Genomic DNA, 55,577 nt, shown 5'->3' with positions numbered 1-55,577 from the left:
TCCTACAGTGGGTGGGTTGTGGCAGGCTAGGCGCTCCTTCCCACGGCGAGGCGCCATGTACCTCGAGCACTACGGCCTGAACGAGCCGCCGTTCTCGATCACCCCGGATCCGCGCTTCGTGTACCTGAGCGAGCGCCACCGGGATGCCTTGGCGCACCTGCTGTTCGGCATCGGCCAGGGCGGTGGCGGCGGTTTCGTACAGCTGACCGGCGAAGTGGGCACCGGCAAAACCACGCTATGCCGCCTGCTGATGGAACAGCTGCCGGAGAACACGCGCGTCGCCCTGGTGCTCAACCCGCGCCTGAGCCCGGTGGAGCTGCTGGAAACGATCTGCGAGGAGCTGCGGATCCCGCTCGAGGGTCGCCGCGGCAGCCTCAAGGCGCTGGTGGACGCGCTCAACGCTTACCTGCTCGAGGCCTACGCGCAGGGCCTGCGCGTGGTGTTGATTATTGACGAGGCCCAGAACCTTGGCGTGGACGCACTGGAACAAGTGCGCCTGCTGACCAATCTGGAAACCGACACCCAGAAACTGCTGCAGATCGTGCTGCTGGGCCAGCCCGAGCTGCGCGACCTGCTGGGGCGCGCCGACCTGCGCCAGCTGGCGCAACGCATCACTGCGCGCTTCCATCTGACGCCGCTCGACGCCGGTGAGATCGAACAGTATCTGCGCCACCGCTACGCCGTGGCGGGCGGGCAGCGCTTCCCGTTCACCAAGCTGGCGGTGAAGCGTATCCACCAGCATTCCGGCGGCGTGCCGCGGCTGGCGAACATCATCGCCGAACGCGCCCTGCTGGCCGGCTACGCCCACGATGAAGCGCAGATTGGCGAACGCTGGGTGGACCTGGCGGCGCGCGAGGCGCTGGCGCCACGGCTGTCGAAACTGCCGCGCTTGAACGCGGCGCACGGCGTTGGCGCGGCGGTCGCGCTGGCGGCGCTGCTGTTCTGGTTCTGGCCCGAGCGACCGGCGCCGGCCCCGGCCGCCGTCGCGCCCCGCCAGGCGCCGCGGCCGGCGGTGGTGAAAGACGTCGTGCCCTATCTGCCCGGGGAGTCGCTGGGCCAGCGCATCGCCCTGGCCGAAGACAGCGCGCCGTCCGCCTGGCGCCAGCTGCTGGGGCTGTGGACCGTGCGCGCGCAGGAAGCCGCCCTGGCCGACGCCAGCCGCTGTCCGCCGGTGATGGCACCGGGCCTGTATTGCCTCCGGGGCCGCGCCAGCCTGGACAAACTGGCGGCCCTGGACCGACCGGCTCTGCTGCGACTGGGTGACGGCAACCGGGAAGCCTGGGGGCTGCTGCTGGGCGCCGATGCACTGCGGGTAAGACTGTGGCTGGGCGGCGGTCGTTTCGATACCGACCGGCTGGCGCTGGAACGTCATTGGCGCGGCGAATACCAGGCCGTGTGGCGCGGCCCGAGCTTCCTGTCCGCGCCCCCGAGCGTCGGCGACAGCGGCCCGGCGGTGGACTGGATCCACGACCGCCTGCGCGACCGTGCCGGCCTGGCCGATGCCGATGCCGGACCCGCGGTATTCGATGCGGCCAGCGTGGCAGCGGTACGCCGGCTGCAAACGGCGCACGGGCTGGTGGCCGACGGCGTAGTGGGGCCGGAAACCCTGCTCGCCCTGGCTTCGCGCGACAGCGAAGGACCGCGGCTGCGGCGAGGGCTGGACTGATGTCGCTGATCCTGGAAGCGCTGCGCAAATCGGAAGCCGAACGGCAGCGCGGGCGTGCGCCCGGCCTGTTCGTCGAACACGTGGCGACCCGCCCCGCCGCGCGTCCACGTGCGCCGGCATGGGCCTGGCTGGTTGGCGTGCTTTTCATCGCCCTGACGCTGGTGTTTGTGTGGCGGGAGTGGACGCGACAGGTGTCGGCGCCCGAGCCCAGCGCGGTGCAGTCCGCGCTGCCCTCGGCACCGATTGGTCCCGCGCCGGCCGATCCCGCGCCCCTGCCCGCCCGGGTCGCGGCGCCGTCAGCGCCCCTGCCCGAGGCAGCGACCACCGCTGCAACGCCGGCTGCTTCCGAGGCGGCCAGGGCATCGCCTTCTGCACCCGCGGCGATGCCGCCGGCACCTGCCGATTTGCCCTTTGCCGCTGCCGAAGCCGTCGCGGTTGCCGTTGCCGTTCCCGTCGCCGCGCCGGCTGCCCCTCCCAGCGCCGAAACCCTGCCAACACTGGCGAGTCTGGATGCCGGCACGCGCGCCCAGCTTCCGCCCCTGAAACTGAGCATGCATGTGTTTGCCGACGAGCCGGCCCAGCGCTTCGTGATCGTGGACGGCCGCCGCCTGGGCGAGGGCGCCAGCCCCGCGGCCGGCGTGGTGCTGGAAGAAATACGGCGCGATGGCTTGGTAATCTCCGTCAACGGCCAGCGCCTGCTGCTGGCGCGACCCTAGGACACCATGGTCTTCGTATACCTTCCCAGACGACGCAAGCCACACTGGCGCTGGGCCACTCCGTTGCTCGCGACGCTGATGGTGGCGGCCTTCATCTGGATCGCGCTGCTTCCCGACGACGCCGCCTGGCGCAACACGCTGCTGCGCTGGGGCACGCTGTCGGGCAGCGTCACCGAATGGGGCGCCGCGCTGCGCGACGAACGCCTGCTGACCCTGATCAGCGCGCTGTTCATCCATTTGGGCCCCGTGCACCTGATTGGCAATCTCCTGTTCCTGTTTATCTTTGGTTTCCCGGCGGAACGAAGCCTCGGCCCCTGGCGCTTCCTGCTGTTGTTCCTGGCCGGCGGTGCGCTGGCGAACCTGGCCGCCGCCCTGCTGATGGGTACGCCGGCGCGCGCCATCATCGGCGCCAGCGGCGGCGTGTCGGCCGTGATCGGTGCCTATCTGGCGCTGTTCCCCAGCGCCCGGCTGGGCGTGGTGGTGCCCTTGGGCGTGTGGCTGGAATTCATCCGCGTTCCGGCGGCCCTGTTGATCGGCATGTGGGCGGTACTGCAGCTGATCTTCACGTTCGTGGGACCCAGCTTCGGCGCGGTGGCCTGGTGGGCGCACCTGGCCGGCTTCGCCGTTGGCTTCCTGTACGCGCTGGTGCTCAAGCCCATGCTGGCGCGTCGCTCGCGCGGCAGCTAGTCCGGCGCCGATGGCCTAGAATCCGCGGCATGACGACCCGAATCCTCTACAAGATCACCTTCCTCAACGCCGGGAAGATCTACGAGCTTTATGCGCGGCGCGTCACCGCCAGCTCCCTGTGGGGCTTCACCGAAATCGGCGACCTGGTGTTCGACGTCAACGAAGGCCTGGTGGTAGACCCTACCGAAGAGCGCCTGCGCGACGAGTTCGCCAATACGCGAGTGCTGCACCTGCCGATGCAAAGCGTGGTGCGCGTGGAAGAGGTGGACCGCAAAGGCCAGCTGAGCATCCGCGATGCGGGCACCGGCGAGAAAGTGGTCACGCCGTTCCCGATGCCGGCCAAGCCACGCTAGTCAGGCCACGCCGTGCCTTCGCGCAGCCTGAAAAGCTGCCGGAACGCGCCGCGATCCGGAATTTGCCCGCCCAGGTCGATATGGATCGGCAGCCCGCCCCTCACCGGCACCCACAGACGCGGGGCATGGACACTGTCTACGGTGCCTTGAGCGTGCGTATTGAGCCGCGCCGGCCCCAGCCGCGTCATGTTGATGCGGCGAGGTAAGAACGCCAGCGTGTGCACCACGATCTCGCCCCCGCCGAGCCGGCGGATGCGCACCGCGACCATCGGCAACAGCAGGCCGGGTGAAGCCAGGGGCAAGGCGATGGCCAATAGCGCAGGTGAGCTATCGCGCCATGCCAGCCACGCCAGACCGCCGGCCGCCGCCAGGCCGGCGCCCGCCAACACGCGCCAGATCCACGCCACCCAGCCATAGCGATACAGGTCCATGGCCGGACTGTCCCCGAACCTACGCCGCCGGGCAAGCGCCCCGGGATTCAGGCGCCGCGGTCGAGCGGGCTCAGCACCCCCGCCCCGCCGCGATTGAGCACATGGGGGGAGCACCGGCAGGTGAGGCAGGTGTGGACATGAGAGATGAGGCCTATTTTTCAAGGGATTTCGGCCAGTCACGCCATGTCCATAGATTGACCCGTTTAACGCGCTGAAATTTTCTAATGGACGTCCATACTCGAGGCGTTAGCCCGAGGCAGTGCAGGCCCGATCTGCCACGACGGACTAATGCAACTTCAGGGAATACACTTTTTGGGAAGATGACGGATGCCAATCTCTTTTTCCTTCGACGGGGACGACGTAATTTGGACCCAGCAGTTTGTCAGTCCCACGGTTTATCTCGACACGTACGCGATTCGGGAGATATCCGAAAGCACTGAGATCACCACCCGGTTTGCAGAGGCCATCAAGCGCAAGAACGGCACCTGGCTGCTTGCGCCGCTGTCGACGGGGGAGTTCGCTTTGTTCGCCGATCCCCGGCACTGTGCGCTGGCGGAAACTTTGCTCGCGCAGGTGGTTCCGCACATCTATCTTTTTGAGAGCAAACCGCTGTCTGAGGAAGGCGATGCGGGTCTCGGCCAGCGTTCACTGCCCCGGCCGGCGACGAAGAATCTGGATTGGTTCTCTCGGCGGTTCTGCCAAGCCAGATTGCTACAGGACGTCTTCCAAGGCATGTTCCAACTGGTTAATGACCGCCGTCAGGATATGGTCCAAAGCCTGGACGGGGCAGCCCTGCCCATCAAGGCCACATTCGAACGCTGCCGGCAGCTTGAGTCCTACCGAGCAAAGGCCAAAGCCGCCAAGCCAGGAGATGGCCGATCTCGGCAGTTTGTGATCGCTGGTGACCTTTCGCGAGACTTTGTCCTGGACGTCAATGCCACCATTACCCGGAACGACGCGTTGGATTTCATGCATGCGGTAAATGCCGTGGACTACTGCGACCTGGTGTTGTTGGACAAGGCGTGGGAGCGAAGGGTCAACGCGCTTCGCAGGCGGATAACCGAGGCGGGCGTCGGTATGCCCATCGCCCGATGCTTCTCCAAGAGCAATAACGGTGTCGAAGCGTTCCTGGACGCGATCGAACGCTGGCCTGAGGCGAACGCTTTCGCCTGACCTGCCGGCGGGTGGCGACCTGCACTTCTCCAGCCCTGGCTGGACTCGGACAGTTTTGGGAGCGAGCTTGACTTCAAAGCTGGTCAACACGAGGGGAAGAGCGCGCTGAGCCGGTTTGCCCGTCCCCGTCTGATCGCTGATGATTGCCCCGGGGGACGTCGCGGTCGGGGCGTATCGGGCATAGATCGAGGGATGGCATGTCGAACTTGAAGGCATCAGAAATGCGGGTGGTCGACCGCGTGCTGGAGATGGAATCGGGCTACGTGCTCAACTTCTCTGATCGCACGATTGCAGAGTTCTTCCTGGATGAACTCAACATCGACTTCAACGACCTGAGCTTCGCGGTGAATGGTACGTCCAAGGCCAAGCGGCTTCGTACCTTCTTGCAAGTCGTCGACAAGGCCACCGCCGCCCGAACGCTCCGGGAGTTACTCAAATGCCGCGCCAAGATCTACCGAGACTCGGGGCGGACGGATGAACTGCCAAATGCCGATGGCATGCTGCTCGAGGTCATTGGGCGTCTGGAAGGTCGGGATATGGACCACGGCGTTGCCCCGCCGCCCGCGGCGTCGCCGGTTCCAGTGGAATCGCTCAAGTCCGAGCTGATCGCGCTGCACAACTTGGAGCCCCATCCGCGCGGATACGCTTTCGAGAAGTTCTTGATCGGTCTGTTTCGAGCGTACGGTCTGCAGCCGAACAGTCCGTTCCGCCTTGTGGGCGAGCAGATTGACGGTAGTTTCAAGTTCGAGGGGGAGTTCTATCTTCTTGAGGCCAAATGGCATAGCCCGCAGACAGCGGCGGCGGACCTTCGGAACTTCCACGGCAAGGTGACCGAGAAGGCCGCGTGGGCGCGGGGGTTGTTCATCAGCAACAGCGGGTTCACCGAGGACGGACTGCAGTCGTTCGGACGAGCGAAGGCGATCGTATGCATGGATGGGCTGGACCTTTGGACCATGCTCGACAAACGGATACCGCTGCCAGAAGTCCTCGACCGGAAGTTGCGGCACGCGGCCGAGCGTGGGGAAGTGTTTTGCTCTGTGCGGGATCTGTTCCAGATTCAGTCCTGATCCGTGCCTCCGGCCCCTGACCCCGGGCCCTCCCCTGCCCAGGCGCTATTGGGTTCTACCCCGATTCTGCGGACACTTTCACTAAGACCCATACTGGGTCAAAGGAGTGTCCATGTCCAAGCGCAAGCAATACAGCCCTGAGTTCAAGCAGGAGCTGGTCGAACTGGTTCGCGGATCGAAGTCGAGCTGCCGAAAGATTGCCCTGGAGGTTGGCGTCACCCCAGGCCTGTTGACCCGCTGGGTCCGCGAGTCTGAGGCCGGCGGAACCAAGGCTTTCTCTGGCGGCGGAGCGCCGCGCGACGAGGAGCTGGCCCGTACCAAACGCGAGCTGGCACGAGTCACCAAGGAGCGTGACTTTTTAAAAAGCGCGGCGGCGTACTTCGCGAAGCAATCACCGAACGGTACGCGGTGATTGAGTACTGCCGCAAAGACTTTCCCGTACGGATGATGTGCCGTTGCCTTGAAGTGTCGACGAGTGGTTTCTACGCCTGGTCCGGGCGCGAGCCGGGACCGCGGGCGCAGGACAATGCGCGTTTGCTGGTGCGCATCCGTGAGATGCATGAGGACAGCCGGGGCGTCTTGGGCGCACCTCGCATGCACGAAGACCTAGGCGACGAGGGCGAAGGCGCCAGCCTCAACCGGGTGGCGCGTCTGATGGCGGCGAACGGGCTTCAGGGCTGGCCGCAGCGCAAAAGGCGGCGGTTTGGCCCGAAACCCGGCAGTCGCCCGGTCGGGATCGAGAATCTGCTTGAGCGCGACTTCGACGCCTTCGAGCCCGAGACCAAATGGGTCACGGATATCTCCGAGATCCTGACGGACGAGGGAAAGCTGTACCTGTGCGTCGTGCTGGACCTGTACTGCAAGCGAGTGATGGGCTGGTCGATGCACCATCGCCAGGACCGGCACATGGTGGTGCGTGCAGTTCAAGCGGCGGTGTGGCAGCGGGAAGGCGACGCCGAAGTAATCCTGCATTCGGATCGCGGCGGGCAATTTATCAGCGGCACGTACCAGAAATTCCTGGGCGGCAACGCCTTGGTCTGCAGCATGAGCGCGGTCGGCCATTGCGGCGACAACGCGGCCTGCGAGGGGTTCTTCGGGGTGCTCAAGCGGGAGCGCGTGTACCGCACCCACTACCGGACCCGGGACGAAGCGCGGGCCGACCTGTTCGACTACCTGGAGCGGTTCCACAATCCACGAATGCGTCGTAGAGTTGCCCGGCGTGATCGGGAGTTTCAAGCCTTAATCAAACCGTCCGTGGAAACGGGGTAGAACCCCCTAGGCAAGTATACGATTGCGTTCCGTTGTAGGCTTGAGGCCTAACCAATCATTCAAGCCGACGCCTTCGGCGCGGCTTAACTAAGGTGTTAGGCCCAAGGAGCACGCGATGAATGGCATCTTCCTTTTGGCTGTACCAGTCGCGGCGATGATTGTTCACGTCTGGGCGCTTCTTGCCGGACGCCGCGGAGAGTTGAGAGTCCACGGTTTGGCTTTCTACTCAGGGCTGCTTGGCCTGTTGCTTCTTCCGACCATCCCAGCAACATTTATCCTGGCAGGTCCGCTCCCCGTCGTTGGGCCCGTCAATCCTGGCTTCGAGTCAGCGTTCTATGTGGTTGGGGCGCTATCCCTTGCCTTAGCGGCAACCTCAGCTATCCTTGCGCCCTATGTTTCGTTTCAGCGCAAACACTCAGTAGCCTAACCAATCATTCAAGCCGAAGCCGCTGCGCGGCTCGGCTTAACTCAGGCGTTAGACCGTTGCTTACCATCACCGCACATTCGATGCGATGGATCCAGGGCGAAGCGGATAATCCGGCGGACCAGTGCGCACATGGCGAAGTCGCGATGGCGGCACATGGCGTCAACTTTGTTGGCGCGGAAGACGGTGAGATCACTTTGAGCGGTGCGGCCTTCTATCTTCTCCGCACGCTTGACTCGTCTCACACGCCTGATGCTTCGGTCGCGCCCGAGAACGTGCTGCTTCCGTGCTGCGCGTTCAGCGCATGGCCAGTTGGAGAGAACGACAGCTTGCTAATAATGGGCTGCGGAGGCGGAGTAGACTTGAGTATTGAGCACCTACCTGAGAACTTGGTAAGGGTCGTGCGGGGTGAGCGATCTGCGGTCGTATCCTTGCAGGCTTGGCGCACGGCTGTAATTGCCTTCGCCCGGCAGGTCGAGGAGTTCTATGCTGCCTCCACTCCAAAGGCAGAGTTGGACGATGATCTTGATAGGTGCGGGTGGGCGATGTTCTGGGCCGAGTGGCGCGAGCGAGTTGATAGGCACGCGTCATCGGTCTAACCAATCATTCAAGCCGACGCCTGCGGCGCGGCTTAACTCAAGGCGTTAGGCCCCAAGGGAGCGCTCAATGATCCGAGTTTTTATTTTGTTAGCGTTCGCAGCACTTTTGGCCGCCTGTGCAACCGCCCCAACGACGTCTTCGCTTTGTACCACCATGGGCTGCATCGAGCCGCGCGCCGCAGGTGCCGCGCCCGTCGGAGCTAAGCTGGAGTTCTCGCAATGCGACTACCGGAACGGCGCAATGAACACTTATAGGTATGTGAACGTTGAGGCTGGCTGGAGTTTGGTCTTCCACGGAAGTGTGCGTTCAGAGGATTGCGGCGCCGGTGACGGCGCCTAACCAATCATTCAAGCCGACGTGCCTCCGGCACGCGGCTGAACTACGGTGTTACCCATGTTTCCACGCCCTGCTTTGTTATTGCTGCTCCTTCTCTTCCCACTTTGCTGCTGGTCGGGCACGAGAGGTGAGTCACTTCGCGTTGAACTCCTGAAAATGGCCGAAATGGATCAGTCGGCGAGATCGCCTGATCAAAACATCAGTGTCTCTGAAGCGGACGTCTTGATAGACAAACTGAACAAGGAGCATGCGTCCCGCCTCAAGAGGATTATCAAAGAGAACGGCTGGCCGGGCCGAAGTCTCGTAGGAGACGACGGGGCGCAAGCTGCTTGGCTTATCGTGCAGCACTCCGACCACGATCCGGTTTTTCAGCGAGAAGTGCTAGAGCTCTTGCAGCCTCTGGTCAGCTCTGGCGATGTGAAGGCGTCCGAGTACGCCTACCTTTGGGACCGGATCCATTCACCTCAGCGTTATGGAACGCAGGGTGAGTGCACGAATGACGGTAAGTGGGTGGTGAGGGAGATAGAGTCCCCGGAGGACGTCAATGCCCGGCGGGCGGCTGCCGGGCTGTTTCCAGAAAAGCTTGAGGATTACATTAAAATGGCAATTTCCATGTGTCGCGAAGACGGCTAACTATATGTTCAAGCCGACGCTGGAGCTCTCTCTTCGCTTGCTCTGGCCGTACGGCCGGCGCGGCTTAACATGGCGTTAGGCCTCAACCACGGAGTGTCGCGATGCCATTTCCAACAGCCAAACAATTCGGTGCCGTGCTGAAATCGATGAAGAAGCCGGGAGGCCGTCAACCGCTTTTTTTGCAGGCGCACTACAAGGCGCCGGGTCGAGCTCAGACCGCCACAAGGCTCGCTCAGGCGGCCGGTTATGTGGACTTCCGAGGCATTAATCTTTGGTATGGGCGGCTGGCTGAGAAGGTAGGCTCGGCACTAGGTCACAAGAACGCCGGACTTGCGCTGCTCGTCGATTTTGCACCGCCTCGATCAGTGTCAAATAGAGAGTGGGTACTTATTATGCGGCCTGAGTTTGCTGAAGCGCTTAAGCAGTCAGGCTGGGTAAACTGAGGCCTAACCAATCATTCAAGCCGACGCCTTCGGCGCGGCTTAACTCAAAGCGTTAAGCCACAATGGAAGGACTTCTCTACATAGCAGCAGGCCTGGCCGTGGCGCTCGGGGCGGCCCATTCTTGGCTCGGTGAGCGGTACATCCTTACCCGCCTGTTTCGCCGCAGTAATTTGCCAGAGCTTTTCGGCAGTTCGGACTTCACGACTCGCACGCTGCGCTTCGCTTGGCACATCACCACGATCGCGTGGTTCGGGTTCGCCGCCCTGCTCTTGCAAGCTGGTCGTGGTGACCTGACGGTGTCGGGCATGCTCCAGATCGTCGGTGTGACTGCGCTGGCCTCGGGCTTTCTTCCGCTACTCCTGACCCGCGGCAAGCACTTGTCGTGGCTGGTACTGTTTGTCATCGGTGGCATCGCGCTGTGGTGCGCCGCCTAACGGGTCAGTCAAGCCGCCGCCTTCGGCGCGGCCTTACCCAGGCGTTAGGACCTAAGAAACTTTCGAAAGGAGTGAAGTGAACATGCCTTCCTACCTCAGCACCGGCTTTTCCAACTCCTCGGCAGAGCGCACGAAGCTCGCGGGACTGATAGTCAACCTCGGCACCTTCAGCATCGTGTGCATGGTCGGCCTGCTGGCGTTCCTGCCTAGTTGGCCGCTGGCAGTTGGTGTCTCAGCCGGCTGCGTGGCGGTTGGGTATTTGTTCCATATGGGCCTTCGCGTTACTGCTTCGCCCCAGGCCTAGCGAATCATTCAAACCGAACCCACGTCGTGTGTCGGCTCAGCCAAGGCGTCAGGCCTCGATGACTATTCGCGACAAGTTAAAGAAGCAGAGGAAGCTCTTCTGGCTGATCTATCTTGCGTTGTTCCTCCCGATGCCCTTGCTGGTGAACGTCGAATGGGGCCTGCCCATAATCGCAAGCGGGTTTTTGATCGTTTTCATATGGCAACTGGTCGCTATCCGTTGCCCGAAATGCCGGAGTCACTTTGATCTTGCTCTACGGGTCGGGGCGTTGGTCAAACCGCACTGCAATTTCTGCCCCTATTGCGGCGTCGCCTTGGACACGCCAATCCCGGCCTAGACAATCATTTGGTCCGACCCCGTGGCGCGGCCTGAATCAAGGCCCCAGGAATCACAAGAAGGTTCTATGCGAATCGCACTTGCAGCCCTGCTCAGTAGCCTGTCTGGCATCTCGTATGCGACCCCGCACCCAAGCGCCGACGCTCCGTACGAAGAGATCGTCTTCGCCTCGGCGGGTCAACTCCTGGCGTGGTGTGAAACGGAGACGCGTGCCCACTATGCGGGCCAGGGGCTCCCCACCTATCAATGGACCGGCAGGCACTGGCGAAACGGCAATACGCTCCATGCCGAAGGGAAGATCCGCGTCAATGGGAAAGACATTCCTGCAACGTGCGTAGTGGCCCAGGGGGCGCGTGAGCGCTACGCCGCGATCAGGATCGCCCCTCCGGACTAGGCAGGCGTGGTGCCGAATGCGCCATGCAGGCCGAACTCAGCGGCCGACTGGGCGATGGGCTAAATTCGTGCATGACGTGATCGATCCAAAGCCGCATCGCGCGCTCCATTGATTCCGGCGAATGCGCCGATTGGTCTTCAAGGGACAGGCTCGTCTGGAGCCTTGCTGTTGAGGAATTGATTCAGCTTGAATTTTTCGCCCCGACAGACTATTCAGTTGAACGTGTAGAGGCTGCCTGTCAGGCATCCGCGGCTCAACCATCACGCCATGCCTCAAAGGAGGGGCGGCTCATGAACCGGTCTATTTTCCTACTCATTGCGCTCGCTCTCGCCGTCCCGGCGTCCGCTCAGACGCCTACTGACTTTGAGCAGGCCAATGCGCGCGCCGAGGCCCAGCTTGCCGCGCAACCCGAAGCGATGGCCGTTTACGCCGCCACTTGGGCGGAGTTCAACAACGCGCACGGCCTGGACGAGCGTGACGGCTGCTATTTCAAGGCAGAGGGAACGCTAACCCAAATCCTTGAAATTGATGCGTCGGGCGAAATCGTGGGCTATCTGGCTGACAAGGACAACGGTCGCTCGCGATGCTGGAGGGCGACCTACGTTGGCGAGGTGTTTCCGAAGCCACCGTTCGCGCCCTACTTGCACAAGCTGGTCATGCACTAGTAGCTGATTCACCGTTCAATCCGACGCCTTCGGCTCGGCCCAGCTGAAGCTCTAGCTGCCAAGGAGAGATTCGTGGACGTGGAATTTGTACAGTCATTCCTGCTCTACTCGCTGGCGATCAACTATGGAATCCTTCTTGCGTGGTTCCTTATGTTCGCCTTTGCCAAGGATTTCCTGTTCGGGCTGCACGGTCGTTGGTTTCGACTGCCGCCCGATCAGTTTGACGCAATCCACTACACAAGCATGGCGGTCTACAAGATTGGAATCTTCCTTTTCAATCTTGTCCCGCTGATCGCCCTCTGGCTCATCGGCGCCGGCAGCTAGGCAACGATTACAATCGCCCGTTGTTTCCCCGCACTTCAGGACAAACCATGCTCAAGTTCTTCCGCCTGCTCAGCCTGGTCGAGGGCCTGTCCCTGATCACGCTGCTGTTCATCGCCATGCCCGCCAAGTACCAGTTCGGCTACGACTTCGTCTGGCCCGTCGGCATGGCGCATGGCCTGCTGTGGCTGGCCTACGTGCTGGTGTCGCTGGCGGTCAGCCACCTGCAGCGCTGGTCGGTGTGGGCCTGGGCGCTGGCGCTGGTTTGTTCCGTGGTTCCGTTCGGCTTCCTGCTGATAGATGCGCGGCTGCGGCGCGAACTGCATCAGGCACAGGCGGCCGGGTAACGCTTTCGCCGTTGGGGTAGTAACCTTTGCCCCCCGATCCAAGGAGTTTGCCGATGAAGCCGCTTGTCGTTCCGCCCGCCGCCCAGCGCGACGAAAAATCCGTGCAGTTGCTCAGCGCCTGGGCAGCCGAGCGTGGCCTGCACTGTTCGCTCAATGTCGGTCGCTGGCACGAAAGCGGTCGCGACGAATCGGCCGGCTGGGGCATCCTGCTGGCGGACGTCGCCCGGCATATCGCCAATGCCATGCAGCAGCAGTTCGGCGTCTCCCAGGCCGATACGCTGGCGGGTATCCGGCGCGCGTTCGACGATGAGTTTGCGGCGTCTACCTCAGAGGTAGAAGGCGGGTTCCAGGCCGGTCACTCCTGACCGGCGGTCGTTGCCGGGTCAGCGCAGGCCGCTGTCCCGGGAAGCACTGGTGCGCATGGGCAGCTTGAGGCGCGCCAGCGCCGTGGCAATGGCCTCGTCGCCTTCGATCACTTCACCCAAGGCAAAGCCATCGCCTACTTCCTGGTCGCCCAGCAGGTGGCCAGGCAGGTCCTGCTCGCGCAGGTCGCGGCTGGTGACGCCGCGGATGATTTCGTCGGGACGAATGCCGCGTGCCTGGATCGAGCGGCCGTTGGGCGTGTAGTAGCGGGCGGTGGTGAGCTTGACCGAGTCGCCGTTGTCCAGCGGCACCACGGTCTGCACCGAGCCCTTGCCGAAGGTGCGGCTGCCCATCAGCAGGGCGCGGCGGTGGTCGCGCAGGGCGCCGGCCAGGACCTCGGCGGCGCTGGCGGTGCCGGCGTCGACCAGCACCACGATCGGCGCACCCTTGAGCAGATCGCCAGGCTTTGCGTGGAAGCTGGCGTTCGAATACACCAGGCGGCCCTTGGTGCGAACAATCAGGCCGTCGTCGAGGAAGGCGTCCGCAGCTTCGACCGCGGCATTGAGCAGACCCCCCGGGTTGCTGCGCAGGTCCAGCACCAGGCCCGACAGTTGGCCGCCTTCGGTCTTGCCGTTGAGCGCGCGCAGCTGGCGCAGCACCTGCGGGCCGGTGTCGGACTGGAAGTTGGCGATGCGCAGGTAGCCGTAGCCCGGCTCCAGCAGGCGGCTGCTGACGCTGGTGATGCGGATGGTTTCGCGGGTCATGACCAGGTCGCGCGGCGCCGTGTCGCCCATGCGCAGGAAGGTTACGGTGACCTGGCTGCCTTCCGGCCCGCGCAGCTCGCGGCTGGCGACGTCGGCACCGGGCGAAGTGAGCGCCTGACCGTCAATGGCGATGATCACGTCGCCCGCGCGCAGGCCGGCGCGCTGGGCGGGGGTGCCATCGATCGGGGCGACCACCAACAGACTGCGGTCTGGACGCTGTTCAATTTCGACGCCGACGCCGGAGTAGGCGCCTTCGGTCTGCTCGACCAGGCTGTCGGCGTCTTCTTTTTCAAGATAGGCGCTGTGCGGGTCCAGGTCGGCCAACAGGCCGCGCAGGGCGGCCTTCATCAGGGTCTGGTCGTCGATGGGCTCGACGTAGGCTTCCTTGATGGCGCGGTAGACGGCGACATAGCGCTGGATTTCGTCCAGCGGCATGGTTTCGGGCGTCGGGACGGCGGCCTCTTCAGCAAAGGCGGCCGTGGGAGCCAGGAGAGCCAGCAGCAGGGGGAGGGTGCGCATGGGGTAATTATGCGCTGATTCGCTGTAGGAGGGCCTTCAGGCCCGAAGCTTTTGGGCGAAGGGCTTCGGGCCTGAAGGCCCTCCTACAGGGGGTTTAGGGGGGGGGTTAGGGGCGGAGCCAGGGTTTGGGGTCTTGGGGTTGGCCGTTGCGGCGTAGTTCGAAGTAGAGGCCGGGGCGGCCCTGGCCGCCGGAGCTGCCGACGGTGGCCAGGGGTTCGCCGCTGCGGACCCAGTCGCCCACGTCCTTGAGCAGGGCGTCGTTGAAGGCGTACAGGCTCATCCAGCCGTCGCCGTGGTCGAGGATGACCAGCAGGCCATAGCCCTTGAGCCAGTCCGAATACGCCACCCGGCCGGGCCCGGCGGCGCGGACTTCGGCGCCGGCGGTGCCGGCGATCAGGAGGCCGTCGCTGGTGCGGCCATCGGGCAGTTTTCCGCCGAAGGCTGCGAGCACGCTGCCGGCGAGCGGCCTGCCGAGCTGGCCGCGACGGGTCGCGAACGGCCGGTTGTCGTCCACCTGACGCGGAATGTCGGCGACGGCGTCGCGCAGCTGTTCGAGCAATTTGACGACAGACTTCTCGTCGCGACCCAGGGTGGCCAAGCGTGCGGCGCGATCCTTGAGCTTCGATTCCAGCGCCGCCAGCACCCCGGCGCGTTCGCCGCGCTGGGCTTCCAGCGCCGCCAGTTCCGTCTGCTGCTGCAGGCGGGCGGCTTCGAGGATCTGGCGTTGGTCGGTGATCTGCTGGGCCACCATGGCCAGTTCGCGCAGCTCGGCCATCAGGCCGGTGATGCGCTGCTGGCGATCAGCCTGGAAATAACGGTGATAGGCCAGCACCCGGGCCAGGTCGCTCATGCGGTCCTGGGCCAGCAGTAGCTTGAGCTGTTCGTGGCGGCCCAGGGCGTAGGCGGAGCGCACGAGGGCGGCGAGCGCCTCGCGCTGGTCGGCCAGGCCGATTTCCAGTTCTGCCTGGCGGGCCTCGAGCTGCTGCAGCTCCAGCTCCTGGGTGGCGATGCCCGCTTCGGTGCGACGCAGGGCGCGCACGGCGTCGGAAACGGTGGCGTCGGCGGCGCGCAGTTCCCGCGTGGCCTCACCGCGTTCGGCGTCCGCGGCGCGCTGTTCGGTGGTGATCTGCCTGATCTGCGCACGCAGGGTATCGAGGCGCTGCTGCGCCTGGGCCTCTTCACGCGCCCGCTCCGCCGCGCCCTGGGCCAAGGCGGGCGGCGCCAGCAGAAGCAGCGTGGCCAACGCGAGCACGGCGGAACGGATCAAGCCAACGTCACCAGCGAGCGACCGGTCATTTCCGGCGGCGGCGTAATTCCGAGCAGCAGCAGCACGGTGGGCGCGAGGTCGCGCAGCGCCCCACCCGACCGCAGGGTAGCGGCGCGGCCGACGTAGACCATGGGCACCGGGCCGACGGTGTGCGAGGTGTGCGGCTGGCCGGTGTCCGGGTCGCGCATCATTTCCAGGTTGCCGTGGTCGGCGGTGACGATCATCTCGCCGCCGACCTCGCGCAGGGCGGCGCGGATCGCGCCCAGCGCGTCGTCCACGGCTTCGGCGGCCTTGATGGCCGCGGCCAGGATGCCGCTGTGGCCGACCATGTCCGGGTTGGCGACGTTGCAGATGATCACGTCGTGCCGTCGCGCGCGAATGTCCTCGGTGAGGCGGACGGTGAGCTGGGGCAGGTTCATTTCCGGCTGCAGGTCGTAGGTGGCGACCTTGGGTGACGGGATCAGCACGCGGTCCTCGCCCGGCAGCTGGGCCTCGCGGCCGCCGCTCATGAAGAAGGTGACGTGGGCGTACTTCTCGGTTTCCGCAATACGCAGCTGGGTCAGGCCATGGGCCGCCAGCACTTCGCCCAAGGTGTTGCGCAGGTCTTCGGGGCCGAAGGCGACCGGGGCCGGCAGGCTGGCGTCGTACTCGGTGAGGCAGGTGAAGCGCGATAGAGCGATCGACCGCGGCCGCGCGAAATCCTTGAAGTCAGGCGACACGAACACGCGGGTGAGCTGGCGGGCGCGATCGGCGCGGAAGTTCATGAACACCACCGCATCGCCGTCGCGCATGGCGCGGCCGCCGCTGATGACGGTGGGCAGGACGAATTCGTCGTTCTCGCCACGGCCGTAGGCGGCGTGCAGGGCGGTGATGGCGTCGGAGGCGGTGTCGTCCGCCTCGGCGTCGGCGATGGCGCGATAGGCGCGCTCGACGCGGTCCCAGCGCTGGTCGCGGTCCATGGCGTAGTAGCGGCCGCAAAGGGTGGCGACGTGGGCATCGCCCTCGCCGGCCGCGCACACCGCCAGCAGGCGTTCGAGGCTGGGCTCGGCCGAACGCGGCGGGGTGTCGCGACCGTCGAGGAAGGCATGCACGGCGATGTCGGCGACGCCTTCGCGGCGCGCGAGCTCGATCATGGCGAACAGGTGTGACTCGTGGCTGTGCACACCGCCCGGGGACAGCAGGCCCATGATGTGCAGGGCGCCCCCGGCGGCCTTGGCGGCGCGGCAGGCCGCGAGCAGTTCGGGGTTGGCGTAGAAGCTGCCGTCTTCGATGGCGGCGTCCACGCGGGTCAGGTCCTGGTAGACGATGCGGCCGGCGCCGATGTTCATGTGCCCGACTTCGGAATTGCCCATCTGCCCGTCCGGCAAGCCCACGTGGCGGCCTTCGGTGTGCACCAGGGTGTGCGGGCAGTCGGCCAGCAGCCGGCGCCAGTTCGGCAGGCGGGCCTGCGCCAGGGCGTTGTCGGTCGGGTCTTCGCGGTGGCCCCAGCCGTCGAGGATCAGAAGCAGCAAGGGCTTGGGGCGGTTCTGGGCGGCAGGCACGAGCGACTCCGGGACGATAGGCACGGGGAAATTGTAGCGCCGTGGGGCAGTCTGGACCCGTTCGAGCCGGTTTGGGCTTAAACCCTCCGGCCGGCCCCGGCATCACAAGCGTGAACCTACAGGAGTCCAAGCATGCGCGTTCCTACCCTCGCCGCCCTTATTTCCCTCTCCCTGGCTATGGCCGCCGGCCCTGCCTTGGCCGAGCAGGACGTCGACAAGATCTTTGGCGGCATCACCGCCCAGGCCGGCCAGACCTACGGATCGCTCGATACGGTCAATGGCGGCATCACCATTGGCGAAGGCGCGATCGTGGAGAAGGCGGACACCGTCAACGGCGGCATCTCCATCGCCGCCAAGGCGCGGGTCGGTCAGGCCGAAACGGTCAACGGCGGCATTTCCATTGGCGCGAACGCCGAAGTGGGCAAAGCCGAGACGGTGAACGGCGGCATTTCCGTGGCCGGCGATGCGCGCGTCGCGGACTCGGTGGAAACGGTGAACGGCGGCATCAAGGCCCGTCGCGGCGCCCGGATTGGCGGCGATGCGGTGACGGTCAACGGCGGCATCCATCTGATCGGCGCTGTGGTAGGCGGCGATGTGAATACCGTCCATGGCGACATCACGCTCGAGGAAGGCGCCCGCATCGAAGGCGACATCCTGGTCGAGAAGCCGACGATGGGCTGGTGGACTTCGGGCAACAAGCGCACGCCGCGGGTCGTGATCGGTGCCCAGTCCCAGGTGTCGGGTTCGCTGGTGTTCGAACATGAGGTCGAACTGTTCGTGCACGCGACGGCGACCATCGGTGCCGTGACGGGCGCCACCGCCCAGGCCTTCACCGACACCCTGCCCCCCCGCGAGTAAGCCTGTGGGAGGGGCTTCAGTCCCGATGTCTTTCGCCCAAACGCATCGGGACTGAAGTCCCTCCCACAATAGCTTTAGAATCGGGGTTCCCCATAGCGGAGAACCCACTACGATGAAGCGCACCCTGATTTTCGCCGCCGCGGCGCTGGCCCTGTCGGCCTGCAGCCCGGCGCCGGCGCCGGAAGCCACTCCGGCCACCCCGACCGCCTCGACCGCCTCGACACCGCCGGTTGAGCACGGCTTTGGCCCCGAGATTTCCGCCGAAGACTTCGCCCATCACGTGAAGGTGCTGTCCTCCGATGCTTTCGGTGGCCGCGCCCCGGGCACCGCCGGCGAGCAGATGACCGCCGACTACCTGGTCGCGCAGTTCCAGCGACTGGGCCTGCAGCCGGGCAACGGCGACAGCTGGTTCCAGGACGTGCCGATGGTCGAGACCACGGCCGACGAAGCCAGCTCCAGCGCAGCCATCTCGCTCAAGGGCGAATCGCGCCCGCTCGCCTTCGGCAGCCAGATGGCGCTGGGCACGCGCAGCGCGCAGGCTGAAGTGAAAGTGGACGCCAGCGAGATGGTCTTCGTCGGCTACGGCGTGAATGCGCCGGAAGCCGGCTGGAACGACTACGAAGGCCTGGACGTCACGGGCAAGACGGTGGTGCTGCTGGTCAACGACCCGGGCTTCCACGCCGGCAGCGAGGAACTCTTCAGCGGCAAGAAGATGACCTACTACGGCCGCTGGACCTACAAGTACGAAGAGGCCGCCCGCCAGGGTGCCGCCGCCGCGCTGATCATCCATGACGACAGCGGTGCCGGCTATGGCTGGGACGTGGTGAAGAACAGCTGGTCCGGCGCGCAGTACGACCTGCCCGCCAGCGCCGACCCGGAGCCGCGCCTGCCGCTGCAGGGCTGGATCACCGGTGACGTAGCCACCCAGCTGTTTGCCGACGCCGGGCTGGACCTTGAAGCGATGCGCGCCGCCGCCAACGTGCCGGGCTTCAAGCCGGTGGCGCTGGGCGACGCGACGTTCTCGGCGACGCTGAACTCCAGCGTCAAGGAGAGCACCTCGCGCAACATCCTGGCCAAGCTGCCCGGCAGTGAGCGCCCGGACGAAGCGATCGTCTACACCGCGCACTGGGACCATCTGGGTGACCACGGCGGTGAAGCAGCGGGCGAAGGCGAGGACCACGTCTACAACGGCGCCATCGACAACGCGACCGGCGTGGCGGGCGTGCTGGAGATCGCTGAGGCGTTCACGGTCCAGAACCCGAAGCCGGCGCGGTCGGTGGTGTTCCTGATGGTGACGCTGGAAGAGTCGGGCCTGCTGGGTTCGAAGTACTACGCGGCCAACCCGGTGATTCCGCTCAAGGACACGGTGGCGGTGGTGAACCTGGACGCGATGAGCGTCGTCGGTCCGACCAAGGACTTCGTGGTCATCGGCCTGGGCAATTCCGAGCTGGACGCGGTGCTTGAGCCGATCGCAACCGCGCAGGGTCGCACCCTGGTTGAAGAGGACGGCGTCGAGAAGGGCTTCTTCTTCCGCTCCGACCACTTCAGCTTCGCCAAGTTCGGCGTGCCCGCGCTGTACGCCAAGGGCGGCATCGACCACGTCGAGAAGGGCAAGGACTACGGCCGCGAGATCCAGGCCAACTACGGCTCGATCGCGTACCACAAGCCGGCTGACGAGTTCGATCCGAACTGGGATCTGCGCGGCGTGGTGCAGGACCTGATGGCGCTGTACGGCGTCGGCCGCGAGCTGGCCGGCAACGAGGCCTGGCCGAACTACGTCGAGGGCAATGCCTTCAAGGCCGCCCGCGACGCGTCGCGCGCTGAAGCCGCGAACTGATCCCTCGCAATCGCAACAAAAAAGGCCGCCCTTCGGGGCGGCCTTTTTGCTTTCTGACATCCGCGGCGCCATCTATTGCTTCCTGTAGGAGGGCCTTCAGGCCCGAAGCTTTTCGGCCAGAAGCTTCGGGCCTGAAGGCCCTCCTACAGGGGGCGGAAACCGTAAATTGCCGGCTCTGGCCAAGCCCATCTTCGTCGCTACCTCGACTCAGCGGGCGCCGAATTCAACTAGTACTTGCCCATGAAGTCGCGCTTGCCGACTTCGATGCCGGCGTGGCGAAGCAGGGCGTAGCTGGTGGTGACGTGGAAGAAGAACTGCGGCAGGCCGTAGGCCAGCACGTAGGCCTGGCCGCTGAGGCGCTTTTCCTTCGGCGTGCCGGGACGCAGCACGATTTCGCGCGAGTCGGCGCCTTCAAAGCTGGCGGCATCGAGACCGGCAATGAAGTCCTGGGTGCGGGCGATGCGCGCCTGCAGGTCCTCGAAGCTGGCTTCGCTGTCGTCCCACGCCGGCACGTCGGCCTGGGCCAGCCGCGCCGACACCGATTTGGCGAAATCGCAGGCGATCTGCACCTGACGCAGCAGCGGGAACATGTCCGGGTACAGGCGCAACTGCAGGTAGGCGGCGGGATCAATCTTGCGTTCGGCCGCGTGGCTCGCGGCCTTGGCCAACACGTCGGACAAGCCGCCGAGCATCTGCTGGAACACGGGAACGGAGGCGGCGTGCAGGGAAACAGTCATGGGCGGCTCAAGGCAGTGGACGAGCCGCGATCGTACGCGGGTCGTAGATTCAGGGCGAGGCGAGGAAGGCGTTCAAGGCCTCGGCCACCTGCCGGGGCTGCGCCATCATCGGCATGTGGCCGCAGCCGGCCAGCAGTACCGACTGGCTGCGCGGCAGGCCGCGCGCAAAGACTTCGGCCGCACTGACATCGATGACGCGGTCGTCGCGGCACCAAAGCAGCAGGGTGTGCGCCTGGATCAGATGCATCTCCGCCTCCAGTGCGAAGGCATCCGGACCGCGGCCGATGCCGTCCAGCACGCGCTGCTCGAAGGCCGCATCGGCGCGGCGACGGCGCACCAGCGCCTCGTTCGCCGGCCAGGGCACGAAGGGCGGATCCACGAAGACGATGCCGAGATAACGCTTGAGTTCGGCGCGGCTGGTGACCTGGAACGGGTTGTCGCCGGCCAGCACCGCATTGGCGAAGGCGTTCTCTTCGTAGCGCACGCCGGCCGAGGACATCAGGCTGATGCGATCGACAACGCCCGGATGACGGGCGCTCATCAGGCCGACGATCTGTCCACCCATCGAATGCCCCACCACCAGCGCCGGCCGCTCGGGCAGCGCGCGCAGGAAGGCCGCGAGCCGGTCGGCCTGTGCGGCCGGGCCGTAGTCGGCGTCGTGGTGGCGGTCGCTATTGCCCCAGCCCGGCAGGTCGGGGGCGATGATGCGATGGCTCTTGGCCAACTCGCGCATCAGCGGCAGCCAGTTTTCCTTGCTGCCCGTGAATCCGTGCACCAACACCAGCAGCGGCTTTTCGGCATCGCGGCCGGATTCGAGCACCGCCCAGCGATGGCCGGCGATGTCGTATTCCACCACGCCCGCCTTGGCCAACCAGCGCTGGCGCGCGAACTCGGCCTCCAGCACGCGCTCCGGCGCGGTCGCGGCGAAGCCCACCGCGCCCAGCGCGAGGCCGAGCGAGGTGGCGATGACGATCTTCCGGGTGCCGCTTCCCGACCGCTGCGTGGTCACGTCAGTCCGTGGTCGTCTGTTCGGCGCGGGCGCGGGCCAGCAGGGCGTCTACCGAAGCGCTGGTGATCGGGTGATAGCCCGGACGCGCCATCGCAAAGATCTGGGTGGCGAAGGCCAGGCCTTCGGCCGACTTCGCCAGCGCGTCGTAGGTCGGCATGACCAGCTTGCGGCGGCCGATCTTGCGCAGGAACAGCGACATCGCCGGCCGCGCCTCGAAGTAGCCGCTGCGCACGCTCAGCGGATACCAGCGCTGGGCCAGCTCGCCGTTGCTGGTGCCCGTGAAGCGGAAGGCCTGGTCGAGTTCGACCATGCGCTCGGCGTCGATGGCATCGGGCAGACCCTCAAGGAAGTAGACCCACTCCTGCGTGGTCCAGGCCGCGGTGTCGAGCTCACGCGCGCTTGCGCGCTGGTCGAGCCAGGACGCGCGGGCGGCATCCACGGCATCAAAGCGCGGCGACGCGGTCTGCGGCGCGAACGCCGGCACGCCGGGCTGGGTCAGCCACTCCATGACTTCGGCCTCGGACACCAGGTCCGGGGACTTGGCCATCAGCTCGGTCCTGAGGAAGGCCAGGAACTGGTCGCTGTCCACGCTCTGGAATGCGTGGCCGTCGAACCAGCTGCGCAGGAAGGCATCGAAGGCCTCGCGGCCGTAGCGCTGCTCGAGGAACTGCAGGAACCAGGCGCCCTTGTCATAGGCCACCGCGCCGAGTGCGTCCTCGGGATCGCTGCCGCCACGCAGGGGCAGCATCAGCACCTGGCGCTCGGGCGGCAGGTCCTTGATCTGCTCGAGCAGGCCGTTGCGGCTGATCACGAATTCCATGTCGGCACGCGGCTTGCCGTACAGCGCCTCGACGATGCGGTTCTCAACGTAGCTGGTGAAGCCTTCGTTGAGCCACATGTCCTTCCAGCTGGCATTGGTTACCAGGTTGCCCGACCACGAATGCGCCAGCTCGTGCGCAATCAGCGACACCAGCGACTTGTCGCCGACGATCACGGTCGGGGTGATGAAGCTCAGGCGCGGATTTTCCATGCCGCCGAACGGGAACGAGGGCGGCAGGATCAGCAGGTCGTAGCGCTCCCAGCGGTAGGGGCCGTAGAGCGACTCGGTGACCCGGATCATTTCCTCGGTGTCTACGAACTCGGCGACCGCCTTGTCCACGGTCTGCGGCTCGGCCCAGACGCCGGCGCGGGCCGAAATCGGCTTGAACACCAGGTCGCCGGCGGCAATCGCCATCAGGTAGGACGGGATGGCCTGCGGCATCGAGAAACGATAGTCGCCGTCGCGGGCCGCGGCCGGGTCGTTGTCGGCGCTCATCAGCGCCATCACATCGGCCGGCGTGCGGATGCGCGCGGTGTAGGTGAAGCGCACCGAGGGCGTGTCCTGCAGCGGCACCCAGCTGCGCGCGTGGATCGCCTGCGACTGGCTGAACATGAAGGGCGTCTTGCCGCCGGCGGTCATGGCCGGGCTCAGCCACTGCAGGCCGGAGGCCTCGGGCGAGGTGGCGTAGCGGATGCGCACCTGGTCGTACTGGCGCGGCAGGGAGATGGTGAGCTTGCTGCCGAAGTTCTCGTCGCGCTCGGCCAGCACGAACGGCACTTCGCGGAACTTGCGGCTGCCGTTGCGCGCCTCGACGGCGGCGATCGTCAGGTCGCGGGTGTCGAGCACCAGGTCGCGCTGGTCCTTGTCAATCCAGTCCAGGCCCAGGGTGGCGCTGCCGGCCAGTTGGCGCTTTTCAAAGTCGACGCTCAGGTCCAGCGCCAGCTCGCGGATACGCACCTTGTCGGGCTGGGCGTAGGAATGCTCGTCGGTCCGCCGGTCTTGGCCGAAGGCCGGGACGGACGCGATAAGGAGGGCGAGCAGGAGGCCTAGGCGGGACATGGTCATTTCCACTGACGGGACCCCGGGATTCTAGCTCAGCCAGGCCCGGCCGCCCCTCACACGTGCCTGCCCGGGGGCTTGGCGCATGACATGGCTCAATATCCTGGAGGGTAGCCGCTCCCATACTGGACTGAACCCTTGCCGGCAGGACTGAATGGAACCCAGCACGCTTTCCCCCGCGGCACCGCACCTGATTGCCGACGCCGCCACCCTCGCCGCCTACGTCAAGGCGGTGGCCGCAGGCGGGCATTCCTGGCAGACCCCGAACGGGCAGGTGACGCTGCCGGCCTGGCTGGCCCTGGGGGACGACTGCACCGAAGCCGCCTACCGCCTCGCCGCCCGGCTTGGACTGCCCCTGGTGCGCCTGGGTGACCTGCCGCCCCGCACCGAGGCCACCTCCCTGCTGCGCCCGGAGGTCGTGCGGCGCCTGCGGGCCGTGCCGCTGCGTCTGTTCGAAGGCATGGTAACCGTGGCCATGGAGGACCCGGGCAGCCCGGACTCCCTGGCCACCCTGGACTTCCTGTGCCGGCAGCGGGTGCTGCCCCTGGTCGCCAGCGCCCGGGAAGTGCGCGAGGCGATCGCCGAGCACTACGACAAAGTCGAAGACCGCGACATCGCCCACCAGTTGGGCCTGGACCCGGGCGCGGCTGGGCGCGAAACCTCGACCCAAGAGGCCGAGCGCCTTTCGCGCGAAAAACCGGTGGTTCGCATCGTCCAGAACCTGATCAGTGAAGCGGTCGCGCGCCGCGCCTCGGACATCCACCTGCGCCCGGGCGAGCACGGCACCGAAGTGCTGTATCGCATCGACGACGAAATGGTGCCGGTGCGCCGCCTGCTCCGCAGCCTGCATCCTGCCGTGACCAGCCGCGTGAAGGTGCTGGGTTCGATGAACCTGGCTGAACACCGCAAGCCGCAGGACGGCCGCACTACCTTCGTACTCGACGACGGGCGCGAGGTGGACCTGCGCATCTCGGTGCTGCCGGCCGTGTACGGCGAGTCGGTGGTGGTGCGCCTGCTCGACACCAACGAAAGCCTCTGGGACCTCGAACAGCTTGGCCTGAGCCCGGCCGACCGCCAGCGCATCGACGACGTGATGGGGCGCAGCCACGGCATGTTCCTCACCACCGGCCCGACCGGCTGCGGCAAGTCCACGACGCTTTACGCCATGCTGCTGGAGCTGCGCAAACAGCGCATCAACATCCTCACCATCGAAGATCCGGTGGAGTTCTACATTGACGAGATCCAGCAGATGCAGGTCAACCGCGCGGCGGGCTTCACGTTCGCCAGCGCGATGCGCAATTTCCTGCGCCACGATCCCGACGTGATCATGGTGGGCGAAATCCGCGACGAGGAAACCGCCGGCATCGCAGTTGAAAGCGCGCTTACCGGGCACCTGCTGCTGTCCACCCTGCACACCAACACGGCGGCGACGACGGTCACCCGCCTGCTCGACCTGGGCGTGGAGGCCTACCTGCTGCGCGCCTCGCTGCTGGCGGTGATGTCACAGCGTCTGGTGCGGCTCACCTGCGTCCACTGTCGCGAGGTCGAGAAGATCGATCCGCATATCCGCGGCGTACTGGGCGTGGGCGAGGACGAGGTATTCCACATCGGCCACGGCTGCTCGCACTGCGACGGCCTGGGCGTCTTCAAACGACGCGCGGTGTATGAATTCATGGTGGTCACACCGCGAATCCAGTCGCTGATCGTGCCCGGCGCCGAAGCCGACACCATCCACCGCACGGCGCTGGAGGAAGGCATGGTGCCGATCACCCAGGCGGCGGTGGCGCTGGCGCGCGAAGGCCTGATCTCGCTTACCGAAGCCTGGCGCGTCCGCGCGGATTAAACCCCCGCGGGTCGGAGTTCAGAGCTTGTAGCCGGAGTGGATGGCTACGATGCCGGCGCTGAGGTTGCGGTAGTCGGTGCGCTCGAAGCCGGCCGCCGACATCATGGCCTTTAGCTCGTCCTGCGGCGGATGCTTGCGGATCGACTCGGCCAGGTACTGGTAGCTGTCGGCGTCGTTCGCGAACAGCTTGCCCAGGCGCGGCAGCACCTTGAACGAATGGAAATCGTAGACCGGCCGGAACCATTCGGGTTTGACCTGCGAGAACTCGAGCACCAGCGCCCGGCCGCCGACTTTCAGCACACGGTGCATTTCCTTGAGCGCGTTCGCCTTTTCGGTCACGTTGCGCAGGCCAAAGGCGATGGTGACCAGGTCGAAGCTGGCGTCGGGGAAAGGCAGCGCCTCGGCGTTGAGCTGTACGTATTCGAGGCCGCGCACCAGGCCGCGATCGGTCAGGCGGTCGCGGCCAACGCCCAGCATGGCGGCATTGATATCGCCCAGCACCACGCTGCCGGTGTCACCGACGCGCTCGTGCAGCAGGGCGGCGATGTCGCCAGTGCCGCCGGCCAGGTCGAGCACGCGGTCGCCACGCTTCACGCCCGAGGTGCCGACGAAATAGCGCTTCCATATCCGGTGGATGCCGAGCGACATCAGGTCGTTCATCAGGTCGTATTGCTGGGCGACCGAACTGAACACCTGGCCGACCAGCTTTTTCTTCTCGGCCACAGGCACGTCGCGGAAGCCGAAGTGGGTGGTGGTGTCGCCGGGGGTCTTGTCCATGGGCGGGATTATCGCACCGCTGGGGGCATGCGATCATTCGGGGCATGGACAGACTTCGCTATTGGCACAATCCGCGCTGCAGCAAGTCCCGCGAGGGGCTGGCGTTGCTGGCGTCCCGGGGCATCGCGCCCGAGCTGGTGCTTTACCTGGCCGGACCACCCACGACCGCCCAGATTCAGGCCTTGCTGGGCAAGCTGGGGGGCGACCCGCGCCAGCTGCTGCGGTTCAAGGAGGATGAGGCCAGAACGCTGGGCCTGTCGCCGGGAGATGAACGCCCGATGGCTGAATGGGCCGCCCTGCTGGCGGCAAATCCCCGCCTGATCGAGAGGCCGGTGCTGGAAACGGCAGACCGCGCCGTGATTGGCCGGCCGACGGAAACGCTGCTGGGCCTGCTGTAGCCGCCCCCTCCGCCAACCGCCCTTGTAGGAGGGCCTTCAGGCCCGAAGCTTTTCGCCTAGAAGCTTCGGGCCTGAAGGCCCTCCTACAGGGGTGTGCTTGATTGGGGGGTGGGGTGGCCCCAGAAAAGGGGTTCACGATCAGGAGGCCGCATGGACCCCAAGGTTTTCCACGCCACTACCATTCTCTCCGTCCGGCGCGGTGATCGCGTCGTGGTGGCCGGCGATGGCCAGGTCACGCTCGGCCATACGGTGATGAAGTCCAACGCCCGCAAGGTGCGGCGACTCGCCGAGGGCAAGGTGCTGGCCGGTTTCGCCGGTGCCGCGGCCGACGCGTTCACCCTGTTTGAAGTGTTCGAGGCCAAGCTGGCCCAGCACAACGGCCAGCTCCTGCGCGCCGCGGTCGAAATGGCCAAGGAATGGCGCACCGACCGCCGCCTGGGCAAGCTCGAAGCCCTGCTGGCGGTGGCCGACAAAGACAGTTCGCTGATCATCAGCGGCAATGGCGACGTGATCGAGCCCGAGGACGGGCTGGTCGCCATCGGCTCGGGCGGGCCTTACGCGCTCGCCGCCGCCCGCGCCCTGCTCCAGCACACCGAACTTGATGCCCGCGCGATCGCCGAAGCCTCGCTCAACGTGGCGGGCGACATCTGCATCTACACCAACCGCAATCTCGTGATCGAGGAGCTGTAATGTCCGAACTGACCCCGCGCGAGATCGTTGGCGAACTCGACCGCTACATCATCGGCCAAAACGAGGCCAAGCGCGCCGTCGCCATCGCCCTGCGCAACCGCTGGCGGCGCATGCAGCTGGACCCGGCGATGCGCGACGAAGTGATGCCCAAGAACATTTTGATGATCGGCCCCACCGGCGTCGGCAAGACCGAGATCGCGCGGCGGCTGGCGGCGCTGGCGAATGCGCCGTTCGTGAAGGTTGAAGCGACCCGCTTCACCGAGGTCGGCTACGTCGGCAAGGACGTCGAGCAGATCATCCGCGACCTGGCCGACGGCGCGGTGAAGATGTTCCGCGAGCAGGCCAAGCTGCGCGTGCGCACCCAGGCCGAAGAACGTGCCGAGGACCGCATCCTCGACGCCCTGCTGCCCACCCGCCGCGGCCCGGGCTTCACCGCGGACGCGCCGGCCGAAAGCGACAACGACACCCGCGCCAAGCTGCGCCGCCAGCTGCGCGCCGGCGAGCTCGATGAGCGTGAGATCGAGCTCGAGCTCAGCCAGGCCGCGGCCGGCATGGACATAATGACGCCGCCCGGCATGGAGGAAATGGGCCAGCAGCTGCGCGCGATGTTCCAGAACCTGGGCGGCGGCAAGGCGCAGACCCGCAGCCTGTCGGTCAAGGCGGCGCGGCCGCTGCTGGTCGAAGAAGAAGCGGGCAAGCTGGTCAACGAGGACGATATCCGCGTGCAGGCAATCGAGGCCTGCGAGCAGAACGGCATCGTCTTCATCGACGAAATCGACAAGGTCGCCAAGCGCAAGGATTCCATGGGCGGCGGCGACGTCAGCCGCGAGGGCGTACAGCGCGACCTGCTGCCGCTGGTTGAAGGCTCGACCGTGAGCACCAAGTACGGCGTGGTGCGCACCGACCACATCCTGTTCATCGCCTCCGGTGCCTTCCACCTGGCCAAACCTTCGGACCTGATTCCGGAGCTGCAAGGTCGCTTCCCGATCCGGGTGGAACTGGGCGCGCTGAGCCAGGACGATTTCCGGCGCATCCTCACCGAGCCCAAGAATGCGCTGGTGCGGCAATACATGGCCCTGCTGGCCACCGAGGGCGTGAATATCGGCTTCGCCGACGACGCCATCGACCGCTTGGCCGAGATCGCTTTCCTGATCAATGCCCGCCAGGAAAACATCGGGGCCCGACGCCTGCACACCGTGCTCGAGAAGCTGCTCGAGAAGCTCAGCTTCGAGGCTCCCGACAAGGGCGGCCTGTCGCTGATGGTGGACCGGGCGATGGTGGATGCCCAGTTGGGCGATGCGGTGCAGGACCCGGACCTGAGCCGCTATATCCTCTGATATCAGGGCGACTTGTCAGGTTTTCGCGCCAGCTCCGGACTATCTCCCTGAGCCCGGATGAAGACCGACATGACGCCCGCCGCCCTTGCCCCCTGCCCGTCCCGGGCCAGCACCCGAGATGAGCCCACGATGAGCCTGACCGCGCCCGATATCGAAGCCGTGCTCCGCGAGCACGGCCCGATGCTGGCGCGTATTGCCGGCAGCTATGAAGCCGAGCCTGCGCGCCGGGACGATCTGCTGCAGGAGATCAGCCTGGCGGTCTGGAAGGCGCTGGCCAGCTGGCGCGGCGAGGCTTCGCTGCGCACCTTCCTGGCGCGCGTCGCCCACAACCGCGCCATCGACCACCTGACGCGCGAGAAGCGTGCCCGCGGCGATGAGCTGCACGATGAGCACGCCGACCCCAGCGCCAGCCCCTTCCAGCACGCCGAAGCGCACCAGCGCCGCAAGGACCTGCTGGCCGCCGTGCGCACACTGCCGCTGGGCCAGCGTCAGGTGGTGGTGTTGGCGCTGGAGGGCTTCTCGCAGCGCGAGATCGGCGACAGCCTCAACCTCGAAGAGAACACCGTGACGCAACGCCTGAGCCGCGCCCGTCGACAGCTTCAGGCCGCGCTGGGAGAAGGCGCATGAGCGAGCACACGCAGGACTGGAGCGCGCTGGCCGCCGACTGGCAGCAGCAGGAAACGCCGGCGATCGACATCGAGGCGATCCGCGAGGAGGCCGAGCAGCGCAGCCGCGGTCTGCGCCGCACGATCCGCATGGAAATCGGCTTTGCGCTGCTGGTGATCGTCGTCTGCGCGCTGATCGCGATGAGTCCGCGCAGCGACCGTGTCGAGACCCTGATGTTTGCCGGCTTGGCGGCGTTTCTCACCGTCTACCAGGGCCTGATGGTCTGGATCCGCCGCCGTGACCTGGCCCAGGCCGGCAACGGCGCGCTTGCCTTGGTCGAACGCGAGCTGCAGCGCGCCAGCACCGTGCTGCGCTACTGGCGCTGGGGCATGTGGTGCTCGCTGGCGCTGTGGGCGGGGATCTATGCGCTGATGCTCTACGGCATGGCGGCCGGATGGCCGTCGGCGCGGATCAGCGGAATCCTGGGCGCCACGACCGTGAATATTGTTTTCTTGCCGGCGATGGGCCTGTTTGGCTGGTGGCGCTGTTCGCAGGCGCGGGCGCGGCAGGTCCGCTTCCGGGCGCTGCGCGAACAGCTGCGCGGGCCGTAGACTGGCGGCATGAGCACGCCCCGCCCCACCGATCTGATTCTGCACCGCGCCTCGCACGCGCTGGAAGTCGCTTTCGACGACGGCAGCCGCTTCCGCCTCCCCTGCGAGTACCTGCGGGTGGAGTCTCCCAGCGCCGAGGTCCAGGGCCACGGCCCCGGGCAGAAGGTGCTGGTGGCCGGCAAGCGCAACGTCAACGTCAAAGCCATCGAGCCAATGGGCAACTATGGCGTGCTGCTGCGCTTCGATGATGGCCACGACACCGGCATCTTCAGCTGGAATTTCCTGCACCAGCTGGGGCGGGAGCTGGACGTGCGCTGGGCCGCTTATCTGGCCGCCTTGGAAGCCGCCCAGAAAAGCCGCTGACTTTGTGGGAGGGACTTCAGTCCCGATGCTTTTCGGCGAAAGGCATCGGGACTGAAGTCCCTCCCACAGGGGTAGATCCGGCGCTATCAGGGTTTGCGGCGGGCGCGGGGGTGGGCGGCGTCGTAGACCTTGGCCAGGTGCTGGAAGTCGAGGTGGGTGTAGATCTGGGTAGTGGCGATGTCGGCGTGGCCGAGCAGCTCCTGCACGCCGCGCAGGTCGCCGCTGGACTCGAGCACATGGCTGGCGAAACTGTGGCGCAGCAAATGCGGATGCACGCGCTTGAACAGGCCCTGCTGCTGGGCCAGCCGGCGCAGGCGCTGCTGCACGGTGCGCGGGCTTATCAGCCCACCGCTGCGGCCGGGAAAGACCGGCGCCTCGCGCGCCGGCGTGGAAAGCTCGCGCCAGGCCTGCAGGGCATCGCGGGCATGGCGGCCCACGGGCACCACGCGCTGCTTGCCGCCCTTGCCCAGCACCGTGACCAGGCCATCGGCCAGGTCCAGCGCGTTCCAGCGCAGGCCGCAAAGCTCCGACAGGCGCAGTCCCGACGAATAGAACAACTCCAGCATGGCCCGGTCGCGCACGCCCTCGGGACCGTCGGTGGGCACTTCGACCAGCCGCGTCATTTCATCGGCGTCGAGCACCTGCGGCAGCTTGCGCGGCGACTTCGGCGCGCGCAGGCCCAGGGCCGGATTGAGCTCGGAGCTTTCGCTGCGATTGAGATGGCGATAGAAACTGCGCACCGCCGACAGCCGGCGCTGCAGGCTCTTGCCGGACAAGCCGCGCCGGTGCGCGCCGGCGACGTAGCTGCGCAGGGCATCCTGGCGCAGATGGTGCCAGTCGCTCAGGCCCTGCCCCATCATCCAGCCGGCCAGGTCGCCCAGGTCGCGGCGATAAGCGTCCAGGGTATTCGCCGCCAGCCGGCGCTCCACCGCCAGATAGCCCAGGAAGGTCTCGATGCCCGGCTGCAGGGGCGCGTCGGCGCTCACGGCATCAGCGGGCGTCGTAGCGGCCCAGCGCGGTGACCAGGGTTTCCGACATCAGACGCAGGAACAGCGTGCCCATGCCCGGGAAGAAGCGGTTGGCGTCGGCGCTGCCGACGCTGAGCATGCCTACGCCGGCCAGCGGCAGCAGCACGGCCGAGGCGGCGCGGGCCTGTTCTTCGCCGTACAGCAGGGTCAGCTTGTCCTGGTTGAGGCGACCGCAGAGCGCCTCGTTGCCGGCCAGGAAGTCGCGGAAGGGCGCCAGCGCCGGATCGGTTTCGCCCACGACCTGCAGCCACTCGGCCTGCAGGCCTTCGACCGGCTTGAACAAGACCACGCGGACGATTTCGCCCTGGAAATCCTCGCCCAGCACGGCAACCATGGCCCGCAGCGTGTCGGCCGCGGAACCGGCGCGCATCAGCGCCAGGCTCAGCTGGTGGGTGCGCACGGTCAGCCGCTCATTGTCCTGGGCGTTGGCATAGAGCTCGTTGAGGCGACGGGTCAGTTCGCGGTTCTTGTCGCGCAGCACGTCGAGCTGGTAGCTGGCCAGCGACGCGGCCTGGCCTTCGTCCTTGGGCACCACCAGCGACAGCGCCAGATCCGGGAACTGGCCCAGGAAGCTCGGGTGGCGGCGCAGGAAGGTCGCGACTTCGTGGGCGCTCAGGCGCTCGTTCTTTTCTTCGATCATCAGGGGCCTCTCGTGCAGCGGGTCAATCCGGCGAAGCCGGCATTATGGCGTGGTGACGGCGAATTCGCCCTCGAACACGAAGGTGGCGGGTCCGGCCATGGTGATCGGATCGGCGTCGGACGGCCAGCGGATGGCCAGGGTGCCGCCCGGCAGTTCGACCTGCACGGCGCGGTCAACGCGGCCCTGGCGCACCAGTACCGCCACCGCCGCGCAGGCGCCGCTGCCGCAGGCCAGGGTCTCGCCGGCGCCGCGCTCGAATACGCGCAGGCGGATGCGGTCGCGCGCCAGCACCTGGGCAAAACCCACGTTCACGCCTTCGGGGAACTCGGCGCGCGCCTGCAGCGCAGGGCCCAGGCGCAATACCGGTGCCGCGTCCACACTATCCACTTCGATCACGGCATGCGGGTTTCCCATCGAAACCACACCAAAGCGCAGCAGGCCGTCTTCGAGCGGCAACGCGTGCATCGGCAGGTCGGCCGCCGCAAGGAAAGGCAGCTGTGCCGGTTCGAACGCGGGCCGACCCATCCCCAGCGCATAGCCGCCGTCGGGCAGGCAATCCACCTCGATCACGCCGGCCGGGCTGTCGAGCCGAAAGCGTGTGCCAACCGCGGCACCGTCACGGCGCAGCCAGGCGGCGACGCAGCGGGCGCCGTTGCCGCACTGCTGGGCCAGCGAGCCGTCGCCGTTCCAGATGCGGTAGCGCGCCGCGCAGCCCGGCACCTGACTGTCATCAATGCCCAGCAGCTGGTCGAAGCCGACGCCGAAATGGCGGTCGCCGAGCGCGCGGACCATGGCCGCCGAAGGCGCGGGTTCACCGCCGCGCAGGTCGATGACCATGAAGTCATTGCCGGCGCCGTGCATCTTCGAGAAGCGCAGCGGGCGGGGCGTGCTCATGCCGCGGGCGCGTCGGCCTCGGCGGGCGTCGCGTCGGTGGCGGGCGGGACCAGGTCGCCCTTGGTGCCACAGGCGGCGACCAGGGCGAGGCTCAACAGCAGCACGGCGAGGCGGGTCGTTTTCATGGCGCGAGTATAGTCCGGGGCAGGTTCTTTCGCGTGGGGTGGACGATGGCAATCTCGGCCTGGCTGTGGCTGGCGGCAGCCGTATTCCTGGTGCTGGGCGCACTCGCCTGGGTGCGCAAGTCGCGTGGCGGCACCCGCTGGCTGCTGCGCGGCGTGGGCACGGTGCTGGTGCTGCTGGCGCTGGGCCTGGCCGGCCTGGGCGGCCTGCTGCGCCAGTACGCCTGGCTGTTCGAAGACGTGCCCGCCGCCAGCATCAGCCTGCGACAACTGGCACCCCAGCGTTTCGAAGCCCGCCTGGAGCTGGACGGCCAGCCGCCGCAGATGCTGGAATTGCGGGGCGACGAATGGCAGCTCGATGCCCGCGTGATCCGCTGGACCCTGCCGGGCCAGCTGGCTGGCCTGCGCCCGGTCTACCGCTTTGAACGCCTGTCGGGACGCTACGGTGACCCCAAGCAGGAGCTGAGCGAAGTACGCACGGTGCATGACCTGCGCGGAGACTGGGATTTCTGGGAGTTCCGCCAGCGCTACCTGGCCAAGCTGGCCATCGCCGACGCGCGCTGGGGCAGCGCCGCCTACCTGCCCATGCTCGACGGCGCGACCTACCGGGTTTACGTCAGCCCGCGCGGGGGCTTGGTAGCCAAGCCTGCGGACGCCGACACCGAACGCTTGCTGGACCAGGCGGGCTGGTAAGCCCAGCGCGTCGGTCAGGGCAACGCCACCCACGTCTGTTGCCCGGCGTAACGCTGGGTAACGCGTCCATGGTCGTCCATGGCGAACAGGTGCAGCCACTCGTTGTCGACCAGTTCGCGCACCGCCTGGTGCCTGGCGATCACTGCATTGATGGCATCGAGGGGCGCGGCAATCACGACGCTCAGGCGAACCGGCGTGTGTACCGGCGCCCGGCCATCATGCACGGACTGCCAGGGCAGGCCGACCTTCAGATCGCCCGCGTTGCCCTCCAGAACGCCGATACCGGCGACCACGTTGTGCAGCGTCTTGTTGCCGGCACCGAAAGCGCCGTTGTCCACGGTTGAACCGAAGTACTGCAGGTTGATCCAGCTCGCGACGACCATCGGCGCCGTCATGATCAGCTCCAGCACCCCGAAACCGGTGTCGCTGCGCCAGTCGTAGCTGTGAAGGAAGGCATGGCCGCCCAGGTCGAGTCCGCGCGTGCAGGCGCGCGGCGCCGCTATGAACGCACTGTTTCCCGCCAGGCCCCACTCCGGTCGCACCTGTGACCAGTCGCGACTGCGCGCCATCACCTCCGCATCCACCGACGACTGCGAAGCAATGCCCAGCAACGCCGCTCGCTCCAGTCTCGCCAGTGCACCGGCCTGATCCAGCTGCAGGCGAAGCCGCGCCAGGTCTGGCCCCCGCGCCACCGGCATCTGGTCGGTGTCGAACAGGCGCACGAGGTCGGTGGTGGTGTCATGAAGTCCCGCCACGAACCAGGTGTCTCCGGGAATCGCGATGCCGCGATCGCGCAGGGCATCGCGTACTTCAGGACCATTGAGCAGACCGGCGGCCACCCGGGCGTTGGCCTCGCCGGTGTGGCCGCCACAGGCTCCGCAGTCCAGGCCCGTGGCGTAAGGATTGTTGACGGTGCTGCTGCCGTGACCGGCCAGAAGGACCAGACGGGCGAAGCCCTGGGTCAGCGACATCGCGCGCAGCACGGTCTCGGCCATGGACACGCGCTGGTCCCGATCGAATCCGCTGGCGCGACCGTCGAGGCGGCCCGCAGAAAGACGCGGCGCCAGACGCGCCGACGCGCTGCGCGAAAGGCCTTCCGAGGCCGGATGCGGCACGGGTCGACTGGCGCCAACGGCATCCCCGACAAGCTTGGCCGCGTACAGCAGGCCAGCGGTTTCGACGAAGGTGAACGACGACACCGCCGAGAGCTTGAAAGCATCCCAGGCTCGGCGGGTGCGCTGCCGCAGGCTTCGCTTGCGCAGCAGCCGGTCGGTATCCGCGGGCTGGCCGCCGGCGACTTCTTCGCAGACCGTGAAAGCCGGCTTCAGCAGTACCGGACACTGCGCCCCGCCCTGCGACTGACCCAGCGGCACGTACTCGATCGGATAGCCGAAGAAGCCGGCAAAGCCCAGGGTTTCCACGTCGCTCGAGACAGTTTCCAGGGCGCGACGAAATACCTCGGAGCGGACGTCAATGCAAAACACTGCCTGCACCGCGCTGCGCGGCGTCGGCACCGGGGCTGCCAGGTTTTGCCGCGATGCGATGCGTTCGATCAGTCGGCGCTGTACCGCCGCCTCGTAGGCGCGGTGTACCGCCAGCTCATCCGCCAGCCCCGGATCCACGGCGGTCGGCTCATGGGTCGAAGCTGCGCTGGACAGGGCCAGGGATATCGCCCATGCCTCGCGGAATGCGCGATCCGTACAGTGCTGGAACAGGGCATATCCCCAAACGAGCCGAATCGCCAGCAAGTCAACGATCCGGTCGTCGGGGCGACCGTAAAGCGCGTTGTTCCAGCCCAGGTAGCGCAGATGGCCGGCCCAGCCGGAAATGTCGAACAGCGCGCGATGCAGGTAGTCCTGCACCCGGTGCGCCGGAATATCCAAGGCCTCGACCACCATCGCGATCGCATCACGCGGGTCGGCCGGCATGGCGGCGATGGCTGCGCGGAAGCCCTTGATTCCGAAGGCCTCCGCATTGCGGTCGAAGCGCATGGTCGCGCGCCACGCGGCATACGGCTCCAGCTGCCGGGCGGGCATTTTCCAGCCGGTAGGGCCCTGATCGAAATAGCCCGCACACCAGCGTGAGATCTCGTCGATCATGAAAGCGGTTCGGGAGGCGTAGCGGTCGCCGCCGGACACGGCATCCAGGACATCGGCGATGGTGTTGATGGTTCTCCTGCGTTTGGGGTCCGCCTTGATTTCGCGGGCCAAGGTTCGCCGGAACGACGCCGGGTCCGCGGGTGTCCGGGGGGAAGGCGACAAATTGCGCAAGCCCACCGCCAGGTCGGCATCAGTGATGAAGCCGCTGGCCAGCGCGTCGCGATAGAAGCGTCGAGGCATCAGCATCTCCGCACCCGCCACCCGCCGCATGGTCAGGCAAGTCGCGGCGAAGGTCTGCCCGGAGAACCCAAGGAACGGGTTGACGGCAACGAAGTGGCGCAAGGGCCACAGCGGCGCGATGCGCTGACATGCGCCCTGGATCGACCGCTCGAGTTCTTCGGCGATTACCGGGCTGCGCGGGGAGCCCGCTGGGTTGGCGCATGCCGTGTCGGCAGCGCTGGCGTCGGTGGACATGTTCAAGCCTCCTGGCCCGCAGTCTTGGCGCGGGTCGAACGGGCCGGCCCGGTGGGCCAGAACCGCAGAACCCATCGATTGGCGAGTGTGTTGACGTAAAAGCCGTTGCTGACGTGCGCGTGCCAGCGTTGCCAGAACGGTGCTTCCAGCCGGCCCGGCAGCAGGCCCTGCACGACGGTGATGGCGGCGAAGCCGAACACCACGATCGCCAGGATCACCAGGTCAAGCGGACCGCGCAGCGCCAGCGTGGGAGGCAGCACGCCAGCCATCAGCCAGGCGGCCAGCCACTGCAGTCCGAAGTAGGCGATCGCCACGGCTGCGGCCAACCCCGTGACACGCGCCAGCACGCCCCAGCGGGGCGCGCGGTCAAGCGCCTGGCTGAGCAGGTGGATCAAGCCCAGCATGACGATGGCACCCAGCACCAGCACACCCGGCTGACTGCTCAGCGTGACTTCGGCGACGGCTCCCACCGCCAGCGTCAGGCTCAGCACCAGCGCCACGGCCAACAGCAGCCGCGCGGGATGCGGTGGCACGCTGCGGGCAACGGCGGGCGATGCCCGCTGCAGGTCAATCACGCTGCCCGAGGACAGGAAGGCATGCGCCTTGTAGAGCGAGTGCGCGACCAAGTGCAGCAGCGCCGCCGAAAACGCGCCCAGCCCGATCTGCAGCATCATGAAGCCCATCTGGGCGATGGTTGAATACGCCAGGGTCACCTTGACCGAAGTCTGGGTCATCAGCACCAGCGATCCGAACAGCGCCGTTACGCTGCCCGCCAGCAGCAGGCCGTTCATGGACGGCCCGGAAAGAATCAGAACGTCGGCGAAGCGCAGCAACAGGAAGCCGCCGGCATTGATGATGCCGGCATGCAGAAGTGCCGACACCGGGGTTGGGGTTTCCATCACTTCCAGCAGCCAGCCGTGCAGCGGAAACTGGGCCGACTTCAGCAGTCCCGCCACCACCAGCAGGGCCGCCAGCGCATGGATGCCGCCGGGAATGGAAGCAGCGCCACGCAGCGACTGGGCGCCGCCCTGGATGGCCTGAAAGTCCAGGCTGCCAAACGCGCGGTAGGCGAGCAGCATCGCAGCGACCATGCACAAATCGCCCAGCCGGCCGGCGATGAACTTCTTGCGCGCGGCCAGGATGGCGGCCGGACGGGTGGGATAGAACAGCAGCAGTCGATGCAGGCTCAGCGAGGTCGCGGTCCAGGCCAGTGCCAGCTGGAACAGGTTTCCGGAAAGGATCAGGAACAGCACGCTCGCCAGGGTCAGGCTCAAACCCTGCATGAAGGCACCATGGTTCGGATCGCCGGCGAGATAGTTGCGGCTGTAGCGCGCCACGATCGAGCCCACGAACGCGACCAACAGCGCGATGGTGGCGCTGAGTGCGTCCAACTGCAGCGCCAAGCCGACGCCGGCGACGCCCAGCGTCCCTGTTCGCAGCACCCCGGTGCCGGTGGCGAGCAGGGCGCCGCTGGCGATCACGACCAACAGCAAAGCCCCCAGGCTCGCGGCCCAGGTCAGGCCGGCCACGGCCAGGGGACGGCGGTTGGCGCGATGGCGAGGAATCATCGCCACGGTCGCCAGCGCCAGCGGACCCAGCGCCAGTAGCCAGAGCAGCGGTTCGGTCACGGTCGTCTCCAAGGAAGGGCGACCGGCAATCTAGTGGAGGGCCGTGATTATATAAAGTATAAAGATTCTAATAATTCGTTCGTTTTTTTGGATGATTGGCATGCCCCAGCTCAACTACCGTCATCTGCGCTACTTTTGGGCCATCGCCCATGAGGGCAGCCTGACCAAGGCCGCCGAGCGACTGCATCTGTCGCAGTCGGCGTTGTCGGTACAGCTGGCCAAGCTCGAGGCGCAGCTGGGCCATGCCCTGTTCGACCGCGTCGGCCGCGGCCTGGTGCTGACCGAGGCCGGACGCATCGCGCTCGACTACGCCGACACGATGTTCCAGGCGGGGGACGAGCTGCTGGGCACCCTGCAAAGGCAGCCCGCCTTGAACCGGCCGATCCTCAGGGTCGGCGCCCTGACCACGCTGTCGAGGAATTTCCAGATGGAATTCCTGCGCCCGCTGATCGGCCGCGAGGATGTGTCCCTGGTAGTGCGGTCGGGGACGATGCGCGAACTGCTGGCACAGCTTGAGTCGCAGGCCGTTGATGTAGTGCTGACCAACAGCGCGGTGCGGCGCGACGCGAGTTCCGTGCTGCACAGCCACCTGCTTGATCGACAGCCGGTAAGCCTGGTCGGCTTCCCGCAGGTGGATGCGCCCGCTTTTCGCTTTCCCCAGGACCTGCGCCACCAGCCCCTGCTGGTGCCCAGCCTGGCCAGTGATATCCGCGTGGACTTCGATCGTCTGCTGGAGCAGGCGGGCATCCGACCGATCATCCGCGCGGAAGTGGACGACATGGCGATGCTTCGCCTGATGGCGCGCGAGGGGAAAGGCCTGGCGCTGGTGCCGCCCATCGTCGTTCGCGACGAACTGGAGGCCGGCATCTTGTCCGAACGCTGCCGAATTCCTGATCTCGCGGAGAGTTTCTACGCCATCGTGCAGTCCCGGCGCTTTCCCAATCCACTGCTGAAATCGCTGCTTCCGGCAACCAAACCGCTGTCCGGCTGAACGTAAGGAGTGCGCGCGAGCACGCGCGCTGCGCAACGGGCCGGCGCCCCCAGGCAGGGGCGCCGGCCGTCTGCCTCAGGGCTTCACGAGCCCGAGCTGGTCGAGCACGAAGGCGTATTCCTCGGCGCGCTCGCGGTAGCGCTGGAAGCGCCCCGATTTGCCGCCGTGGCCGGCTTCCATGTTGGTGCGGAACAGCAGCGGGTTGGCGTCGGTCTTCATGGCGCGCAGGCGCGCGACCCACTTGGCCGGCTCGTAGTACTGCACCTGCGAATCCCAGAGGCCCGTGGTGACCAGCATCGCCGGATAGTCCTTGGCCTCGAGCTGGTCATACGGCGAATACGACAGCATGTACTCGTAGTAGACCGGATCCTTGGGATTGCCCCACTCGTCGAACTCGTTGGTGGTCAGCGGGATCGATTCGTCCAGCATCGTCGTCACCACGTCCACGAAGGGCACGTGCGCGACCATCACCCTGTATTTTTCCGGCGCCAGGTTGGCCACCGCACCCATCAGCAGGCCGCCGGCGCTGCCGCCCATCGCGGCCACGCGGTCGGGCGCGGCATAGCCTTCCTTGACCAGGAAATCAGTGACGTCGATGAAGTCGGTGAAGGTGTTGATCTTCTTGAGCAGCTTGCCGTCCTCGTACCACTGCCGGCCCATTTCCTGGCCGCCGCGGATGTGCGCCACGGCGTAAACGGCGCCGCGATCGACCAGACTGAGCACGTTCGGGTTGAAGCCCGGATCCGAGCTGGAGCCGTAGGAGCCGTACGAATACTGGTACAGCGCGGCCTCACCGTTCTTTTCGAAGCCTTTGCGGTAAAGCACCGACACCGGCACCCGGGTGCCGTCGCGGGCCGTGGCCCACAGGCGCTCGGTGACGTAGTTGGCCTTGTCGAAACCGCCCAGCACCGGCTGTTCCTTGAGCAGCTTGCGCTCGCCGTTGCTGACGTTCACCTCGTAAGTGCTGGCCGGGGTGGTCAGCGAGGTGTAGGTGTAGCGCAGCCAATCGGTCTCGGGCTCGGCGTTCACCGACACGGACATCGAATAGGCGCTTTCATCGGCCTGCACGAACTCGTCGCGGCCGTCTTCGTGGCGGATGCGCACGCGCTGCAGGCCACCGGAGCGCTCGCTGATCGCCATGAAATCCTGGAACAGGGTGACGCCGGAGATCAGCACGTCGGCCGAATGCGGCACCAGCTCCTGCCAGCGGCTGCGGTCGCCCCAGGGCTGTCCGTCGGCCAGGGTCATGACGCGGAAGTTGGTCGCATCCCAGTTGGTGTGGATGACCCAGCGGCCGTCGAGATGGTCGGCTTCGTATTCGAAGTCGCGCTGGCGCGGCGCGATGACCTTGAACTCGCCCGGCGCACCGGCCGGGGTGCAGCGCGACTCGGAAGACAGCGTGCTGCTGACGCTGATGCACAGGTAGTCGTCCGAACGGGTGCGGCCGATGCCCATGTAGAAGGTGTCGTCGGTTTCCTCGTAGACCAGCGCGGCCTGGGCCACGTCTTCGCCCAACACATGCGCCTTGACGCGCTTGGTGAGCAGGGTGACCGGGTCGTTCTCGACGTAGTACAGGGTGCGGCTGTCGTCGCCCCACATCAGGTTGGCCGACACGCCGGTGATCACGTCCGGCAGCAGTTCGCCCGTGGCCAGGTCCTTGATGCGGACCGTGTACTGGCGGCGACCGTTGTCGTCCTCGGCGAAGGCGACCAGGCGGTCGTCCGGGCTGATCTCGTAGGTGCCGATCTGGAAGTAGTTCTTGCCGGCGGCAAGCTCGTTGACCTCGAACAGCACCTGCTCTTCGGCGTCCATGCTGCCCTTGCGGCGGGCGTAGACGGGATATTCCTTGCCGGCTTCGAAGCGCGTGTAGTACCAGTAGCCGTCCTCGAGGTAGGGCACCGAGGAGTCGTCCTGCTTCACCCGGCCCACCAGCTCGGTGTAGAGCGTTTCCTCAAGCGCTTCGAGCGGCGCCAGCACCGTGTCGGCGTAGGCGTTCTCGGCGTTGAGGTAGGCGAGCATCTCCGGGTTTTCGCGGGTGTCGTCGCGCAGCCAGTAGTACTCGTCGTTGCGGGACGCACCGTGCGGGGCCGTCACGTCGTAGGGCTTGGCGGCGGCTACTGGCGCGGCAGGCAGCGCGGCGGGCGCGGCGGCGTCGGCCTCGGGCTGGGCCGGCGGCGACTGGCAACCGGCCAGGGCGACGGCAAGCAGGGATACCGCGAAAGGAAGCTGGCGTGTCTTCATGTCAATTTTCCTTGAACAGCTTCTGCTTGAGGAAGGTGTAGGCCAGCGCGCCCATGTAGGCCGACTGGGCGTTGTTGGCGGCGCCACCGTGGCCACCTTCGATGTTCTCGTAGTAGGTCACGTCGTGGCCCTGGGCCTGCATCAGCGCCATCATCTTGCGGGCGTGGCCCGGATGCACGCGATCGTCGCGGGTGGAGGTGGTGAACAGCACCGGCGGGTAGTCCACGTCCGCGCCGACGTTGTGGTACGGCGAGTACTTGCGCAGGAACGCCCATTCCTCGGGCTTGTCCGGGTCGCCGTACTCCGCCATCCAGGACGCGCCGGCCAGCAGCTTGTGGTAGCGCTGCATGTCCAGCAGCGGCACCTGACAGACCACGGCGCCGAACAGCTGCGGATACATCACGGTCATGTTGCCCATCAGCAGGCCGCCGTTGCTGCCGCCCTGGATGCCCAGGCGTGCCGGCTGCGTGACCTTGCGCGCGATCAGGTCCTCGGCCACCGCCGCGAAGTCCTCGTAGGCCTTGTTGCGGTTCTCCTTCAGCGCCGCCTGGTGCCAGCGCGGGCCATATTCGCCACCGCCGCGGATGTTGGCCACCACGTAGACGCCGCCGTCGGCCAGCCAGGAGCGGCCGACGCCGGCGGAGTAGCCCGGGGTCAGCGAGATCTCGAAGCCGCCGTAGCCGTACAGCAGGGTCGGGTTGTCGCCGTCGAGCACGAGGTCTTTTCGCGACACCATGAAGTACGGAACTTTGGTGCCGTCCTTGCTGGTGGCGAAGTGCTGCTTGATTTCGTGCTGGCTGGCGTCGAAGAAGGCCGGCAGCTGCTTGAGCGTTTCCGGCGCCTCGCCCACGGTGCCCATCAGCAGCGAGGTCGGGGTGAGGTAGTCGGTGACGGTCATGAAGTAGTCGTTCGACTCGTCCGCATCCACCGCGCTGATGCCGACGGTGCCGAAGGCCGGCGCACCCACCAGCGGCGCGCGGGTCCAGCCGTCCTTGCCCGGGGTGAGTACGTAGATGCGGTTCTTGACGTCCTCGAGCACGTTGATGAACACGTGGTCCTTGGTGACGCCGCTGCTGGCCAGCGAGGTGTTCGCGGACGGCTCGAACAGGACGTCGAAGTCGCGCCCGCCCTTCAGGAAGTCGTCCATGCGGATCGCCAGCAGGCTGCCGGCCGCGTGCTCGACGCCACCGATCGACCAGGGCTGGCGCAGTTCGACGCTCAGCCACTCGCGGAACGCGCTCTTCTGCGCGCCGTCGGGCAGGTCGAGCTTGGTCAGCGCGCCGTCTTCGCCGCGCAGGTAAAGCTCATTGGTATAGAAGGTCAGGCCGCGGTAAACGAAGTCGCGCTCGTAGCCCGGCGTGTCGTCGCGATAGGCGCCGACCGAGATGTCGGAATCCTGGCCCTCGAAGACGATCTTGGCGTCCGCCATGGGCGTGCCGCGGGTCCATTCCTTGGCGATGCGCGGATAGCCGGAGCTGGTCATGGAGCCGGGACCGAAATCGGTGCCGACATAGACGGTGTCGATGTCGATCCAGCCCATCTGGCCCTTGGCCTCGGGACGGCTGAAGCCGCCTTCGACGAAGGCCTTGTCGGAGACGTCGAACTCGCGGGTCACGTCGGCGTCGGCGCCGCCGCGCGAGAGCGAGATCAGGCAGCGGTCATAGTCCGGGCGCAGGCAGTTGGCGCCGCCCCAGACCCAGTTCACGCCCTCGGCCTTGCCGAGCGCGTCAATGTCGAGCAGCACGTCCCACTTCGGCGCGTCCTTGCGGTATTCGGCCAGCGTGGTGCGGCGCCAGACGCCCTGCGGGTTGGTCTTGTCGCGCCAGAAGTTGTAGTAGTACTCGCCCATCTTGCCGACGTAGGGAATGCGGGCGTTGGAGTCGAGGATCTCGAGCAGGCTGCTGCGCAGCGCTTCGAAAGCGGGGTCACCGGCCAGTTGCTTCTCGGACACGGCGTTGCGGGCGCGGACCCAGTCCAGCGCCTCCTTGCCTTCGACGTCTTCGAGCCAGAGATGGGGGTCGGTGGTGTCAGTAGGCATGGTCGCGGTCTGGCCCAGCACGGGCAGTGAAAGGGAGAGCGCGCCGGCGGTGAGCCAGGCGAGGGTGGTCAGGCGCATAGGAGGAGTCCCGGGCAGTGATGCAAGCCTCGGACGCTAGCACGGGGGCGCGCCGGGCCGCCGTAGGCACAAAGTCATGGTGCGCCAGGGCGGTCGCGCCGGTTCCGGGCGCGGACGGCCGCCGTCGGTCAGCGGGCAAGGCTGCGGCGGCTACCGGCCTGACGGGTGGGACGTCGCGAAGAGACCGCCATCTGGTCACGGGGCTTGCGGACGTTCGGGCGGGAGAGCTGGCCACGGCGTGGCGTGGCGCGGACGAGGCGCGCACGCCACGCCGTCGCCAGAAACCGGCGATACAGCGTGAGCAGGGAGGCGGCAGGCGCCGCGAGCAGCCAGAACGACAGCGCCGCAGGCAGCTGTGCCGGCCCCCGGGCGAGCGCCAGCGCGGCCACCGCCAGCAAACCCAGCACCAGCCACTGCCAGAGCAGGCGGGCCAGCACCGGGGAAACGGATTCGGAAGGCGGCGGGACGGGCTGCAAACGGGGCATGGCGGCGATCTCCGGTGGGCGTGAGAGCAGCCTGCGGGAGCGGTGTCTCATGGGCCGAGATTGGGCTATCGGCGGAAGCGTTCGGGCCTGAAGGCCCTCCTACAGGAGTTGACGCGGGCTTCAGGTGTTGGGGTGCAAGGTGGCGTCTTACCCCCTCGGAGCCACGCCATGCGCCGCGCCGCAATGATCCTGCTCCTGCCCGGCCTGTTGCTGTTGGCCGCCTGCGCCAGCACCGGAGGAAACACCATGCCGCCACTGACCACCACCGCCACGGTCGACCTGGACCGCTACATGGGCCGCTGGTGGGTGATCGCCAACATCCCCTACTTCGCCGAGAACGGGAAAGTCGCCACGGCCGACATTTACACGCCGCGCCCTGATGGCCGCATCGGTAACGTCTTCGCCTACCGCAAGGCCTTCGACAAGCCGGAAAAGACCATGAACGGCGTTGCCAGCGTGGTGCCGGGGACCAACAACGCGCAGTGGCAGATCGCGTTCTTCGGCGGCCTGATCAAGGCCGACCTGCTGATCCTGGAAGTGGCGCCCGACTATTCCTGGGCGCTGATTGGCCACCCGAAGCGGAACATGGCCTGGATCTTCGCGCGTGAGCAGGCCATGGATGACGCCCAGTACCAGACGCTGCGGGCGCGCTTCGAGAACTATGGCTACGACCCGACGAAGCTGGCGCGGGTCCCGCAGTTCCCGGAACAGGCCGGGCAGCCCGGCTTCCAGTAAGCCGGGTCAGAGGCCGGCGGCGTCGAGGGCTTTCTCTGCCGCCTCGCGGCCTTTTTCGACCAGCTCGCTGGCCCGCCAGAACTCGTAGAAGCTGGCGGTCTCGCGCGAGATCTGAATCAGCAGGTCGGGCGGATCCTGGGCCAGCTGCACCCGCGACATCTGAGCCTGCATGGTGTCGAGCGAGCGCGACATCAGGTCCATCACGCCGCGGCTTTTTTCAGGCTTTTCGGGATCGGGATCGGCATCGCTGTCGCTGCCCGGCCAGGCAAGGCCTTCCCAAATTGATGCCATGCGCTCGCGCAGCGTCGTCGGCCCGTCCTCGTCCAGAGCCTGGGTGCTGTCGTCGACGCCATGGCCGGCCGCCAGCTCTTCATGGCGCAGCGCCATGCCCGGATTCAGCCAGCTCACCGGCCCGTTCACGTCCACCGCGATCACCCGGTCCACGCGCATGGCGCGGGTGGCCGCGATCGGCACCGGCGACAGCAGACCGCCATCCACGAGCTCCCGGCCGTCGATCAGGTGCGGGGTGAAAACCATCGGAATCGCGATGGACGCGCGGATGGCGTCGAACAGCTTGCCGCGGGTCAGCCAGACTTCGCGCTGCCGCACCAGGTCGGTGGCCACGGCGACGTAGGGAATCGGCAGCGCTTCGATCAAGTGCTCGCCGACCAGTTCACGCAGGGCACCGATCACACGGTCGCCGCGGATCAAGCCCGGGTAACCGAACGCGAAATCGAGCAGGCGAAGCACGTCGCTGCGCTGCAGGCCGCGGGCCCATTCGCTGTATTCCTCCAACCGCCCCGCCGCATAGATGCCGCCCACCAGCGCACCCATGGACGCCCCGGCGATGCCGGCGATCTTGTAGCCGCGGGCTTCCAGGGCCTGGATCACGCCGACGTGGGCGATGCCGCGGGCGCCCCCGGCGCCGAGCACCAGGGCTATCTGTTTGCCGGGGAGTGCCGGGGATTCGACCCGATCAACGCTCATACGACGACAGCGCCAGCTGCAGCAGGGTTCGCGCCTGCTGGCGCAGCGACTCCGGCGCCGTCACTTCGGCATCGGCGCCGTAGCGCAGCACGTCCATCAGCAGTTCCTTGGCGTGGCTATAGGGCAACTTGAGTTCGTAACGGCCGTCGGGCAGGAAGCGGCCCTCCTGCTTGGAGTGCCAGTGTTCGTCGGCGACCCAGCGCGCGGCCTTGGCCGAGAACACGATGATGGCGATACCCTTGGGCGTGCCCGAAAAAATACCGTAGCTCGAGGCTAGATGCTGGTTCAGGTCGGCGTCGGGCAGGTCGCGGGCCGCCGCATCGAGCAGCTTGGCATGCTGGATGCGGTCGACCGAGAAGCTGCGCAAGCCCTCGCGCTCTTGGTCCCAGGCATCGAGATACCAGTTGTCCTTGTAGTGGGTCAGCCGCTGCGGCGCCACCGTGCGATGGGTGCGTTCGTTGGTCGAACGCGCCAGGTAGTCAAAGCTCAGCTGCCGACGCTCGAGCACCGCGCTGGCCACCAGCCGGAAGGCCAGCTCGTCGCGGCGACGCACGCCGCTGGCGATTACCCGCACGCGCTCGACCGGCCAGCGCTTGCCGCCGGCCTGCTGGGCCAGCAGCGACTCGATGCGACCCTTGAGCGGCGCCAGCGCGCTCGACAGCACGCCCTGGCCGGTGCGGTCGAGCAGCTGGTGCGCGGCCAGCAGCGCATGCAGTTCATCGGAATTGAGCCACAGGCCCGGCAGCTCAAAGCGCTCCGCTTCCTTCTGGTCGTAGCGGATGCTGCCCTCGCCTTCGCTCTCGATCGGGGCGCCCAGGGCGTCGCGCAGAAAGGCGATATCGCGGTAGAGCGTGGCGCGCGAACAGGCCAGTTCCTCCATCAGACCCTTGATAGGCACCGGGTAGCGGGAAGACTTGAGACTGCGGTGCAGGGCGAGGATGCGCTCGTAGCGGTCCATGGGGTTTGTCCGGTTGGCGAAACATTTTCGCGTTTAGCATGGCACTAGCGCGCGTTCCCTCCAAGCAAGGCTGAAACCAGGTGGAATCCGGCCGCCACCCGGGGCAAGGCAGGCGCAAGGGACGAATCCCGTATCCTGAGGCCGTCGTCGGCCTCTCCATATCCTGAAGGCCGGGTCAGGTCTCACAGCCGGCGCCGCCGCTCGATTCAACCGATAACCGGAAAAGGAAAACCTCCATGATCAGGGCGACGCTGCTTGCACTCACCGGGCTCATGATGACCGCATGGACCGCTGCGGCCTCGGCACAAGCCAACTGGCCCGTCCTGGCGAGCACCGAGAACTTCATCGTGGTTTGCATGCCGAAGGTGCCAGGCTGCGAAGCCGGCGCCGCGGCTGGCGACCAGGTTGCGCTGAAAGCGCGTGCCGCGACGGTTGCCGCCGAGTCCGAAAGAATAAAAAAGTGGTTTGCCGGCCTGGCCTATCCGGAAATCCAGCTGAAAAAGCAGAATGGAAAGATGCTTCTGATGGTGGGTTCGCAAGAGGAATGCGGCGCCGGCTCGACCGCCTGCCATATCGACAGCATGGTCATTTGCGGCACCCTGGTCAGCTGCCGGGTGATCGTGCTGCCGCATGAGAACCTGCTTGAAGGCACGGTAGAAAAAGGCACCCTCGCGCATGAAATGTTTCACGCCCTGAACCGAACCGCGGCCTGGTTCTCGCCGGAGACCAAGTGGCTGGACGAGGCGCTTGCCAGCACGGTTGGGATGGCGTGGGCCAGGAAGCGCGGAGAGCCTTCTGAAGTCGGCTTCGCCCTTTCGCTCGACCGCCCCTTCCACGCCGGATTCGAGGGCGGCTACGAGAAGCCGGAATACTTCCTGCTGCTCGGCGAACGCCTTGGAAGTGCGGAAAAGGTGCGCTACCTGAGCGATTTCTTCCAGCTCAGGAATGATGGCCAGAACGGAATGAGCTTCCTGTATGACAAAGCCGGAAGCGCCCCGTTCGACAAGCTTTACCCTGACTTTGTAGCGCGCCACAACAGTATGGCGCGCGATTTCAGCGCGTCCAGCAACGGCGAAATGACGCAAGGCGACTTTTACGACGCCTTTGAAAAGAAGCGCGTTCGAATTGCCGACCCCAGCATCGACGACTTCGAGGACTTCGGGCTTTCCGTCCAGCCGTTTGCCTCGGCTCCGGTTCATTTCACCGAGATCAATACATCCAGGAATCCGGGCGAAGAAGCCAAAGACCTGTTGATGGTCGCGCGGTTCCAGCTCCGCGATGCGCGCCGGCCCCAGGACCTGGCGCTGGTGTTCGAGGACACCGTAGCCCGTGACGGCGAGTATGCGTATCTGTTCTCGGGTCATGACCCGATCGACGGTGGCTTTGTCCGGGTGACCAATGCAGCGAGTACGTTCGAGGACACGGCGCCGCAGGATTTCACGCTCAGGTTCCAGCACCAGGCGGTGGAATTCCAGCTGCCCAACTGCATCATGGTCGGCAACAGCGCCCCGATCGAACTGAAGGGCTCGCTTTCGGGCGCCGAAAACTGGTCCATTCGAACCAGCGCCGGCCGCGTTGACGACCTTGTTTTCCATGCGCCGGGCACGCCGGGCGAGGTCAAGGTCACGCTTGAGATCAGGACCCATGTCACCCGCAAGCGCAGCGAACGTTCGGTCGCGACGCCGGATGTCGTGAAGATAGATCTCGGGATAATCACGGTGGCTGCGAACGCCTGCGATATCCGCATGGAGTTTGTCGGCGAGTCGCTTGCCGCCACGTTCAGCAGCCGCGAGGACTACACGGAATATGACGCGCCCGAGGGGAACCGCATCTATATCGGCAATGCCCGGATCGCGGCTTACTTCCCTGACGAGGGCGGCTGGGTCCAGTTCCCCCCCGAGGCCGGACAGGTGCTTGAGGGCCAGATGCGGATGATGTTCGGCGCCCCGTCGATGATGGGGACGCCGCCCTGGGCGCAGCCGGAACCGAACATGATGCGGCGCATGCCCCAGGTCTTCACGGCCTGGTACGACTGGAACGGCTTGACCGATCACCTCTTCCCGCAGCAGAAGAAATCGAGCTTGGGCACTGGCGTTCCCTGCCCGACCTCCGGCACCGGATGCGTCAGGCTCACGTTCGAAGGCCAAGGACAGGGCCAGGGGCTGGGCAGCGCCACCTATGACCAGCAGCGGCGCCTGGTTGAGCTCGAGGGCGAGGGAAAGGTCGTCCGCTTTACCTACGGCCAGACCAATATGCAGCTGCCGCCGGGGTGGCAGCGAACTAAGTAGAGCTAAGATCGTACCGGCACCCCTCCCTCCAAGCGAAGGACAGTCCCCCATGCCCCGCCACCTCATGCTTTCCATGCTGTTGCTGCCGCTACTGCTCGTCCTGACCCCGACGGCAGCCCGTGCCGACGCCAAGCAGGACATGTTCGAAGCCTGGCAGGCCCTCCTTGCGGTCAAGAGTTTCCGAGCAGAGATCGAGCAGCTCGAGCCGGCCCAATCGATCATCCGTATTGAATTCCAGGCCCCGGACCGCTTCCGGGTCGCCATTCCCAACGGCCCGACCACGGTAGTGATCGGCGATACCGGCTACATGGAAATCGGCGGCCGGACCATGAAGCTGCCGATGGCCATGGGCAGCATGACCTCGCAGTACCGGAACGAGGCCTTCCTGCGCAAGCTGCAGGAAGGCATGGTGGTCGAGGACCTCGGCGAGGACAGCCTGAACGGCGAGCCGGTCCGCAAGTACCGCTTTGTTCAGGACGTAGCCACGCCGCCGGCCTTCCAGGGCGCACCGGGAGTGGCCGGCAGCACCGAATCCACCTCCGTGGCCTGGGTTTCGGCCAAGTCCGGGCTGGTCCTCAAAATCGACGTCAGCAGCGTTCAGGGTGGCCAGACCTCCCGGTCCGAGATCCGCTACAGCGACTTCAACAGCCCCGCGATCCGCATTCAGTCGCCAAAGTGAATCCGGCCGCCGCGGCCCTCGCGGCGGGCGGCCGCGATCGGCACAATGGCGGCCATGTCAGATCCCGTGCTCGAACTGCATAAACCGGTAGGCGACGCGGTCAAGCAGACCACGTGCTACATGTGCGCCTGCCGCTGCGGCATCAATGTGCATCTGCGCGACGGCCAGGTGCGCTATATCGAAGGCAATCCGGACCACCCGGTGAACCGCGGCGTGCTGTGCGCCAAGGGCTCGGCCGGCATCATGCAGCACTACTCGCCGGCCCGGCTGGACAAGCCGATGCTGCGGGTGGGCGAGCGCGGCGAAGGCAAGTTCCGCGAAATCGAATGGGACGAGGCGCTGGCGCTCGCCGCCGACTGGCTGCGCGACACCCGCGCGCGTGATCCGGACCGCCTGGCCTTCTTCACCGGCCGCGACCAGTCGCAGGCGCTCACCGGCTGGTGGGCCCAGCAGTACGGCACCATCAACTACGCCGCGCACGGCGGCTTCTGCTCGGTGAACATGGCTGCTGGCGGCCTGTATACGCTGGGCGGCAGCTTCTGGGAGTTCGGCGAGCCGGACTGGGAGCATTCGAAATACCTGATGCTCTGGGGCGTGGCGGAAGACCACGACTCGAATCCGATCAAGCTGGGGCTGGGTAAGCTCAAGGGCCGCGGCGCGAAAGTGGTGGCGGTCAATCCGGTGCGTACCGGTTACGGCGCGATTGCCGATGAGTGGATCGGGATCCGGCCGGGCACCGACGGGCTGTTCGCGTTCGCGCTGATCCATGAGCTGCTCAAGGCGGATCGCGTTGATCTGGATTACCTGGTGCGGTACACGAATGCGCACTGGTTGGTGCTGCGCAATCCGGGTGGCGCGGATGATGGACTGTTCGCGCGGGATGGGGAGGGGCGGGCGCTTTGTTGGGATATGGCCAAGAGCCCCCCTCTCCCCAGCCCTCTCCCACAAGGGGAGAGGGAGCAAGAAGCCCCTCTCCCCAACCCTCTCCCACAAGGGGAGAGGGAGCAAGAAGCCCCTCTCCCCTTGTGGGAGAGGGGTTGGGGAGAGGGGAACCGCCCCGGCGCCCCCGCCCCGGCCGAAGCTACCGGCCTCTCCCCCGCCATCGTCGGGGAGTTCGTGCTGCCTGACGGCCGCCGCGCGGTGCCGGTGTTCCAGCTGATGGCCGAGCGCTACCTGGACCCGCAATACGCGCCCGAGGCCGTGGCCGAGCGCTGCGGGATCCCGGCGGCCACCATCCGCCGGATCGCGAAGGAGCTGGCGGCCGCCGCCTTCGACGAACCCTGCGTGATCGACCAGCCCTGGACCGACAGCCACGGCGTGCGGCACGACACCATGGTGGGCCGGCCGGTGTCCTTCCACGCCATGCGCGGCATCAGCGCGCACAGCAACGGCTTCCACACCTGCCGCGCGCTGCACCTGCTGCAGCTGCTGCTCGGCGCCGTGGATACGCCCGGCAGCTTCCGCTACCAGCCGCCCTTCCCGCGCCCGATTCCGCCGGCCAACCGTCCGGGCAAGACGCGCCAGCCGAACGGCGCCCTGGATGCTGCGCCGCTGGGCTTCATCCACGGGCCCGAAGACCTGCTCGTGGACGCCGCCGGCCAGCCGCGCCGGCTCGACCACGCTTATTCCTGGCGCTACCCGCTGGCCGTGCACGGCATGCTGCACACGGTGATCCGCAACGCCTGGGCCGGCGATCCGGCGCCGGTGGACGTGCTGTTCCTGTTCATGGCCAACATGAGCTGGAACTCGGCCATGAACACCGCCGAGACCATGCTGTGGCTGACCGACAAGGGCGAGGACGGCGAGTACCGCATCCCGAAGATCATCTACTCGGACGCCTATTCGAGCGAGATGGTGGCCTACGCCGACCTGGTGCTGCCCGACACGACCTACCTCGAGCGCTTCGACGCCATTTCCCTGCTCGACCGGCCGATCTCCGACGCCGACCGCGCCGCCGACGCCATCCGCCACCCGGTGCTCGACGCCGCGACCCAGCGCGAGGGCCGCGATGTCCGCGGCTTCCAGTCGGTGCTGCTCGACCTGGGCGCACGCATCGGGCTGCCGGCGCTGCTGCAGGAAGACGGCACGCCGCGCTACGCGGACTACGCCGACTACATCCTCAAACACGAGCGCGCCCCCGGGGTTGGCCTGCTGGCCGGCTGGCGCGGCGACGGCAGCCAGCATGGCAAAGGTGCCCCCAATCCCGACCAGCTGACGCGCTACCGCGAAAACGGTGGTTTCTGGGAAGCGCCGGTGCCGGCCGCGGGCCGCTATTTCAAGATGGCCAATCGCGACTACCTGCAGTGGTCGCAGTCAATGGGCTTCATCGCCAAGGCCGAGCCGGTGGTGCTGGAGCTGTATTCGGAAACGCTGCAGAAGTTCCGGCTCGCGGCCCAGGGCCATGGCCCGGTACAGCCACCCGACGCCGAGCGCGAACGGGTGGCGACCTACTTCGACCCGCTGCCGATCTGGTACGAACCCTTCGAAGGCGCCCGCCTGGACCTGCAGCGCTATCCGCTGAGCGCGGTGACGCAGCGGCCGCCCTTCATGTACCACGCCTGGGGCTCGCAGAACGCCTGGCTGCGGCAGATCACCGCCCGCAACTTCCTGTTCCTGCACGCGGACACGGCCGCCCGTCACGAGCTCAAGGACGACGACTGGGTGCACGTGGACTCGCACCATGGCCGGATCACCGTGCAGTGCCGGATCACCGGCAATGTGCAGCCCGATACCGTCTGGACCTGGAACGCGATCGGCAAACGGCGCGGCGCCTGGAAGCTGGCGCCCGACGCGCCCGAGGCGCGCAAGGGTTTCCTGCTCAATCATCTGATCTCGGACCAACTGCCCGGCGGCGACTACGCCAATGCCGATCCGGTCACCGGCCAGGCCGCCTGGTTCGACCTGCGGGTCAGCCTGCACAAGGCGGGCGAGCATGAAGCCACCCTGCCGCAATTCCCCCCGCTCGGCCCCGGGACCGGCGATGATTCCCCCCTGCGCTACGGCGCGAACTTCAGGAAGTCCTGAGCATGGAAATGGAAGCCCTGCTGACCTTGGCGGTGCTCGTGGGCGCGGTGACCCTGTTCGTCACCGAAAAGTTGCCCGTGGACGTGGTGGCGATGCTGGTGCTGGCCAGCCTGCTGGTGCTGGGCCTGGTGACGCCGGCCGAGGCGCTGTCGGGCTTCAGCAGCGAAGCCACCATCACGGTGGCGGCGATGTTCGTGCTCAGCGCGGGTTTGGCCCACACCGGCGCGCTGCTGTCGATCGGCCGGCTGTTCGGGCGGGTCAAGCGTCCCTGGCTGTTCATGCTGCTGATCATGTTCGTGGTCGGCCCGATCTCGGCCTTCGTCAACAACACGGCGGCCGTGGCGGTGTTCCTGCCGCTGGTGCTGGCGGCGACGGCGGCGAATCGCTCCTCGCCCTCGCAGGTGCTGATCCCGATGTCCTACGCGGCCCAGATGGGCGGCGTCTGCACCCTGATCGGCACGTCCACCAACCTGCTGGTGAACTCGCTGGCCAAGGACCTGGGCCATCCGGGCTTCGGCCTGTTCGACTTCGCGCCGCTGGGCCTGGTGACCATGGCCGCGGGCTTTGTCTACCTGATGGTGTTCCGGCGCTGGCTGCTGCCCCACCACCCGCCCACCGGCATCACCGAAACCTACGAGCTGGGCAAGTACATCACCGAGCTGCGGGTGATGCCGGAATCGCCGCTGATTGGAAAATCAGTGGCTACCTCGCAGTTGGCTGAGAAGCATTCGGTGTACGTACTCGAGTTGCTGCGCGGTGAGGACAAGCACTGGGCGCCCCGCGCCGAACGCCTGCGCGAAGGCGACGTGCTGTTGGTGCGCGGCGACTGGGAAAAGCTCAAGACCCTCAAGGACAGCGCCAAGTTGGAGCTTGAGCCGGAGTTCAAGCTGCAGGACAGCCAGTTCACCGGCGAAGACGGCGATGAAGCGCAAATGCTGGTGGAAGCCATGGTGGCCCCCGGCGCCCGGCTGGTCGGCCTGACCCTGCGTCAGCTCGACTTCCACTGGAACTACAACGCCACCGTGCTGGCCGTGCATCGTCGGGGCGAAGTGCTGCGCGAAAAGATCAAGGACGTGACGCTCAACGTCGGCGACGTGCTGCTGCTGCTGTGCCCGCGCTCGGAAGTGGACGCGATACGCGGCAACCAGAACCTGGTGGTTCTGAACGAGCGCGGCGAAGCCAACCCACCCAAGAGCAAGGCGCTGCTGGCGATCGGCATCATGGCTGCAGCCATCGGTGCCGCGGCGTTTGGCTGGCTGCCGATCGTGGCCTCGTCCATCCTGGGCGGCATCGCCCTGGTCGCGACGCGCTGCATCGGCAACGACCAGGCCTACCAAGCGGTGGACTGGCGCGTGATCGTGCTGCTGGCCGGCGTTCTGCCGCTGGGCATCGCCATGCAGAAGTCCGGCCTCGCACAGAGCGTGGCGGATTTCTCGGTGAACTGGGTCGGCGGGTTCGGGCCCTTGGCCGTGCTGGCCGCGGTATACCTGATCACCGCGCTGATGACCGAGCTGATGAGCAACAACGCCGCAGCGGTGCTGATTACGCCGATCGCGTTTTCCACCGCGCTGTCGATGGACGTGAGCCCCACGCCCTTCCTGGTCGCCGTGCTGTTCGCCGCGTCCACCAGCTTCGCCACGCCAGTGGGCTACCAGACCAACACCATGGTCTACAACGCGGGCAACTACCGCTTCGTGGACTTCATGAAGATGGGCATTCCCCTCAACCTGCTGTTCTGGGGCATGGCCATCTACTTCATTCCTATTTTCTTCCCGTTCTGATGACCACCCTGGCACCTCCCGGCAAGAAAAAACTCGGCCTGGTCATTGACCTCGATACCTGCGTGGGCTGCCACGCCTGCGCGGTGTCGTGCAAGGAGTGGAACGCGGGCGGCATGGCCGGTCCGCTGACCGACGAAAAGCCCTACGGCAAGGACCCCACCGGCGTGTGGTTCAACCGCGTGCATTCCTACGACATCGCAGCGACCGCCGAACAGCCCGCCACCACCCTGCACTTTCCGCGCAGCTGCCTGCACTGCGACACGCCGGCCTGCGTCACCGTCTGCCCCACCGGCGCCAGCTACAAACGCGCCGAGGACGGCATCGTGCTGGTGGACGAGGACAAGTGCATCGGCTGCAAGCTCTGCAGCTGGGCCTGCCCCTATGGCGCGCGTGAGTACAGCGCGGTCGAAGGCGTGATGAAGAAATGCACGCTTTGCGTGGACCGCATCTACAACGAGACCATTCCGGAAGTGTCGCGCGAGCCGGCTTGCGTACAGGCCTGCCCGACCCGCGCGCGCCACTTCGGCGACCTCGGCGATCCGGAGTCGGCCGTGTCCAAGCTGGTCGTCGAGCGCGGCGGCGTGGCCTTGATGCCCGAGCTGGGCTACGCACCGGTCAACCGCTACCTGCCGCAGCGTGAGCGGCGTGCCGGGCCGCCCGACGAGGCACAGGCCGCCCCCGCGGAAACGCTGGACAGCGCCCAACTCAATCCACTGCTGCGCTGGTTCGACCGTGCGCTGAGCCGCTGACATGCATCCCGCCTTCTCGGTCATCTTCTTCACCACGCTGTCGGGCCTGGGCTATGGCCTTTGGATCTGGACCTCGCTCAGCCTGCTGGCCATTCGCAATCAGCAGAGCGCGTCGATGCATTGGCTGCTGCTGGTGCTGGGCGTGATTGCCGTGGCCGGCGGCCTGCTCAGCTCTACCCTGCACCTGGGCAAGCCCATGCGCGCCTGGCGTGCGTTCAGCCAGTGGCGCAGCAGCTGGCTTTCACGCGAGGGCGTGCTGGCCTTGGCCTGCTTCCTGCCCTGGGCCGTGTTGGCGGGCACGCGGCTCCTGGGTGCGCATGCGCTCGGCTTCTTCGAACCGTGGCTGCTGGCGGCGCTGGCCCTGGGTTCGCTGGCCACCGTGTTCTCTACCGCGATGATCTACGCCTCGCTCAAGCCGATCCCGGCGTGGAGCCACGGCGCGGTGGTGCCGGTATACCTGGGCTTCGCCCTGCTGACCGGCGGTCTGGTTTGCACGGCGGTCACCGCGAACGTGGATGCCCCCGGCGGCTTCCGCGCGCTGGTGCTGTTGATGCTGGCGGTCGGACTGGTGGTCGCCAAGCGGCGCTACTGGCGAGACATCGACCGCGGCGCCTTGCCTGCCACCCGCGCGTCCGCGCTGGGGCTACCCGCAGACCGCGTCGCGACCGTGTTCGAGCGGCCGCATACCGAAGCCAATTACCTCACCACCGAAATGGGCTACGTGCTGGCGCGCAAGCATTCGCGCAAGTTGCGCCGGATCGCGCTGGGCCTGTTCGGCGGCGTGCCGGTCGTGGCCTGCGTAGTGACGATGATCTTTCCCGGCCTGGGGATGGCGGTGCTCGGCATGGCCGCGCTGGCCGCGCTGCTGGGCGCGATGGTGGAGCGGTGGCTGTTCTTCGCCGAAGCCCGGCACGTGGTGATGGTTTACTACTAGCCCAAAAACCACCCGCATTTTGTAGGAGGGCGT

The 55,577-nt window shown here is 66.5% G+C and carries 54 protein-coding genes; 35 read left to right on the top strand and 19 right to left on the bottom strand.

Translation table 11 applies throughout. The annotated features are described in order from the left end of the window. Nucleotides 1-55: 55 nt before the first annotated feature. The 4 genes from ACYVGY_RS00550 to ACYVGY_RS00535 are packed head-to-tail and all read left to right on the top strand — an operon-like array spanning nt 56 to nt 3,422. Nucleotides 56-1,666: an ExeA family protein gene (locus tag ACYVGY_RS00550; protein WP_460455543.1), complete on the top strand. Its 1,611-nt coding sequence runs from the start codon at nt 56-58 to the stop codon at nt 1,664-1,666. Further along, nucleotides 1,666-2,382, top strand: a complete 717-nt coding sequence (locus tag ACYVGY_RS00545) for a general secretion pathway protein GspB (protein WP_460455542.1) — start codon at nt 1,666-1,668, stop codon at nt 2,380-2,382. Before ACYVGY_RS00550 ends, ACYVGY_RS00545 begins: the two co-directional genes overlap by 1 nt. A 6-nt stretch (nt 2,383-2,388) precedes the next feature. Next, a complete protein-coding gene (locus ACYVGY_RS00540; RefSeq protein WP_460455541.1) occupies nt 2,389-3,069 on the top strand; it encodes a rhomboid family intramembrane serine protease in 681 nt (226 codons plus the stop codon). A 29-nt stretch (nt 3,070-3,098) separates the two neighbouring features. Further along, complete coding sequence (locus ACYVGY_RS00535) at nt 3,099-3,422, top strand: DUF1820 family protein (protein WP_460455540.1); 324 nt, start codon at nt 3,099-3,101, stop codon at nt 3,420-3,422. On the opposite strand, the gene ACYVGY_RS00530 is transcribed toward ACYVGY_RS00535, so the two are convergent. Further along, entirely contained in the window at nt 3,419-3,853 is a 435-nt protein-coding gene (locus ACYVGY_RS00530; protein WP_460455539.1) for a hypothetical protein, read from the bottom strand. The two genes, ACYVGY_RS00535 and ACYVGY_RS00530, sit on opposite strands and share 4 nt — an antisense overlap. Nucleotides 3,854-4,180: 327 nt before the next feature. On the opposite strand from ACYVGY_RS00530, the gene ACYVGY_RS00525 reads away from it, so the two are divergent. From ACYVGY_RS00525 to ACYVGY_RS00465, 13 genes are all read left to right on the top strand, one after another. Next, nucleotides 4,181-5,026, top strand: coding sequence for a hypothetical protein (locus ACYVGY_RS00525; protein ID WP_460455538.1), 846 nt, complete (start codon nt 4,181-4,183; stop codon nt 5,024-5,026). 197 nt (nt 5,027-5,223) lie between these two features. Then, the gene (locus tag ACYVGY_RS00520) at nt 5,224-6,093 is read left to right on the top strand and encodes a restriction endonuclease (RefSeq protein ID WP_460455537.1); all 870 of its coding nucleotides are present in this window, start codon (nt 5,224-5,226) and stop codon (nt 6,091-6,093) included. A 112-nt stretch (nt 6,094-6,205) separates the two neighbouring features. Then, nucleotides 6,206-7,362, top strand: a protein-coding gene (locus ACYVGY_RS00515; protein WP_460455536.1) for an IS3 family transposase whose coding sequence is annotated in 2 segments (ribosomal slippage) — nt 6,206-6,455 and nt 6,455-7,362 — 1,158 coding nt in all. Because the reading frame shifts where the segments join, the coding sequence is not laid out codon by codon here. 115 nt (nt 7,363-7,477) lie between these two features. Continuing rightward, on the top strand, nt 7,478-7,789 hold the full coding sequence (locus tag ACYVGY_RS00510) for a hypothetical protein (RefSeq protein WP_460455535.1): 312 nt from the start codon (nt 7,478-7,480) through the stop codon (nt 7,787-7,789). 56 nt (nt 7,790-7,845) lie between these two features. After that, complete coding sequence (locus tag ACYVGY_RS00505; protein ID WP_460455534.1) at nt 7,846-8,385, top strand: hypothetical protein; 540 nt, start codon at nt 7,846-7,848, stop codon at nt 8,383-8,385. Between the two features lie 394 nt (nt 8,386-8,779). Further along, entirely contained in the window at nt 8,780-9,355 is a 576-nt protein-coding gene (locus tag ACYVGY_RS00500) for a DUF6624 domain-containing protein (protein ID WP_460455533.1), read from the top strand. A 101-nt stretch (nt 9,356-9,456) separates the two neighbouring features. After that, nucleotides 9,457-9,798 carry a hypothetical protein gene (locus ACYVGY_RS00495; protein WP_460455532.1) on the top strand — a complete coding sequence of 114 codons (342 nt, stop codon included), beginning with the start codon at nt 9,457-9,459 and terminating at the stop codon, nt 9,796-9,798. Between the two features lie 62 nt (nt 9,799-9,860). Continuing rightward, a complete protein-coding gene (locus ACYVGY_RS00490) occupies nt 9,861-10,232 on the top strand; it encodes a hypothetical protein (RefSeq protein ID WP_460455531.1) in 372 nt (123 codons plus the stop codon). Between the two features lie 82 nt (nt 10,233-10,314). Next, a complete protein-coding gene (locus ACYVGY_RS00485; RefSeq protein ID WP_460455530.1) occupies nt 10,315-10,536 on the top strand; it encodes a hypothetical protein in 222 nt (73 codons plus the stop codon). A 1,020-nt stretch (nt 10,537-11,556) separates the two neighbouring features. Further along, nucleotides 11,557-11,931: a hypothetical protein gene (locus ACYVGY_RS00480; protein ID WP_460455529.1), complete on the top strand. Its 375-nt coding sequence runs from the start codon at nt 11,557-11,559 to the stop codon at nt 11,929-11,931. 72 nt (nt 11,932-12,003) lie between these two features. Next, on the top strand, nt 12,004-12,255 hold the full coding sequence (locus ACYVGY_RS00475; protein WP_460455528.1) for a DUF6868 family protein: 252 nt from the start codon (nt 12,004-12,006) through the stop codon (nt 12,253-12,255). A 47-nt stretch (nt 12,256-12,302) separates the two neighbouring features. Then, nucleotides 12,303-12,599 (top strand): DUF3817 domain-containing protein, encoded by a 297-nt coding sequence (locus ACYVGY_RS00470; RefSeq protein WP_460455527.1) that lies wholly within the window; start codon nt 12,303-12,305, stop codon nt 12,597-12,599. A 53-nt stretch (nt 12,600-12,652) separates the two neighbouring features. Then, the gene (locus ACYVGY_RS00465; protein ID WP_460455526.1) at nt 12,653-12,964 is read left to right on the top strand and encodes a DUF5076 domain-containing protein; all 312 of its coding nucleotides are present in this window, start codon (nt 12,653-12,655) and stop codon (nt 12,962-12,964) included. 18 nt (nt 12,965-12,982) lie between these two features. On the opposite strand, the gene ACYVGY_RS00460 is transcribed toward ACYVGY_RS00465, so the two are convergent. The 3 genes from ACYVGY_RS00460 to gpmI all read right to left on the bottom strand — a co-directional run bounded on the left by ACYVGY_RS00460 (nt 12,983) and on the right by gpmI (nt 17,053). Then, on the bottom strand, nt 12,983-14,245 hold the full coding sequence (locus ACYVGY_RS00460; RefSeq protein ID WP_460455525.1) for a S41 family peptidase: 1,263 nt from the start codon (nt 14,243-14,245) through the stop codon (nt 12,983-12,985). 106 nt (nt 14,246-14,351) lie between these two features. After that, nucleotides 14,352-15,512 carry a murein hydrolase activator EnvC family protein gene (locus tag ACYVGY_RS00455; protein WP_460455524.1) on the bottom strand — a complete coding sequence of 387 codons (1,161 nt, stop codon included), beginning with the start codon at nt 15,510-15,512 and terminating at the stop codon, nt 14,352-14,354. Then, nucleotides 15,509-17,053 carry a 2,3-bisphosphoglycerate-independent phosphoglycerate mutase gene (gpmI, locus tag ACYVGY_RS00450; protein ID WP_460455523.1) on the bottom strand — a complete coding sequence of 515 codons (1,545 nt, stop codon included), beginning with the start codon at nt 17,051-17,053 and terminating at the stop codon, nt 15,509-15,511. Before gpmI ends, ACYVGY_RS00455 begins: the two co-directional genes overlap by 4 nt. 132 nt (nt 17,054-17,185) lie before the next feature. Between gpmI and ACYVGY_RS00445 the strand changes: the two genes are divergently transcribed. Next, the gene (locus ACYVGY_RS00445; protein ID WP_460455522.1) at nt 17,186-17,911 is read left to right on the top strand and encodes a DUF4097 family beta strand repeat-containing protein; all 726 of its coding nucleotides are present in this window, start codon (nt 17,186-17,188) and stop codon (nt 17,909-17,911) included. A 112-nt stretch (nt 17,912-18,023) separates the two neighbouring features. After that, nucleotides 18,024-19,748 carry a M28 family metallopeptidase gene (locus tag ACYVGY_RS00440; protein ID WP_460455521.1) on the top strand — a complete coding sequence of 575 codons (1,725 nt, stop codon included), beginning with the start codon at nt 18,024-18,026 and terminating at the stop codon, nt 19,746-19,748. Between the two features lie 227 nt (nt 19,749-19,975). Here the strand turns inward: ACYVGY_RS00440 and ACYVGY_RS00435 are convergent, their stop codons facing one another. The 3 genes from ACYVGY_RS00435 to ACYVGY_RS00425 are packed head-to-tail and all read right to left on the bottom strand — an operon-like array spanning nt 19,976 to nt 23,373. Beyond that, a complete protein-coding gene (locus ACYVGY_RS00435; protein WP_460455520.1) occupies nt 19,976-20,485 on the bottom strand; it encodes a DUF1993 domain-containing protein in 510 nt (169 codons plus the stop codon). A gap of 49 nt (nt 20,486-20,534) precedes the next feature. Continuing rightward, the gene (locus ACYVGY_RS00430; protein ID WP_460455519.1) at nt 20,535-21,494 is read right to left on the bottom strand and encodes an alpha/beta fold hydrolase; all 960 of its coding nucleotides are present in this window, start codon (nt 21,492-21,494) and stop codon (nt 20,535-20,537) included. Nucleotide 21,495: 1 nt separating this feature from the next. After that, a complete protein-coding gene (locus ACYVGY_RS00425) occupies nt 21,496-23,373 on the bottom strand; it encodes a M1 family metallopeptidase (RefSeq protein ID WP_460455518.1) in 1,878 nt (625 codons plus the stop codon). Nucleotides 23,374-23,527: 154 nt separating this feature from the next. Here ACYVGY_RS00425 and ACYVGY_RS00420 point away from each other — a divergent pair, with 154 nt between their 5' ends. Then, entirely contained in the window at nt 23,528-25,216 is a 1,689-nt protein-coding gene (locus tag ACYVGY_RS00420; RefSeq protein WP_460455517.1) for a GspE/PulE family protein, read from the top strand. An 18-nt stretch (nt 25,217-25,234) separates the two neighbouring features. Here ACYVGY_RS00420 and ubiE read toward each other — a convergent pair whose 3' ends face one another. Continuing rightward, nucleotides 25,235-25,993 carry a bifunctional demethylmenaquinone methyltransferase/2-methoxy-6-polyprenyl-1,4-benzoquinol methylase UbiE gene (ubiE, locus tag ACYVGY_RS00415; RefSeq protein ID WP_460455516.1) on the bottom strand — a complete coding sequence of 253 codons (759 nt, stop codon included), beginning with the start codon at nt 25,991-25,993 and terminating at the stop codon, nt 25,235-25,237. 44 nt (nt 25,994-26,037) lie between these two features. On the opposite strand from ubiE, the gene ACYVGY_RS00410 reads away from it, so the two are divergent. The 6 genes from ACYVGY_RS00410 (at nt 26,038) to ACYVGY_RS00385 (ending at nt 29,998) form a co-directional block, all read left to right on the top strand. Next, a complete protein-coding gene (locus ACYVGY_RS00410; protein WP_460455515.1) occupies nt 26,038-26,391 on the top strand; it encodes an arsenate reductase family protein in 354 nt (117 codons plus the stop codon). Nucleotides 26,392-26,541: 150 nt separating this feature from the next. Then, nucleotides 26,542-27,081, top strand: a complete 540-nt coding sequence (gene hslV, locus ACYVGY_RS00405) for an ATP-dependent protease subunit HslV (protein ID WP_460455514.1) — start codon at nt 26,542-26,544, stop codon at nt 27,079-27,081. After that, a complete protein-coding gene (hslU, locus tag ACYVGY_RS00400) occupies nt 27,081-28,418 on the top strand; it encodes an ATP-dependent protease ATPase subunit HslU (RefSeq protein ID WP_460455513.1) in 1,338 nt (445 codons plus the stop codon). Before hslV ends, hslU begins: the two co-directional genes overlap by 1 nt. A 129-nt stretch (nt 28,419-28,547) precedes the next feature. After that, on the top strand, nt 28,548-29,045 hold the full coding sequence (locus tag ACYVGY_RS00395; protein WP_460455512.1) for an RNA polymerase sigma factor: 498 nt from the start codon (nt 28,548-28,550) through the stop codon (nt 29,043-29,045). Further along, entirely contained in the window at nt 29,042-29,635 is a 594-nt protein-coding gene (locus tag ACYVGY_RS00390; protein WP_460455511.1) for a hypothetical protein, read from the top strand. Before ACYVGY_RS00395 ends, ACYVGY_RS00390 begins: the two co-directional genes overlap by 4 nt. Nucleotides 29,636-29,644: 9 nt before the next feature. Further along, nucleotides 29,645-29,998, top strand: a complete 354-nt coding sequence (locus tag ACYVGY_RS00385; protein ID WP_460455510.1) for a gamma-butyrobetaine hydroxylase family protein — start codon at nt 29,645-29,647, stop codon at nt 29,996-29,998. An 86-nt stretch (nt 29,999-30,084) separates the two neighbouring features. Here the strand turns inward: ACYVGY_RS00385 and xerC are convergent, their stop codons facing one another. From xerC to lptM, 4 genes are read right to left on the bottom strand one after another with little or no spacing between them, the layout of a single operon-like run. Next, complete coding sequence (xerC, locus tag ACYVGY_RS00380; protein WP_460455509.1) at nt 30,085-30,984, bottom strand: tyrosine recombinase XerC; 900 nt, start codon at nt 30,982-30,984, stop codon at nt 30,085-30,087. Nucleotides 30,985-30,988: 4 nt separating this feature from the next. After that, on the bottom strand, nt 30,989-31,666 hold the full coding sequence (locus ACYVGY_RS00375; RefSeq protein WP_460455508.1) for a DUF484 family protein: 678 nt from the start codon (nt 31,664-31,666) through the stop codon (nt 30,989-30,991). 42 nt (nt 31,667-31,708) lie between these two features. Beyond that, complete coding sequence (gene dapF / locus ACYVGY_RS00370; protein ID WP_460455507.1) at nt 31,709-32,560, bottom strand: diaminopimelate epimerase; 852 nt, start codon at nt 32,558-32,560, stop codon at nt 31,709-31,711. Further along, on the bottom strand, nt 32,557-32,685 hold the full coding sequence (gene lptM, locus ACYVGY_RS00365) for an LPS translocon maturation chaperone LptM (protein WP_460455506.1): 129 nt from the start codon (nt 32,683-32,685) through the stop codon (nt 32,557-32,559). The genes dapF and lptM overlap by 4 nt, the downstream gene beginning before the upstream one ends. Nucleotides 32,686-32,730: 45 nt before the next feature. Here lptM and ACYVGY_RS00360 point away from each other — a divergent pair, with 45 nt between their 5' ends. Further along, on the top strand, nt 32,731-33,375 hold the full coding sequence (locus ACYVGY_RS00360; protein ID WP_460455505.1) for a hypothetical protein: 645 nt from the start codon (nt 32,731-32,733) through the stop codon (nt 33,373-33,375). A 14-nt stretch (nt 33,376-33,389) separates the two neighbouring features. Here the strand turns inward: ACYVGY_RS00360 and ACYVGY_RS00355 are convergent, their stop codons facing one another. Both ACYVGY_RS00355 and ACYVGY_RS00350 read right to left on the bottom strand, forming a co-directional pair. Beyond that, nucleotides 33,390-35,948 carry a YbcC family protein gene (locus tag ACYVGY_RS00355; RefSeq protein ID WP_460455504.1) on the bottom strand — a complete coding sequence of 853 codons (2,559 nt, stop codon included), beginning with the start codon at nt 35,946-35,948 and terminating at the stop codon, nt 33,390-33,392. Between the two features lie 2 nt (nt 35,949-35,950). Next, complete coding sequence (locus ACYVGY_RS00350) at nt 35,951-37,576, bottom strand: proton-conducting transporter transmembrane domain-containing protein (protein ID WP_460455503.1); 1,626 nt, start codon at nt 37,574-37,576, stop codon at nt 35,951-35,953. 100 nt (nt 37,577-37,676) lie between these two features. Here ACYVGY_RS00350 and ACYVGY_RS00345 point away from each other — a divergent pair, with 100 nt between their 5' ends. Continuing rightward, entirely contained in the window at nt 37,677-38,567 is an 891-nt protein-coding gene (locus tag ACYVGY_RS00345) for a LysR family transcriptional regulator (protein WP_460455502.1), read from the top strand. A gap of 75 nt (nt 38,568-38,642) precedes the next feature. Here the strand turns inward: ACYVGY_RS00345 and ACYVGY_RS00340 are convergent, their stop codons facing one another. The 3 genes from ACYVGY_RS00340 to ACYVGY_RS00330 all read right to left on the bottom strand — a co-directional run bounded on the left by ACYVGY_RS00340 (nt 38,643) and on the right by ACYVGY_RS00330 (nt 43,409). After that, on the bottom strand, nt 38,643-40,808 hold the full coding sequence (locus ACYVGY_RS00340; protein WP_460455501.1) for a S9 family peptidase: 2,166 nt from the start codon (nt 40,806-40,808) through the stop codon (nt 38,643-38,645). 1 nt (nt 40,809) lies between these two features. Next, nucleotides 40,810-42,924 (bottom strand): prolyl oligopeptidase family serine peptidase, encoded by a 2,115-nt coding sequence (locus ACYVGY_RS00335; protein WP_460455500.1) that lies wholly within the window; start codon nt 42,922-42,924, stop codon nt 40,810-40,812. Between the two features lie 128 nt (nt 42,925-43,052). Then, nucleotides 43,053-43,409, bottom strand: coding sequence for a hypothetical protein (locus ACYVGY_RS00330; RefSeq protein ID WP_460455499.1), 357 nt, complete (start codon nt 43,407-43,409; stop codon nt 43,053-43,055). A 168-nt stretch (nt 43,410-43,577) separates the two neighbouring features. Here ACYVGY_RS00330 and ACYVGY_RS00325 point away from each other — a divergent pair, with 168 nt between their 5' ends. After that, nucleotides 43,578-44,144 (top strand): lipocalin family protein, encoded by a 567-nt coding sequence (locus ACYVGY_RS00325; RefSeq protein WP_460455498.1) that lies wholly within the window; start codon nt 43,578-43,580, stop codon nt 44,142-44,144. Nucleotides 44,145-44,150: 6 nt separating this feature from the next. Here the strand turns inward: ACYVGY_RS00325 and ACYVGY_RS00320 are convergent, their stop codons facing one another. Then, the gene (locus ACYVGY_RS00320; protein WP_460455497.1) at nt 44,151-45,131 is read right to left on the bottom strand and encodes a patatin-like phospholipase family protein; all 981 of its coding nucleotides are present in this window, start codon (nt 45,129-45,131) and stop codon (nt 44,151-44,153) included. Beyond that, nucleotides 45,121-46,089, bottom strand: a complete 969-nt coding sequence (locus tag ACYVGY_RS00315) for a helix-turn-helix transcriptional regulator (protein WP_460455496.1) — start codon at nt 46,087-46,089, stop codon at nt 45,121-45,123. The genes ACYVGY_RS00320 and ACYVGY_RS00315 overlap by 11 nt, the downstream gene beginning before the upstream one ends. A gap of 236 nt (nt 46,090-46,325) precedes the next feature. Here ACYVGY_RS00315 and ACYVGY_RS00310 point away from each other — a divergent pair, with 236 nt between their 5' ends. Genes ACYVGY_RS00310 through ACYVGY_RS00285 form a run of 6 tightly spaced genes read left to right on the top strand, consistent with a single transcriptional unit; the run spans nt 46,326 to nt 55,544 of the window. Continuing rightward, nucleotides 46,326-48,377: a hypothetical protein gene (locus ACYVGY_RS00310; protein ID WP_460455495.1), complete on the top strand. Its 2,052-nt coding sequence runs from the start codon at nt 46,326-46,328 to the stop codon at nt 48,375-48,377. A gap of 49 nt (nt 48,378-48,426) precedes the next feature. After that, entirely contained in the window at nt 48,427-49,056 is a 630-nt protein-coding gene (locus ACYVGY_RS00305) for a hypothetical protein (protein ID WP_460455494.1), read from the top strand. Nucleotides 49,057-49,110: 54 nt separating this feature from the next. Then, the gene (locus ACYVGY_RS00300; protein ID WP_460455493.1) at nt 49,111-52,080 is read left to right on the top strand and encodes a molybdopterin oxidoreductase family protein; all 2,970 of its coding nucleotides are present in this window, start codon (nt 49,111-49,113) and stop codon (nt 52,078-52,080) included. A 2-nt stretch (nt 52,081-52,082) separates the two neighbouring features. Continuing rightward, nucleotides 52,083-53,861 (top strand): SLC13 family permease, encoded by a 1,779-nt coding sequence (locus ACYVGY_RS00295; RefSeq protein WP_460455492.1) that lies wholly within the window; start codon nt 52,083-52,085, stop codon nt 53,859-53,861. Then, nucleotides 53,861-54,610 carry a 4Fe-4S dicluster domain-containing protein gene (locus tag ACYVGY_RS00290; RefSeq protein ID WP_460455491.1) on the top strand — a complete coding sequence of 250 codons (750 nt, stop codon included), beginning with the start codon at nt 53,861-53,863 and terminating at the stop codon, nt 54,608-54,610. Before ACYVGY_RS00295 ends, ACYVGY_RS00290 begins: the two co-directional genes overlap by 1 nt. Before the next feature lies 1 nt (nt 54,611). Further along, on the top strand, nt 54,612-55,544 hold the full coding sequence (locus ACYVGY_RS00285; protein ID WP_460455490.1) for a dimethyl sulfoxide reductase anchor subunit family protein: 933 nt from the start codon (nt 54,612-54,614) through the stop codon (nt 55,542-55,544). The last annotated feature ends 33 nt before the right edge of the window (nt 55,545-55,577 follow it).

The organism is Arenimonas alkanexedens (assembly GCF_054781355.1).
This window is presented reverse-complemented; position numbering and strand designations above follow the sequence as displayed.

Excerpts from the sequence above, each read along its gene's own strand:
- ACYVGY_RS00550 (WP_460455543.1), top strand. The coding sequence starts at position 56 with ATGTACCTCGAGCACTACGGCCTGAACGAGCCGCCGTTCTCGATCACC.
- ACYVGY_RS00545 (WP_460455542.1), top strand. The coding sequence starts at position 1,666 with ATGTCGCTGATCCTGGAAGCGCTGCGCAAATCGGAAGCCGAACGGCAG.
- ACYVGY_RS00540 (WP_460455541.1), top strand. The coding sequence starts at position 2,389 with ATGGTCTTCGTATACCTTCCCAGACGACGCAAGCCACACTGGCGCTGG.
- ACYVGY_RS00535 (WP_460455540.1), top strand. The coding sequence starts at position 3,099 with ATGACGACCCGAATCCTCTACAAGATCACCTTCCTCAACGCCGGGAAG.
- ACYVGY_RS00530 (WP_460455539.1), bottom strand. The coding sequence starts at position 3,853 with ATGGACCTGTATCGCTATGGCTGGGTGGCGTGGATCTGGCGCGTGTTG.
- ACYVGY_RS00525 (WP_460455538.1), top strand. The coding sequence starts at position 4,181 with ATGCCAATCTCTTTTTCCTTCGACGGGGACGACGTAATTTGGACCCAG.
- ACYVGY_RS00520 (WP_460455537.1), top strand. The coding sequence starts at position 5,224 with ATGTCGAACTTGAAGGCATCAGAAATGCGGGTGGTCGACCGCGTGCTG.
- ACYVGY_RS00510 (WP_460455535.1), top strand. The coding sequence starts at position 7,478 with ATGAATGGCATCTTCCTTTTGGCTGTACCAGTCGCGGCGATGATTGTT.
- ACYVGY_RS00500 (WP_460455533.1), top strand. The coding sequence starts at position 8,780 with ATGTTTCCACGCCCTGCTTTGTTATTGCTGCTCCTTCTCTTCCCACTT.
- ACYVGY_RS00495 (WP_460455532.1), top strand. The coding sequence starts at position 9,457 with ATGCCATTTCCAACAGCCAAACAATTCGGTGCCGTGCTGAAATCGATG.
- ACYVGY_RS00490 (WP_460455531.1), top strand. The coding sequence starts at position 9,861 with ATGGAAGGACTTCTCTACATAGCAGCAGGCCTGGCCGTGGCGCTCGGG.
- ACYVGY_RS00485 (WP_460455530.1), top strand. The coding sequence starts at position 10,315 with ATGCCTTCCTACCTCAGCACCGGCTTTTCCAACTCCTCGGCAGAGCGC.
- ACYVGY_RS00480 (WP_460455529.1), top strand. The coding sequence starts at position 11,557 with ATGAACCGGTCTATTTTCCTACTCATTGCGCTCGCTCTCGCCGTCCCG.
- ACYVGY_RS00470 (WP_460455527.1), top strand. The coding sequence starts at position 12,303 with ATGCTCAAGTTCTTCCGCCTGCTCAGCCTGGTCGAGGGCCTGTCCCTG.
- ACYVGY_RS00465 (WP_460455526.1), top strand. The coding sequence starts at position 12,653 with ATGAAGCCGCTTGTCGTTCCGCCCGCCGCCCAGCGCGACGAAAAATCC.
- ACYVGY_RS00460 (WP_460455525.1), bottom strand. The coding sequence starts at position 14,245 with ATGCGCACCCTCCCCCTGCTGCTGGCTCTCCTGGCTCCCACGGCCGCC.
- ACYVGY_RS00445 (WP_460455522.1), top strand. The coding sequence starts at position 17,186 with ATGCGCGTTCCTACCCTCGCCGCCCTTATTTCCCTCTCCCTGGCTATG.
- ACYVGY_RS00440 (WP_460455521.1), top strand. The coding sequence starts at position 18,024 with ATGAAGCGCACCCTGATTTTCGCCGCCGCGGCGCTGGCCCTGTCGGCC.
- ACYVGY_RS00435 (WP_460455520.1), bottom strand. The coding sequence starts at position 20,485 with ATGACTGTTTCCCTGCACGCCGCCTCCGTTCCCGTGTTCCAGCAGATG.
- ACYVGY_RS00425 (WP_460455518.1), bottom strand. The coding sequence starts at position 23,373 with ATGTCCCGCCTAGGCCTCCTGCTCGCCCTCCTTATCGCGTCCGTCCCG.
- ACYVGY_RS00420 (WP_460455517.1), top strand. The coding sequence starts at position 23,528 with ATGGAACCCAGCACGCTTTCCCCCGCGGCACCGCACCTGATTGCCGAC.
- ubiE (WP_460455516.1), bottom strand. The coding sequence starts at position 25,993 with ATGGACAAGACCCCCGGCGACACCACCACCCACTTCGGCTTCCGCGAC.
- ACYVGY_RS00410 (WP_460455515.1), top strand. The coding sequence starts at position 26,038 with ATGGACAGACTTCGCTATTGGCACAATCCGCGCTGCAGCAAGTCCCGC.
- hslV (WP_460455514.1), top strand. The coding sequence starts at position 26,542 with ATGGACCCCAAGGTTTTCCACGCCACTACCATTCTCTCCGTCCGGCGC.
- hslU (WP_460455513.1), top strand. The coding sequence starts at position 27,081 with ATGTCCGAACTGACCCCGCGCGAGATCGTTGGCGAACTCGACCGCTAC.
- ACYVGY_RS00395 (WP_460455512.1), top strand. The coding sequence starts at position 28,548 with ATGAGCCTGACCGCGCCCGATATCGAAGCCGTGCTCCGCGAGCACGGC.
- ACYVGY_RS00390 (WP_460455511.1), top strand. The coding sequence starts at position 29,042 with ATGAGCGAGCACACGCAGGACTGGAGCGCGCTGGCCGCCGACTGGCAG.
- ACYVGY_RS00385 (WP_460455510.1), top strand. The coding sequence starts at position 29,645 with ATGAGCACGCCCCGCCCCACCGATCTGATTCTGCACCGCGCCTCGCAC.
- ACYVGY_RS00375 (WP_460455508.1), bottom strand. The coding sequence starts at position 31,666 with ATGATCGAAGAAAAGAACGAGCGCCTGAGCGCCCACGAAGTCGCGACC.
- dapF (WP_460455507.1), bottom strand. The coding sequence starts at position 32,560 with ATGAGCACGCCCCGCCCGCTGCGCTTCTCGAAGATGCACGGCGCCGGC.
- lptM (WP_460455506.1), bottom strand. The coding sequence starts at position 32,685 with ATGAAAACGACCCGCCTCGCCGTGCTGCTGTTGAGCCTCGCCCTGGTC.
- ACYVGY_RS00360 (WP_460455505.1), top strand. The coding sequence starts at position 32,731 with ATGGCAATCTCGGCCTGGCTGTGGCTGGCGGCAGCCGTATTCCTGGTG.
- ACYVGY_RS00355 (WP_460455504.1), bottom strand. The coding sequence starts at position 35,948 with ATGTCCACCGACGCCAGCGCTGCCGACACGGCATGCGCCAACCCAGCG.
- ACYVGY_RS00345 (WP_460455502.1), top strand. The coding sequence starts at position 37,677 with ATGCCCCAGCTCAACTACCGTCATCTGCGCTACTTTTGGGCCATCGCC.
- ACYVGY_RS00340 (WP_460455501.1), bottom strand. The coding sequence starts at position 40,808 with ATGAAGACACGCCAGCTTCCTTTCGCGGTATCCCTGCTTGCCGTCGCC.
- ACYVGY_RS00335 (WP_460455500.1), bottom strand. The coding sequence starts at position 42,924 with ATGCGCCTGACCACCCTCGCCTGGCTCACCGCCGGCGCGCTCTCCCTT.
- ACYVGY_RS00330 (WP_460455499.1), bottom strand. The coding sequence starts at position 43,409 with ATGCCCCGTTTGCAGCCCGTCCCGCCGCCTTCCGAATCCGTTTCCCCG.
- ACYVGY_RS00325 (WP_460455498.1), top strand. The coding sequence starts at position 43,578 with ATGCGCCGCGCCGCAATGATCCTGCTCCTGCCCGGCCTGTTGCTGTTG.
- ACYVGY_RS00320 (WP_460455497.1), bottom strand. The coding sequence starts at position 45,131 with ATGAGCGTTGATCGGGTCGAATCCCCGGCACTCCCCGGCAAACAGATA.
- ACYVGY_RS00315 (WP_460455496.1), bottom strand. The coding sequence starts at position 46,089 with ATGGACCGCTACGAGCGCATCCTCGCCCTGCACCGCAGTCTCAAGTCT.
- ACYVGY_RS00310 (WP_460455495.1), top strand. The coding sequence starts at position 46,326 with ATGATCAGGGCGACGCTGCTTGCACTCACCGGGCTCATGATGACCGCA.
- ACYVGY_RS00305 (WP_460455494.1), top strand. The coding sequence starts at position 48,427 with ATGCCCCGCCACCTCATGCTTTCCATGCTGTTGCTGCCGCTACTGCTC.
- ACYVGY_RS00300 (WP_460455493.1), top strand. The coding sequence starts at position 49,111 with ATGTCAGATCCCGTGCTCGAACTGCATAAACCGGTAGGCGACGCGGTC.
- ACYVGY_RS00295 (WP_460455492.1), top strand. The coding sequence starts at position 52,083 with ATGGAAATGGAAGCCCTGCTGACCTTGGCGGTGCTCGTGGGCGCGGTG.
- ACYVGY_RS00290 (WP_460455491.1), top strand. The coding sequence starts at position 53,861 with ATGACCACCCTGGCACCTCCCGGCAAGAAAAAACTCGGCCTGGTCATT.
- ACYVGY_RS00285 (WP_460455490.1), top strand. The coding sequence starts at position 54,612 with ATGCATCCCGCCTTCTCGGTCATCTTCTTCACCACGCTGTCGGGCCTG.